The sequence below is a fragment of the Chryseobacterium sp. FP211-J200 genome, assembly GCF_001643375.1.
Classification (GTDB): Bacteria; Bacteroidota; Bacteroidia; order Flavobacteriales; family Weeksellaceae; genus Epilithonimonas; species Epilithonimonas ginsengisoli.
Genome location: NZ_LSHB01000030.1, coordinates 1 through 57,671, shown reverse-complemented (window position 1 = coordinate 57,671; position 57,671 = coordinate 1). Strand labels below are relative to the sequence as shown.

The 57,671-nt window shown below is 35.9% G+C and carries 53 protein-coding genes (1 of these 53 running past the window's edge); 32 read left to right on the top strand and 21 right to left on the bottom strand.

Annotation, left to right across the window (positions count from 1 at the left end):
• The 3 genes in view from AXA65_RS10725 to AXA65_RS10715 are tightly spaced (at most 18 nt apart) and all read left to right on the top strand, a layout consistent with a single transcriptional unit that may run on beyond the window.
• Positions 1–287: the final stretch of a hypothetical protein gene (locus tag AXA65_RS10725; RefSeq protein WP_063970100.1), read on the top strand. The gene continues 706 nt to the left of window position 1, outside the view; 287 of the gene's 993 nt are visible here — the last part of the coding sequence; its start codon lies beyond the left edge, outside the window; it ends in the stop codon at positions 285–287.
• Between the two features lie 18 nt (positions 288–305).
• Positions 306–2,111 (top strand): hypothetical protein, encoded by a 1,806-nt coding sequence (locus AXA65_RS10720; protein ID WP_165596594.1) that lies wholly within the window; start codon positions 306–308, stop codon positions 2,109–2,111.
• A gap of 12 nt (positions 2,112–2,123) precedes the next feature.
• The gene (locus tag AXA65_RS10715; RefSeq protein ID WP_063970098.1) at positions 2,124–2,930 is read left to right on the top strand and encodes a hypothetical protein; all 807 of its coding nucleotides are present in this window, start codon (positions 2,124–2,126) and stop codon (positions 2,928–2,930) included.
• Between the two features lie 59 nt (positions 2,931–2,989).
• Here AXA65_RS10715 and AXA65_RS10710 read toward each other — a convergent pair whose 3' ends face one another.
• Positions 2,990–4,585 carry a peptide chain release factor 3 gene (locus AXA65_RS10710; protein WP_063970097.1) on the bottom strand — a complete coding sequence of 532 codons (1,596 nt, stop codon included), beginning with the start codon at positions 4,583–4,585 and terminating at the stop codon, positions 2,990–2,992.
• Between the two features lie 106 nt (positions 4,586–4,691).
• Here AXA65_RS10710 and AXA65_RS10705 point away from each other — a divergent pair, with 106 nt between their 5' ends.
• Positions 4,692–6,425, top strand: coding sequence for a DUF262 domain-containing protein (locus tag AXA65_RS10705; protein ID WP_063970096.1), 1,734 nt, complete (start codon positions 4,692–4,694; stop codon positions 6,423–6,425).
• 9 nt (positions 6,426–6,434) lie between these two features.
• On the opposite strand, the gene AXA65_RS10700 is transcribed toward AXA65_RS10705, so the two are convergent.
• Both AXA65_RS10700 and AXA65_RS10695 read right to left on the bottom strand, forming a co-directional pair.
• On the bottom strand, positions 6,435–7,970 hold the full coding sequence (locus tag AXA65_RS10700) for a SulP family inorganic anion transporter (protein WP_063970095.1): 1,536 nt from the start codon (positions 7,968–7,970) through the stop codon (positions 6,435–6,437).
• Between the two features lie 45 nt (positions 7,971–8,015).
• Positions 8,016–9,200, bottom strand: coding sequence for an MFS transporter (locus AXA65_RS10695; protein WP_063970094.1), 1,185 nt, complete (start codon positions 9,198–9,200; stop codon positions 8,016–8,018).
• A 180-nt stretch (positions 9,201–9,380) separates the two neighbouring features.
• Here AXA65_RS10695 and AXA65_RS10690 point away from each other — a divergent pair, with 180 nt between their 5' ends.
• The 6 genes from AXA65_RS10690 to AXA65_RS10665 are packed head-to-tail and all read left to right on the top strand — an operon-like array spanning position 9,381 to position 13,526.
• A complete protein-coding gene (locus tag AXA65_RS10690; RefSeq protein WP_131797802.1) occupies positions 9,381–10,181 on the top strand; it encodes a class I SAM-dependent methyltransferase in 801 nt (266 codons plus the stop codon).
• Position 10,182: 1 nt separating this feature from the next.
• On the top strand, positions 10,183–11,094 hold the full coding sequence (locus AXA65_RS10685; RefSeq protein WP_063970092.1) for a glycosyltransferase family 2 protein: 912 nt from the start codon (positions 10,183–10,185) through the stop codon (positions 11,092–11,094).
• A gap of 13 nt (positions 11,095–11,107) precedes the next feature.
• Positions 11,108–11,920: a DNA alkylation repair protein gene (locus tag AXA65_RS10680; protein ID WP_063970132.1), complete on the top strand. Its 813-nt coding sequence runs from the start codon at positions 11,108–11,110 to the stop codon at positions 11,918–11,920.
• A 9-nt stretch (positions 11,921–11,929) separates the two neighbouring features.
• On the top strand, positions 11,930–12,973 hold the full coding sequence (locus AXA65_RS10675) for a hypothetical protein (protein ID WP_063970091.1): 1,044 nt from the start codon (positions 11,930–11,932) through the stop codon (positions 12,971–12,973).
• A gap of 15 nt (positions 12,974–12,988) precedes the next feature.
• The gene (locus AXA65_RS10670; RefSeq protein WP_063970090.1) at positions 12,989–13,171 is read left to right on the top strand and encodes a hypothetical protein; all 183 of its coding nucleotides are present in this window, start codon (positions 12,989–12,991) and stop codon (positions 13,169–13,171) included.
• A 1-nt stretch (position 13,172) separates the two neighbouring features.
• Complete coding sequence (locus AXA65_RS10665; protein ID WP_063970089.1) at positions 13,173–13,526, top strand: hypothetical protein; 354 nt, start codon at positions 13,173–13,175, stop codon at positions 13,524–13,526.
• Between the two features lie 6 nt (positions 13,527–13,532).
• On the opposite strand, the gene AXA65_RS10660 is transcribed toward AXA65_RS10665, so the two are convergent.
• Positions 13,533–14,618 carry an FUSC family protein gene (locus tag AXA65_RS10660; protein WP_063970088.1) on the bottom strand — a complete coding sequence of 362 codons (1,086 nt, stop codon included), beginning with the start codon at positions 14,616–14,618 and terminating at the stop codon, positions 13,533–13,535.
• A 148-nt stretch (positions 14,619–14,766) separates the two neighbouring features.
• Here AXA65_RS10660 and AXA65_RS10655 point away from each other — a divergent pair, with 148 nt between their 5' ends.
• From AXA65_RS10655 to AXA65_RS10620, 8 genes are all read left to right on the top strand, one after another.
• Positions 14,767–17,094 (top strand): ATP-dependent helicase, encoded by a 2,328-nt coding sequence (locus AXA65_RS10655; RefSeq protein ID WP_063970087.1) that lies wholly within the window; start codon positions 14,767–14,769, stop codon positions 17,092–17,094.
• Between the two features lie 234 nt (positions 17,095–17,328).
• Positions 17,329–17,997, top strand: coding sequence for an ABC transporter ATP-binding protein (locus AXA65_RS10650; protein ID WP_063970086.1), 669 nt, complete (start codon positions 17,329–17,331; stop codon positions 17,995–17,997).
• Positions 17,998–18,015: 18 nt separating this feature from the next.
• Entirely contained in the window at positions 18,016–18,576 is a 561-nt protein-coding gene (locus AXA65_RS10645) for a hypothetical protein (protein ID WP_063970085.1), read from the top strand.
• 51 nt (positions 18,577–18,627) lie between these two features.
• Positions 18,628–19,227: a murein L,D-transpeptidase catalytic domain-containing protein gene (locus tag AXA65_RS10640; protein ID WP_063970084.1), complete on the top strand. Its 600-nt coding sequence runs from the start codon at positions 18,628–18,630 to the stop codon at positions 19,225–19,227.
• A 24-nt stretch (positions 19,228–19,251) separates the two neighbouring features.
• Positions 19,252–19,929 (top strand): RadC family protein, encoded by a 678-nt coding sequence (gene radC / locus AXA65_RS10635; protein WP_063970083.1) that lies wholly within the window; start codon positions 19,252–19,254, stop codon positions 19,927–19,929.
• Positions 19,929–20,810, top strand: a complete 882-nt coding sequence (locus AXA65_RS10630) for a hypothetical protein (RefSeq protein ID WP_063970082.1) — start codon at positions 19,929–19,931, stop codon at positions 20,808–20,810. The genes radC and AXA65_RS10630 overlap by 1 nt, the downstream gene beginning before the upstream one ends.
• 21 nt (positions 20,811–20,831) lie before the next feature.
• Positions 20,832–21,341 carry a hypothetical protein gene (locus tag AXA65_RS10625; protein ID WP_063970081.1) on the top strand — a complete coding sequence of 170 codons (510 nt, stop codon included), beginning with the start codon at positions 20,832–20,834 and terminating at the stop codon, positions 21,339–21,341.
• A 14-nt stretch (positions 21,342–21,355) separates the two neighbouring features.
• On the top strand, positions 21,356–21,976 hold the full coding sequence (locus AXA65_RS10620; RefSeq protein WP_063970080.1) for an inorganic pyrophosphatase: 621 nt from the start codon (positions 21,356–21,358) through the stop codon (positions 21,974–21,976).
• 282 nt (positions 21,977–22,258) lie between these two features.
• Here AXA65_RS10620 and mgtE read toward each other — a convergent pair whose 3' ends face one another.
• Positions 22,259–23,557: a magnesium transporter gene (gene mgtE / locus AXA65_RS10615; RefSeq protein ID WP_228391667.1), complete on the bottom strand. Its 1,299-nt coding sequence runs from the start codon at positions 23,555–23,557 to the stop codon at positions 22,259–22,261.
• 122 nt (positions 23,558–23,679) lie between these two features.
• Entirely contained in the window at positions 23,680–24,234 is a 555-nt protein-coding gene (locus AXA65_RS10610; protein WP_063970078.1) for a hypothetical protein, read from the bottom strand.
• 132 nt (positions 24,235–24,366) lie between these two features.
• On the opposite strand from AXA65_RS10610, the gene polA reads away from it, so the two are divergent.
• From polA to AXA65_RS10585, 5 genes are read left to right on the top strand one after another with little or no spacing between them, the layout of a single operon-like run.
• On the top strand, positions 24,367–27,201 hold the full coding sequence (gene polA, locus AXA65_RS10605) for a DNA polymerase I (protein WP_063970077.1): 2,835 nt from the start codon (positions 24,367–24,369) through the stop codon (positions 27,199–27,201).
• A 46-nt stretch (positions 27,202–27,247) separates the two neighbouring features.
• A complete protein-coding gene (locus tag AXA65_RS10600; protein WP_063970076.1) occupies positions 27,248–27,517 on the top strand; it encodes a YciI family protein in 270 nt (89 codons plus the stop codon).
• 12 nt (positions 27,518–27,529) lie between these two features.
• Positions 27,530–27,880 (top strand): bleomycin resistance protein, encoded by a 351-nt coding sequence (locus AXA65_RS10595; protein ID WP_063970075.1) that lies wholly within the window; start codon positions 27,530–27,532, stop codon positions 27,878–27,880.
• 16 nt (positions 27,881–27,896) lie between these two features.
• A complete protein-coding gene (locus tag AXA65_RS10590; protein ID WP_063970074.1) occupies positions 27,897–28,244 on the top strand; it encodes an SdpI family protein in 348 nt (115 codons plus the stop codon).
• A gap of 40 nt (positions 28,245–28,284) precedes the next feature.
• A complete protein-coding gene (locus tag AXA65_RS10585; RefSeq protein ID WP_063970073.1) occupies positions 28,285–29,310 on the top strand; it encodes a M28 family metallopeptidase in 1,026 nt (341 codons plus the stop codon).
• 103 nt (positions 29,311–29,413) lie between these two features.
• Here AXA65_RS10585 and AXA65_RS10580 read toward each other — a convergent pair whose 3' ends face one another.
• Both AXA65_RS10580 and AXA65_RS10575 read right to left on the bottom strand, forming a co-directional pair.
• Positions 29,414–30,184, bottom strand: a complete 771-nt coding sequence (locus AXA65_RS10580; protein WP_063970072.1) for an NUDIX hydrolase — start codon at positions 30,182–30,184, stop codon at positions 29,414–29,416.
• The gene (locus AXA65_RS10575; RefSeq protein ID WP_228391666.1) at positions 30,162–31,325 is read right to left on the bottom strand and encodes an MFS transporter; all 1,164 of its coding nucleotides are present in this window, start codon (positions 31,323–31,325) and stop codon (positions 30,162–30,164) included. The genes AXA65_RS10580 and AXA65_RS10575 overlap by 23 nt, the downstream gene beginning before the upstream one ends.
• A 241-nt stretch (positions 31,326–31,566) precedes the next feature.
• On the opposite strand from AXA65_RS10575, the gene AXA65_RS10570 reads away from it, so the two are divergent.
• Genes AXA65_RS10570 through AXA65_RS10550 form a run of 5 tightly spaced genes read left to right on the top strand, consistent with a single transcriptional unit; the run spans position 31,567 to position 39,789 of the window.
• Positions 31,567–34,485 (top strand): SusC/RagA family TonB-linked outer membrane protein, encoded by a 2,919-nt coding sequence (locus AXA65_RS10570; RefSeq protein ID WP_063970070.1) that lies wholly within the window; start codon positions 31,567–31,569, stop codon positions 34,483–34,485.
• A gap of 11 nt (positions 34,486–34,496) precedes the next feature.
• Positions 34,497–36,047, top strand: a complete 1,551-nt coding sequence (locus AXA65_RS10565) for a RagB/SusD family nutrient uptake outer membrane protein (RefSeq protein ID WP_063970069.1) — start codon at positions 34,497–34,499, stop codon at positions 36,045–36,047.
• Positions 36,047–37,474 carry a glycoside hydrolase family 30 protein gene (locus AXA65_RS10560; protein WP_063970068.1) on the top strand — a complete coding sequence of 476 codons (1,428 nt, stop codon included), beginning with the start codon at positions 36,047–36,049 and terminating at the stop codon, positions 37,472–37,474. The genes AXA65_RS10565 and AXA65_RS10560 overlap by 1 nt, the downstream gene beginning before the upstream one ends.
• 28 nt (positions 37,475–37,502) lie before the next feature.
• Entirely contained in the window at positions 37,503–38,303 is an 801-nt protein-coding gene (locus AXA65_RS10555) for a family 16 glycosylhydrolase (protein ID WP_063970067.1), read from the top strand.
• 46 nt (positions 38,304–38,349) lie between these two features.
• Positions 38,350–39,789, top strand: a complete 1,440-nt coding sequence (locus AXA65_RS10550) for a glycoside hydrolase family 30 protein (RefSeq protein WP_063970066.1) — start codon at positions 38,350–38,352, stop codon at positions 39,787–39,789.
• Between the two features lie 286 nt (positions 39,790–40,075).
• On the opposite strand, the gene AXA65_RS10545 is transcribed toward AXA65_RS10550, so the two are convergent.
• Positions 40,076–41,179 carry a M14 family zinc carboxypeptidase gene (locus AXA65_RS10545; protein WP_063970065.1) on the bottom strand — a complete coding sequence of 368 codons (1,104 nt, stop codon included), beginning with the start codon at positions 41,177–41,179 and terminating at the stop codon, positions 40,076–40,078.
• A 341-nt stretch (positions 41,180–41,520) separates the two neighbouring features.
• Here AXA65_RS10545 and AXA65_RS10540 point away from each other — a divergent pair, with 341 nt between their 5' ends.
• The 3 genes from AXA65_RS10540 to AXA65_RS10530 all read left to right on the top strand — a co-directional run bounded on the left by AXA65_RS10540 (position 41,521) and on the right by AXA65_RS10530 (position 45,986).
• Positions 41,521–42,579, top strand: a complete 1,059-nt coding sequence (locus AXA65_RS10540) for a TerC/Alx family metal homeostasis membrane protein (RefSeq protein WP_063970064.1) — start codon at positions 41,521–41,523, stop codon at positions 42,577–42,579.
• Positions 42,580–43,079: 500 nt separating this feature from the next.
• Positions 43,080–43,601, top strand: a complete 522-nt coding sequence (locus AXA65_RS10535; RefSeq protein ID WP_063970063.1) for a helix-turn-helix transcriptional regulator — start codon at positions 43,080–43,082, stop codon at positions 43,599–43,601.
• Between the two features lie 192 nt (positions 43,602–43,793).
• Positions 43,794–45,986, top strand: coding sequence for a B12-binding domain-containing radical SAM protein (locus AXA65_RS10530; protein WP_063970062.1), 2,193 nt, complete (start codon positions 43,794–43,796; stop codon positions 45,984–45,986).
• Positions 45,987–46,261: 275 nt separating this feature from the next.
• Here AXA65_RS10530 and AXA65_RS10525 read toward each other — a convergent pair whose 3' ends face one another.
• Positions 46,262–46,543, bottom strand: a complete 282-nt coding sequence (locus AXA65_RS10525; protein WP_063970061.1) for a FoF1 ATP synthase subunit delta/epsilon — start codon at positions 46,541–46,543, stop codon at positions 46,262–46,264.
• A 76-nt stretch (positions 46,544–46,619) separates the two neighbouring features.
• Positions 46,620–48,128 carry a F0F1 ATP synthase subunit beta gene (gene atpD / locus AXA65_RS10520; protein ID WP_063970060.1) on the bottom strand — a complete coding sequence of 503 codons (1,509 nt, stop codon included), beginning with the start codon at positions 48,126–48,128 and terminating at the stop codon, positions 46,620–46,622.
• A gap of 161 nt (positions 48,129–48,289) precedes the next feature.
• On the opposite strand from atpD, the gene AXA65_RS10515 reads away from it, so the two are divergent.
• Positions 48,290–49,216, top strand: a complete 927-nt coding sequence (locus tag AXA65_RS10515; RefSeq protein WP_063970131.1) for a bifunctional riboflavin kinase/FAD synthetase — start codon at positions 48,290–48,292, stop codon at positions 49,214–49,216.
• On the opposite strand, the gene AXA65_RS10510 is transcribed toward AXA65_RS10515, so the two are convergent.
• The 10 genes from AXA65_RS10510 to AXA65_RS10465 form a co-directional block, all read right to left on the bottom strand.
• On the bottom strand, positions 49,213–49,566 hold the full coding sequence (locus tag AXA65_RS10510) for an MmcQ/YjbR family DNA-binding protein (RefSeq protein WP_063970059.1): 354 nt from the start codon (positions 49,564–49,566) through the stop codon (positions 49,213–49,215). The two genes, AXA65_RS10515 and AXA65_RS10510, sit on opposite strands and share 4 nt — an antisense overlap.
• A 5-nt stretch (positions 49,567–49,571) precedes the next feature.
• Positions 49,572–50,072 carry a hypothetical protein gene (locus AXA65_RS10505; protein WP_063970058.1) on the bottom strand — a complete coding sequence of 167 codons (501 nt, stop codon included), beginning with the start codon at positions 50,070–50,072 and terminating at the stop codon, positions 49,572–49,574.
• Between the two features lie 6 nt (positions 50,073–50,078).
• Entirely contained in the window at positions 50,079–50,741 is a 663-nt protein-coding gene (locus AXA65_RS10500; protein ID WP_063970057.1) for a hypothetical protein, read from the bottom strand.
• A gap of 90 nt (positions 50,742–50,831) precedes the next feature.
• Positions 50,832–51,554, bottom strand: a complete 723-nt coding sequence (gene kdsB / locus AXA65_RS10495; protein WP_063970130.1) for a 3-deoxy-manno-octulosonate cytidylyltransferase — start codon at positions 51,552–51,554, stop codon at positions 50,832–50,834.
• Positions 51,554–52,021, bottom strand: a complete 468-nt coding sequence (locus AXA65_RS10490; RefSeq protein WP_063970056.1) for an RES family NAD+ phosphorylase — start codon at positions 52,019–52,021, stop codon at positions 51,554–51,556. The genes kdsB and AXA65_RS10490 overlap by 1 nt, the downstream gene beginning before the upstream one ends.
• Positions 52,021–52,494 (bottom strand): antitoxin Xre-like helix-turn-helix domain-containing protein, encoded by a 474-nt coding sequence (locus AXA65_RS10485; RefSeq protein WP_063970055.1) that lies wholly within the window; start codon positions 52,492–52,494, stop codon positions 52,021–52,023. Before AXA65_RS10485 ends, AXA65_RS10490 begins: the two co-directional genes overlap by 1 nt.
• 59 nt (positions 52,495–52,553) lie before the next feature.
• The gene (locus AXA65_RS10480) at positions 52,554–53,807 is read right to left on the bottom strand and encodes a pyridoxal phosphate-dependent aminotransferase (RefSeq protein ID WP_063970054.1); all 1,254 of its coding nucleotides are present in this window, start codon (positions 53,805–53,807) and stop codon (positions 52,554–52,556) included.
• Positions 53,808–54,002: 195 nt separating this feature from the next.
• Entirely contained in the window at positions 54,003–55,727 is a 1,725-nt protein-coding gene (locus tag AXA65_RS10475; RefSeq protein ID WP_063970053.1) for a phospho-sugar mutase, read from the bottom strand.
• 23 nt (positions 55,728–55,750) lie between these two features.
• Positions 55,751–56,452 carry a GIN domain-containing protein gene (locus AXA65_RS10470; protein ID WP_063970052.1) on the bottom strand — a complete coding sequence of 234 codons (702 nt, stop codon included), beginning with the start codon at positions 56,450–56,452 and terminating at the stop codon, positions 55,751–55,753.
• A gap of 304 nt (positions 56,453–56,756) precedes the next feature.
• Positions 56,757–57,671: DUF2931 family protein (locus AXA65_RS10465; protein WP_063970051.1), on the bottom strand; the 915-nt coding region annotated here is incomplete at its 5' end.

The window sequence follows — 57,671 nt, the reverse complement described above, 5'->3', positions numbered from 1 at the left end:
AGGATCTGACGTCCGAAAATGAGATCAGAGAACGGAAACTGGTCGTCATCAAAGGAGGAAAAGTGATCATGGATAAAACCATCACAAAAGGAGAAGGTGCAGAATTTTATCCGCTCAATTACGTCGAAGATGATGCTACTAATGAAAATCAATGGACGGGGAATCTCTTCAAAGGAAAACCGCCTGTTGTTTTTGGTTTTTTTTCGCAGTCTTTTGGTTGCAGTGCAATCACGTTTCTGGACAATTCCTATCCTGAACTATACAAAGACTGTGATAATAGACATTAGATGATAAATATTAAAGTGATGAAATTATTTTTCTTTTCAATTATTTTTCTGAGTACTTTGGCATGTTCACAAAAAACTTCCAGCAAATTGATCAACGAAAATCTGGACAATTTTCCAATAAGAGAATCATTGGAAGAAAAGGGGAAGTTCCAAGGTCAGGTCTATTCGGTCAAAAATTATTCGTCGGACAACTATCAAAAATCATCTGAAAAGAAAACCGTTGAAGGAAAAACGGTCGGTTTGCAAGATTACACGATCTATCGAAAAGATGGAAGAAGGAGTTTTCACAAAGCTCAAAATTTTGAGACCAAATATTATTACGATGAAACTTCTAATCATTTGATCTTGAGAGAAATTCAAAACAAAGGCGAATACGGAAAATCCCTGAATTCTGCCTGGCTTTTTTATGACAAAGATGGAATCCTTTCTGAAGAAATTGGGCTGGAGAAAAATGCAGATAAAACAACATTCGAAAAATACATCACTTATAAAATAAAAGATTCAGCTGATCAAAAGAAAATTACCATTTCGGAAATTGACGAAGACTCAAATAAAAATCCTGATAAGATCTACAGTTTTACTGATAAAAATCTAACAAAGGTTTCGCCACTTTTTCAATCCAAATTTCAAAAGTTATCGCTTCAAGACGGCATTTTCAAAGTAGATGAAATTGATGGCTATGTTTTCCCCGGACGAAAAGTGTTTTTCAAATACGATAAAAAGGGACACTTGATCTCTGAGATCTGGCACAATGAAGAAGGTTTGGAACGTAAGATCGAATTCGATTATAACTCAGATTATACCGAGAGTACAGAAACAATCTACCAGCAAAAAGGAACAGAAGTGGGTTCAAAAAAATTGACCAAATATGATCAATATGGAAATCTGACCTTTGATCAAACTACTTTTTATGACGGTTCAATTGGCGGACGCTTTGAAAATGAATATCACTATGATAAGGAAAATAATTGGGTCGTAAAAAAGATCTATTACAGCGATACTAATAATGGCGTTCTCCAAAAGAAAAAATTGCTGACGGTCGAATACCGCGAAATAACTTATTATAATTCCGACACCAAAGAACAATCTTTCACGCTTCCGAAAATTCCAGAGATCATCAATAAAATAAGAGCTGATATCCCGAACGCTGCTGACAAAAACCAAGCTCAACTCGATGAAAAAAAGCAAGCCATTGACAGTGATAATTATGATACCGAAATTACTAAGAAAGTCGCTGAGGACATCAAAGATTTTACGCCAAAATATTGGAAATTAAAAGCTACAGCCTACGGAAACCTGGACGATGATGGTGCGGAAGAAGCTGTGACCGTGTACGAAATGCCAAGTATAAGTGACGGCGACACGGAGCAGGTTCTCGCAATCTTCAAAAGAGAAAATGGAAAATGGAAACTTTGGAATCAGACCACTGCTCCTTTACTGACATCGGGAAGTGGTGGAATGATGGGAAATCCCTTTGATGGCATCTCGATATCTAAAAAAAGTATTGTTATTGATCATTTTGGAGGCAGCCGTGACAAATGGGCGTACACGCATCGTTTTCGCTTTCAAAATGGAGATTGGTATCTTATTGGAGCTTCTGTACATTACGGAGCACCCTGCGACTACGATGTGAAATTTGATTACAACATCAGCACAGGTGATGCGACTTATAAGAAAACCAAAGAAAATTGTGACACTGGTGAGATCAAAGTCATTGACTCTCAAAAAACAAATAAGAAGATCAAGCCTATCAAAATGAATTCATTTCAAGTGGGCGACAATGCCTTCGAATTTCCTAATTTAAAAGATGTCATTAATTATTAATAACAATCGAGCATGAATCTTAAAAGCACTTTCCTAATTATAATTTCCATCATTTCTCTCTCCTGCAAAAAAGAAGAGAAAGAGATTTCGACTAAAAAATCGGTGGAAAAAGATACATTAGTTGTTCAAGATAAACAAGTCACAGAAAGTCCTAGAGATCAAGTGCAACATTTGTTTTCTGCGAATGGCGGTTCTGTTTTGTATCTCAAAAATGGCGAGATCAAAGGTCAGGCCAGATTTGATACAGACGGCGATTTTATTACCGAATTGATGAAGACCAAAACCTACGGAAATTACATTGAGCACGAAGATTATGTGATTGGAAAACAACGTGGCGACACCACATTTTTCTTTAATGAATTTGGAAGGATTGATGAAGGCTGGAACATCATAAAAGGTATTTCCATAGAAAATCCAATGCAGATCGTTTCTTACAAATCGCCAAAAAATCTAGATTCAAAAGAAATAGAGACGATCTCGGAAACCCGACTGATCATCTTCGATCCGGAAACAAAAACCTTCAAAGATGAAAATTCACCAGAAGCTGATGCATACTTCACGGCAATGGACGACTGGAGTTTCTATTCGTCCGAATTGAGCGAAGGTTTTGGAAAACTGGGAATTCAGACAAAGCATTTGAGCAAAAGATATCTGAGTATCAATTCCCCCGATCGGGAAAATGTTATCATCGATACAAAATCAAAAATCAATGGAAATCTGGTGCTGGCTTTACTTTACAGAAAAGGCAAAATGCCAATTATAATACATTTGATTTTTAATGATAATAATATAGACGAAGTGAAGGCATATTTGAATTAAATTCGATTTGCAAAGGATTTATAAAAAAAGCACCCAAATGTTGGATGCTTATGTATATTCTAATTTGCATTATTAAACTCACTGATAAAATGCAACTTCACATTCGGAAACTTCTCCTGCGTCATCACGATCGTGAAAGATGAATCTGCAAGGAAAACCAATTGGTCATATTTATCTCTCGCTAGGAATCTTTGTTTCAATCTTGCAAATTCCTGGAATTCCTCAGACCTTTCGTCCGCTTCCACCCAACAAGCTTTATGGATTCCGATTGGTTCGTAGTTACATTTTGCGCCATATTCGTGCTCCAAACGGTATTGGATAACCTCGTACTGTAGCGCTCCAACTGTTCCAATGATCTTTCTGTTGTTCATCGTCAAAGTGAAAAGCTGAGCAACACCTTCGTCCATCAGCTGGTCAATTCCTTTGGCCAACTGTTTCGCTTTCAACGGATCATCGTTGTTGATGTAACGGAAATGTTCCGGAGAAAAATTGGGGATTCCTTTGAAACTGATCTTCTCACCAGCCGTCAAAGTATCGCCAATTCTGAAATTTCCAGTATCGTGAAGTCCCACGATATCGCCTGGGAAACTCTCGTCCACAACTTCTTTTTTGTCCGCAAAGAAAGCGTTGGGAGAGGAGAACTTCATCTTTTTGCCTTCTCTTACAAGCAGATAATTCTCATTTCTTTTGAAAGTTCCGGAAACGATTTTCACAAACGCCAGACGGTCTCTGTGTTTCGGATCCATATTTGCGTGGATCTTGAACACAAATCCAGTGAAATTTTTCTCTTCAGGTTTTACAATTCTTGTCGAACTTTCCTTTGGCTGAGGCTTCGGCGCAATCTCGATGAAAGCATCCAACAATTCTCTCACTCCAAAATTATTCAATGCAGAACCGAAGAAAACCGGTTGCAGATCGCCATTCATATAATCGTCGCGGTCAAATTCCGGATAGACAGATTCTACCAATTCCAATTCCTCACGAAGCGTCGCAGCGGCTTTTGCACCAACCAACTCATCAATTTGAGCATCATTGATGTCGTCAAACTTGATCGCCTCACCAACTTTCTGTTTTTTCTCTTCCAAAAATAATTGGATATTATTTTCCCAAATATTATAGATCCCTTGGAAGTCCGCTCCCATACCAATTGGCAAGGAAAGTGGCGTCACGCGAAGACCCAATTTCTGTTCCACTTCATCCAGAAGATCGAAGGCATCTTTACCTTCACGGTCCAATTTATTGATGAAAACCAGCATCGGAATATTTCGCATTCTACAAACCTGAACCAACTTTTCCGTCTGTTCCTCAACCCCTTTTGCAACGTCTATCACGACGATCACAGAGTCAACGGCCGTCAAAGTTCTGTAAGTGTCTTCAGCAAAATCCTTGTGACCCGGCGTATCCAAAATATTGATCTTGTGGCCTTTATATTCAAAAGCCAAAACTGAGGTCGCTACGGAAATCCCTCTTTGACGCTCGATCTCCATAAAATCGGAGGTTGCTCCTTTTTTGATCTTGTTGGATTTTACCGCGCCCGCTTCCTGGATCGCTCCTCCAAAAAGAAGAAGTTTCTCTGTAAGCGTCGTTTTTCCCGCATCGGGGTGAGAGATGATCCCGAAAGTTTTTCTCCTGCTGATTTCTTGTTCTAAAGACATAATAAAATTTGAGACTGCAAAAATCGTGTTTTTTATCGAATTCTGAAAGGTCTATATTTTAAAAATTTATTACTGTTTTTTTTGTAATTTTGGTAAAACAATAACTATGAAATTTGATTCTATTGATACATTTTTAAACTATGGAATTTTTGTAATTCCTGAATATCAAAGAGGATATTCTTGGGGTAATGAACAATTAACAGATTTTGTAAATGATCTTAGTGATGTCGAATATATTAAAGAACATTATGTAGGTACTGTAACATTAATAAAAAGTGGCAGTGAGCTTATAGGCATAAGTGATAAAAATAAATATGATATTGTTGATGGTCAACAGCGAATTACTTCGATACACATATTTTTAATTAGCTTGTACTATAAAATATTTGAGATAGATAAGGCAAAAGCTGATGATGAAATAATCAAGCAAGTTATATATAAAGGGAAACCTCTTTTAAGATTAAATAATAAAAACGATCAAGAATTTTTTAATTATTTATTAAATGAAAATAACATAAATAATTTAAAACAAAATAAAGATAGAGCAGCAACTAAAAGCCAAAAAAATCTATTGAACGCTAGACTCTTTTTTGATAATTACTTTAATAAATCTTCTATTAAATCTATTATAAATGTAAGACGAAATTTATTATCAAAATTTAAGCTCAATGTATTCGAATTGGAGGAGGAGAGTGAAGTTGGATTAATTTTCGAAACAATGAACGATAGGGGATTGCCGCTTTCTGATATTGATAAAATAAAAAATTATTTAATTTATTTATCTCATAAACTTAACGATAAATCTCTAGCCAAAGAAATAAATAAAAAATTTGGAGAAATTTTCACTGAGCTTATGCAAATAGATAATGGAGGATCAGTAAGAATTGAAAATCAATTTTTGAAAGATTCTTATATTATTTATAAAGGAGAAACTAGAAATATTAATGATATCCATCAAAGAGTGAAAGATATGATTTCACAAAGAGAGGTTTTAAAAATAGGTAGCTTATTTGATAATAATAAGCCTCTGATGAATAAAAAATTAGATGAAATTGAACAGTTTTCAAAATTTTTACACAGATGTTCTTCTAATTATGCAATGTTATTAAATAGGAATTTTGAAAATGAAGAGATTAATTGCGCTTTATTAAGATTGGATATTTTAGGAAAAACTGAAACTTTTTTACCATTGTTTCTCTCTATTTTATCACATAGAGGTTTTAAAAAAGATTTTTTAATACCAATATGTGAAATTTTAGAAATTTTCAGTTTAAAGATTTACGTTTTTGGTAATAGAAAATCAAATACTGGAAATTCAGTTATCAATGATTTTGCTCATAGGATATTTGTCAATAAATTGAATTTTACAGATTTAAAAAAAGAATTAAGGTTGCTTGTTACTAAGAATTCTAATACAACTGAAATTAGAAATTCAATTATAAATAATAATGCTTATAAAGTTCTTAGCGATAATACTGTGAAATTATTATTATATGACTACGAAACTTATTTACAAAAAGATTTAAAATTTAAATACAATATTGGATCACTCAATGAATTTTTTGCTAATAAAAAAATTTCTATTGAACATATTTTGCCTCAAAAATTACAGCCCGGTTTCACAGAAGCACCTAATAGCCAATCATTTGGTAATTTAGTACTTACTTTTGATAATAGTGTTTTAAATAATAAAAGTTTTTTACAGAAAAAAAACATTTATCAAAAATCTAATTTAGAGAGTGAAAGGCAACTTTTTTATTATGAAGATTGGAACGAAAAAACTATTAGAGAAAGAGGAAAGAAGATCTCAAAATTTATTTTTGAAAGATGGAGTATTTAATATGTCTTTTTAATTAAATTTATTCCTCAAAACTTGATACTCAGGATCCTCAATAATATTAATTGCCACCACATTTTCCGCGTTTTTTATCAACCGCAAACAATCAGAACTCAAATGTTTCAACCGAACAGTTTTCCCTTGACTTTGATAGCGTTCTGTAATTTTATTAAGAATATCAATCGCAGACATATCCACAATACGACTTTCCTTGAAATCTATGATCACTTCTTTTGGGTCATCCATCACATCAAATTTCTCAGCAAAAGTGGTCGTCGAACCAAAAAATAATGGTCCGAAAATCTCGTAATGCTTTACGCCATTATCATCAATATATTTCTTCGCTCGGATTCTTTTCGCACTTTCCCAAGCGAACACCAAAGCGGAAATAATGACACCAATCAAAACCGCCAAAGCCAGATTGTGAAGGAAAACGGTAATCAAAGTCACAACAACCATCACAAAAATATCAGATTTCGGAAATCTCTTGATAGCTTTGAAACTTGCCCATTCAAAAGTTCCGACAGCAACCATTATCATTACGCCAACCAAAGCAGCTACAGGCATTTTTCCAATCACCGGTGCACCAAAAAGGATGATGAAAAGAATAACCAAAGCGGCAACAATCCCAGACAGTCTGGCTCTTGCACCAGCCGAAAGATTGACCAAAGTCTGCGCAATCATCGGACAACCGCCCATTCCGGTGAAGAATCCGTTGAGAATATTGGCTGTTCCTTGTGCAACGCATTCTCGGTTGCTGTTTCCTTTGGTATTTGTGATTTCATCAACCAAATTTAAAGTCAACAAACCTTCCGTCAATCCAACGGTTGACATGATTAAGGCAAATGGGAAAATGACCTTCAAAACTTCAAAAGACATCTCGACATTCGGAATGTGAAACGGTGGAAAACCGCCTGCAATATTAGCAATATCATTCACTGTTTTAGTTTGAATTCCGAAAATCATTACCAAAGCAAAAGTGACCGCAATCGCCACCAAAGACGCTGGAATTTTCTTTGTCAATCTTGGAAATATTAAAATAACAGAAATCGTCAACGCAACCAAGCCTAGCATTATATACAAAGGACTTCCAAACAACCAATTTTCCGAACCTTGGATTTTGAACTGATTGATCTGCGACATAAAAATCACAATTGCCAAACCATTCACAAAACCGTACATCACAGGTTGCGGAACAAGCCGAATGAATTTTCCCAACTTAAAGATCCCCACAAAGATCTGAATGATTCCGGCCAAAACCACGGTCGCAAAAACATATTCGATGCCGTGGGAAATCATTAATGGAATCAAAACAATCACCGTTGCACCAGCACCACCAGAGATCAATCCAGGTCTTCCTCCAAAAATTGCAGTGACCAATCCCATGATGAAAGCGGCGTACAAGCCTGTCAACGGCGAAAATCCAGCAAGAATCGCAAACGATAAAGATTCCGGAATCATTGTCATTGCAACGGTGAGTCCAGCGAATATTTCGTTTCTGTAATTTACTTTTTGAGAGAAATCAAAAAGGTTGAGAACTTTCTGCATAAAAATTTGAAAATGCGAAATTAGTGAGAATTGTGGCAGGAAAGTTTATTCAGACAACTTCATTTTTAGATAAAAGACCAATCCCAATCCTATCATCACAATTCCAATACTGAATGGGAAAATATAATTCAGTCCAAAAATGTCGGCTACGCCACCAATCAACGGACCAGTGATTCCCAAAGAAATATCGATGAACAATCCATAGCCAGCCAAAGCTGAACCTTGATTGGAAGATGGAACAGTTTTCATCGCCATAACGCCCAGAGCCGGAAATATCAATGAAAATCCCAATCCAGTGATTCCAGCGCCGATCAATGCAAAATAAGGATGATTGGACAGGCTGATTATCGTTAAACCAAGCGTCTCTACCGCCAGACTCACAATCGCAACATTGATCCCGCCAAATCGGTTGATCGCATTACTAAAGACCAATCTACCTGCTACAAACAATATCCCGAAAACCGACAGACACATTGCTCCGTTTTGCCAATGATAATAATCGTAATAAAGCGTGATAAATGTAGAGATAGAAGCAAACCCTAATCCGCCCAAAGCCAGTCCCAGACCATAAGGTGCGACCTTACTCAAAACTTTCCAAAAAGAAGTTGGCTCACCTTCCGATAATTCTCCAGTTTTATTTTCTTTGGTATTTGCTAGAAAAAATCCTAAAATTCCGAGGACTACAATGAGAATTCCTAAACCATAAAAATTGAAATGCTTCACAATGGTCACACCTAACGATGCACCCAAAGCCAAAGCACCGTAACAAGCAACGCCATTGTAAGAAATGATCTTCGCCGTATGTTTTTCCCCAAAGGCCATTATTGCCCAGTTGATGGGACTCGCGCCAATCATTCCCTCGGCACAGCCTGTAAAAAGTCTTGTTACAATTAAAAATGATAAACTTACAATAGGGGAGAATTTGAAATAATAAGCCATTATCAATACCAATCCTGTAAAAGCGAAACTCAGCATACTAACAAGAACAGCAGGTTTTGGTCCTTTGCTATCGATGATTTTGCCAGAATAGGCGCGCATCAGAAATGTCATCACATATTGTAAACTAATGACAATTCCCGCAACCAGCATACTGAAACCAAGACCTTTGCTAATGAAAATAGGTAAAACCGATAATGATAATCCGATGATAAAATAACCTATAAATGTGAAGAAGACGTATGAAATCAGGGAATAAGAAATATTTTTGCTTTGTTCAATCGTTGCATCCATAACTCTAAAAATTAATCTGCAAAGATACTTCGGAAATCGATTTTGAAGAATTTTCTGATATTAAGAAATGGATAATTTTTGAAGATTCAGAAAGGTTTTTATTCTAATAATTTACCAAAAATCAGTAACTTTCGGCTTCTAATCAAATTAGAAGATTTTTTAAAACTAATTCCACCATCAATGACGAAGCTTCAGAAGTTAAAGAACGCCATTCAGTACATCATCAAACAACCAAGTTTACTCAATATTATTCTCGATCTGAATGATATTAGAAAACAAGAATTTCAAAAAAAATATCCTCAATTTTTAAGTCTTCCGGAAGTTTCTTTGGACGAAATTTCGGGCGGAAATTTTGAATCGAACATTGATTTGTGCATTTTGGACGGCGGTTCACTTCCGACAGATTTGGCTTTGTTAAAGACCTTATCTAAAGGAAAAAATTCTTATTTCGAAATTGGAACTTGGCGAGGAGAAAGTGTATGGAACGTAGCGAAAGAAATTGATGATTGTACAACACTCAACCTTTCCAAAGAAGAAATGGAAGCAATGGGTTGGAACAAAAGATATGCGGAACTTCACGGAATTTTATCCAAGAAAAATCCAAAAATCCTGCATCTTGAAGGCAACACCAAAACCTATGATTTTGCTGGATTGAATAAAAAATATGATCTCATTTTCATAGATGGCGACCATTCTTACGAAATGGTAAAACACGACACAGAAAAGGTTTTTCAGCATTTGGTTCACGACGAAACAGTGGTTGTGTGGCACGATTACGCCTACAATCCTGAGAAAATCCGATATGAAGTTTTCAAGGCGATTTTGGATGCGTTGCCAAAAGAATTGCATCATAATCTTTATCATCCGCAAAATACGATGTGTGCCATTTTCACAAAGAAAAAATATAAAACTTCAACGTTTGAAAGTCCGAAAACACCGGAAGTTTTGTTTGAAGTGAAATTAAAATCAAACCAATTTTAACTTGAAATTTCTCATCATTATTCCTGCGCACAACGAAGAACAGAGCATTGCTTCGTGTTTGGAATCTTTGCAAAAGCAGAGTTTTCAGGATTTCATTTGTGTGGTCGTGAATGATGGTTCAACAGATAACACTTCTCAGATCATAAATGATTTTAAGATTCAGGATTCTAGATTCAAGATTCAGGATCTAGAAATATCTGAACATCAACCAGGTGCAAAAGTGGTGAGAACATTTAACAAAGGTTTGGAATCTGTAGATTGGAAAAGCTTTGATGTGATTTGCAAATATGATGCAGACATCATTTTTCCTAGAAATTATCTTGAAAAGGTAAATCAAGTTTTTAAACAAAATCCGAAAGCTGGATTAGTTTCCGGTTTGGTTTACATCAGAAATTACAAGCAAAATCCAGAAATTAAAAATCTGAAATTACCAAGTGAAAATTTGTTTGATTTTAGCAATAAAAATCACGCTTGGGTTTTCGAAAATCTATCATCCAAGGATCACGTTCGTGGCCCGATAAAGGCTTATAGAAAGGAATGCTTTGAAGCTATGAATGGACTTAGACCCGTTTTAGGCTGGGACAACTTAGATGTTTTGCTGGCTAAAAAAAGCGGTTGGGAAGTTATAACCATTAAAGATATTTGGGTCAAACATTTGCGTCCAACAGCTTACAAATACAAAGACCAGAAAGCGGAAAAACTTGGGCAATATTTTTACAACATAGGTTTGAGTTTGCCTTTAGCAATGATCTCTTCTGTAAAGTCCAGTTTCAAAAACCGCTCTGCGAAAGAATTTTTGATCACGATCGGTTCATTTTTAAAACAAAATGAAAAACGCGGATTGAGTAATGAAGAAATCAAATTTATCCGGAATCTGCGATGGAAAGAGTTCTTTAAAAACTTCGGATTATGAAATTTTATTAAAAATGACGGACACAAAAAGAAAAGGCGCACGTTCTACAAAAGATATTCCTGCAGATATTTTGGAGCAACTGAATTCTGGAGAGATAGAAACCGCCAATCTTGTGGAATGGCTGGCTATCGATCAAACCATTTTGTTGAAAAATCTACTCAGAAAACACAATAGAGAACATTATTTGGAACCAATATTGTCCAATGTCGAGAATCTAAAAAAACAAACTGTAAATACCATAAACGAAGCGATTGGGACTGCACTTTTTGAGTTGTCGATTTCTAATAATGATGAAGAAATCTTATCTATCATTTCCATTCACAAAGCTGATGTTGTCCGCTGTTGGGCGACTTATACGATTGGAAAAAACCAAAACCTAGGTATTGAAGAAACTCTTGAAAAGATAAAAATTTTTGCTGCTGACAAACATTTTGGAGTCAGGGAAATTTCGTGGTTGGCAATAAGACCCAAAATTTTAAAGCATTTGGAAAAAAGTTTGGCAATCCTTTCTCAATGGACAAATGATGACGATGAAAACGTGAGAAGGTTTTCAACTGAAGCTACAAGACCGCGAGGTGTTTGGTCCGAGCATATCGAACAATTAAAACAAAATCCAGAAATTGCCTCGCCAATACTGGAAAAATTAAAATCGGACAAGTCAAAATATGTTCAGGATAGTGTGGGAAATTGGTTGAATGATGCAAGTAAAACTCAAGCAAAATTTGTGGAAGAACTTTGTAGAAAGTGGTTGCAGGAGAGCAATACAAAAGAAACAAACTACATTGTAAAAAGAGCTTTGAGAACTATTGACAAGGCAAAATCATAGAATGAAGACATGAAGAGAATCGCTTACATAGAACTCGATACACACGCAGAGCTTGCCAATAATTTCTTTGAATTGACGAAAAATTCAACTGACCTTTCTGTTGATTTTTATTTTTCTGAGAAAATCTACAAATTACTTAAACTCGAAGGGAAAAACATCTTCCTAACAGATTATTCTGAACTTTTGGAAGTCTTGAAAAAGAAGAAATATGATTTGATAATCATTGGAACGGTTCATCGGCATTTCAATTTTTATAAAGCGATTGTCAAGAAATATAATACGGCGATTGTGGTTCATAATCTGAACTTTACAAAAGCTTCAAGATGGGAATTGTTCAAAAGTATTTTCAAAAAAGACCGACAATACAGACTCAAATTATTCCTGAAAGAAGGATTTTTGGAAGCTCCTAAAGTTTACAAGAGAGCGAAATATCTTTTAGGAATTGATGAATTGATAGCCAAACAAAATGATTTGAAATTTCTGCCGATTATTTTTAATCAATTTAATTCTGAAACTTCGCAAAAAGATATAATTAGAATTGTAGTTCCTGGCGCAGTTTCTCAAAGTAGGAGAGATTATTATTCGTTCTTTGAAAAGCTAAAAAACTTTAAAGATATCAATCATAATTACGAAATTGTATTTCTGGGAAAAGCTTTTGATGAAGAATTAGAAAGATTAAATAAACTTGTAGATGAATCTCCTCAATTTATTAAAATTCAACACTTTGAAGAAAAATTAATACAGGGAGAATTTGATGAATGGATGTTGAAAACAGATATTTTATATTGCCCAATTCAAACCGAAACCGCGTTCTTTTCGGTTAAAGAAATCTACGGAAAAACTAAAATCAGCGGAAACATCGGCGACGCTATCAAATATGGAAAACCTGCGATTTTCCCGACCACTTATCCTTCTGATTTAGATTTTATTATGGCAGAACAAAAAGATTTACAATCTCAGTTTTCTGAGGTAAAAAACCTTAAATTTGATTTTAGCAACTATTCGAATGAAATTGTCTCTAAAAAACTTAAATTACTTCTTGAAAATATTTAATTAAAAAATATATTGATGAAAAATTACACTTTAATAGCCGTTGTTTCTTTGGTGATCTTGACTTTGATCCAATTGGCGTACATGTTCCAACGTTACGGCTTTTCGGAAAATGTCTATTTGGTAACCAATATTTTACAGATTCTGGCCTATGCAGGGCTTACTTCTTTTTTTGTCAAATTGTATCAAAAACAGAAATGATATGAACGAAGAATTTAATGAATTGTTCGATATCAAGGATGATGAAAAAGAGATTTCAAATCTTCCCGTTCCAAAGCAAAATGTCTTGGTTCACAGTATTATAAGAGTCGTTATTTTAATTGTTGCGACAGTTCTCATACTTGGACTATTATTTGTAGCTGCAATTGATGGTGAAATTGGCCTTGCCATTTTAGCGCTTGCGATTGTAATTGCGTGGTTTGGAATTATGATCGCCGAGGCAAAAAACTTAAGAAAGAAAAATAAAAACAACTTGGCCGATGCCAATAATATGATAATAGTTCTCGCGGTTGTAACAGTTTTGTCTCTTTTTGCCTACATCGCTACAATGCAATAAAGATTATTATTTCGCTCTCTGAAAACTCTTTCTCAAAACCACTTTTGACCTTCTCAAATGTTTGATGGAATTGAATCTAATTCTTTCATTATACAAAAACCAGCCACCAACACAACCAATCGCGCTTCCAATTAAAATCTCTAAAAATCTCATTTGCAACAAGTAATCGGGTTCAAGTGAAGTAGAACTTCCGGTTTCGGCGAGAAGAATTCCCATTGGTGTCAGAAACATCACGGCCAAAGCATAATGTCTTGTAATTAAAATTTCGACGATGATTTGAAGCGTGATGATGCAGATACAAATCCATAAAGGCGAAGTAACGTAAGAAAAGATTAACCAAGCAATTCCAAGTCCGATAGTTGTCCCGATAATCCGATGCAACCCACGTTTCCAGATGTGGTAACTATTGACGCCCTGCAAAACTGCCAAGCTGGAAATCGGAATCCAGTAAGGATAATCAAGATTGAAAAATTTACCCACAAAAACCGAAACCAACATACATATCCCGATGATAAAGGATTCTACAAGATTGACGTAAGGATTGATATTAAAAGTTGCTACATTTTTGTTAAGTTCTTTTTTAGAAATCAATAAACTGTAAATCAAACAAATAAGACAAGCACTAAGAGTTCCAATCGTGAAAATTCCAACTCGTTTTGGAATCAATTCAGGCGCGTGTGGAAGTCCGATTGCCATTGAGGCCATCATTATAAAGAAAAAACTCCCCGGCGGTTTTAGATTAAAATATCTTGCAACAAAATAAGCAACTGTCGATAAAATCCCAAAAACCAACGATGCAATCCAAAGATTAAAACTAAACGCCAATCCCAAACTGTACGAAATAATCATCCCAAAAGAACAAACAAACATCTTCATCATCGTCTCGATAAAGCCACTGTTGCTGGGAATATAAATGATGACCAATCCTGCAAGACTGGCTGTAAGCGCAGACCTGATGTCCCCCAAAAAGTAACCAAACATCAACGGAATTCCAACCGCAAGTCCCGCCAGAAAAGGAATATGCCAGCTTCTCGGCGAAGGTTTTAATTTGAAAAAGGAGAGGAGTTCGTTTTTAAGATAGTCAGATTTCAAGTTTTGATTTTATTAGATTTGATCGTGGTTTAGGGTTTCATTTTTTACAAGTGCAAAATTACCCATAATCGACCAAAATCAAATGATAATGGACTGGAAAATTGCATAAAAAACGCTATTTTTGTTATCTTAAAATTTCGAGAATAGAATGGATTATCTGAAAGGACTCAATAAGCCTCAGCTTGAGGCAGTTACCACATTACAAGGACCGTTGATGGTTTTGGCAGGCGCAGGTTCTGGCAAGACACGGGTTCTCACAATGCGGATCGCCCATCTGATAAAAAATGGAGTAGACCCTTTCAATATTTTGTCGTTGACTTTTACCAACAAAGCGGCGAAGGAGATGAAGGAACGTATCGCAAAAGTAGCTGGCCCAAGTGATGCAAGAGCGCTTTGGATGGGAACTTTCCACTCGGTTTTTGCAAGGATTTTGAGAAGCGAAGGCCATCATCTCGGTTATCCTTCCAACTTCACGATTTACGATATGCAGGACGCTTTGAATGTAATGAAGAAGGTCATCAAAGACTTGAACATCGATTCAGAAATCTATAAAGCGAAAAAAGTACTTTCGAGAATTTCTCAGTATAAAAATAATCTTATCACGGTCAATGCCTATTTCAACAATCCGGAATTGATGGAAGCCGATGAAAAGGCGAATATGAAACAGATTGGCAATATTTACAAAAAATATGTGGAAGTCTGTTTCCGAAATGGTGCGATGGATTTCGATGATTTGTTATTGAAAACCAATGAGTTGTTGACGAGATTTCCAGAAGTTTTGGCTAAATACCAAGACCGATTCCGATATATTTTGGTGGATGAGTACCAAGATACGAATCATTCCCAGTATTTGATTGTCAAGGCTTTGGCTTCAAAATTTGAAAATATTTGTGTGGTTGGAGACGATGCACAATCCATTTACTCTTTCCGTGGTGCGAATATTTACAACATTCTCAATTTCAAAAAAGATTATCCCGATGCAGTCACGGTTTCATTGGAACAAAACTACCGTTCGACCCAAAATATCGTGGATGCAGCGAATGTTGTGATTTCTAAAAATTTACAGCAATTCAAGAAAAATGTTTTCAGTGAAAATGAAGTCGGCGAAAAGATAAAAGTGTACCGAAGTCTTTCTGATGCGGACGAAGCCAACTTTGTTTCTGCCAATATTTTCGAAAAACATAACACGCAACAACGTCACTTCTCAGATTTTGCGATTCTGTACAGAACCAATTCACAAACCAGAGCGTTTGAAGATGCGTTGAGAAAAAAGAATATTCCGTACCGAGTTTACGGCGGATTGTCTTTCTATCAAAGGAAAGAAGTGAAAGATTTATTGGCTTACCTAAGACTTTTGGTGAATGAAAATGACTCTGAAGCTTTGGCCAGAATCATCAATTTTCCAGCGAGAGGAATTGGTGAAACGACTCAAAATAAACTGATTGTTTTTGCAGATTCTCAGAATGTGCCAACGACTCAGGTTTTGGACAATCTCGGTTTCTATGCGCCGCAATTAGGCTTGAATAATGGAATCATTACCAAACTCGGCGATTTCTGGGCGATGATAAAGGCCTTCCAAGTAATGCTAAAAACCGATAACGTTTACGATGTTGCGATGGAAGTAGCGAAACGAAGCGGACTCATCAAACTACTGAAGGAAGACCAAACGCCGGAAGGTATTTCCAGAGTTGAGAATATTCAGGAATTACTGAACTCGATGCAAGGTTTTATTGAGGAACAAATTCAAGTGGAAGGTGGCGACCCAAGTTTGTCCAATTTTATGGAAAATATTGCATTGTCTTCTGATACTCAAAATGATAAAGACGACGATACTAACAAAGTGTCGTTGATGACCATTCACTTATCCAAAGGTCTGGAATTCCCTATCGTTCACTTGGTTGGCTTGGAAGAAAATCTTTTCCCTAGCTTTATGAGTTCGTCCACAAGAGAAGAATTGGAGGAAGAAAGACGTTTGTTTTATGTCGCTTTAACAAGAGCCGAGAAGGAAGTTTTCTTCACTTATGCCGTTTCCAGATTCCAATGGGGAAAAATCACCGATGCAGAACCTTCACGATTCTTGAGCGAAATCGATTCAAAATATATTGAATTAATCAATCCTTTGAATGAGTTGAAATTCATCAACCGTTCTGGAATCGATTCCAATATTTTTGATGATGCGCCCTCTGAACCTCGATTTTTCAAAAAGAAAGAGGAGAAGAAAACGCTGGAAAGAAATATCAATGCGCCAGTTCCAAAACAATTGAAACCGGTTGCAACCGCCAGAATCATCAATCCTACGGGGCAATCTTCGCAAGATATAGAAGTGGGAGACAACGTGAGACACGACCGTTTTGGCGTTGGAACCGTTGAGTTTTTGGACGGAACGGACCCTCAAAACATCAAAGCAAAAGTGATTTTCAAAAATGAAGGCGAGAAAAATCTTATCCTGAAATTTGCGAAATTGACGAAAATATAAAGAGACAAGAATAAAGGCAAAAGATTCAAAAAATAATTTTTTTAACCACAAAAGTCACAAAAGAATTAGGTGAAACTAATTCTTAAGAAAGAACAAAAAAGAATTGCATTGATGTGATGCTTTTTTGAACTTTTGAAAAACTTAGAAAACAAGACAAACTTTTGTGACTTTTGTGGTTAATATTTTAATAATAAAAAAGCCAAAAGCAATTCGCTAGAAGCCAAAAGCAATACTATGATTCGAGCAAAAAACATACATAAATTTTACGGAACTTTGGAAGTTCTGAAAGGCGTTGACATCACGATAAAAGCGGGAGAAGTTGTTTCTATCGTTGGGGAATCCGGCGCGGGAAAATCTACGCTTCTTCAGATTCTGGGAACCTTGGACAATCCTTCTGACCCGGACAAATACGGAACCGACATCGCTTTGGATGGCAACAGTTTTCTGAAAATGAAAGACCGAGAATTGTCAAAATTCAGAAATAAGAATATTGGTTTTGTATTTCAGAATCATCAGTTGTTGCCAGAATTTACAGCTTTGGAAAATGTTCTTTTGCCATCCAGAATTGGTGGAATTCCTGAAAAAGAAGTTTTGGAAAAAGCACATTCATTGTTTGAAGATTTGAATATCGCCAGCCGATTGCACCACAAGCCGTCTCAACTTTCCGGTGGTGAATCTCAGAGAGTTGCAGTTGCGAGAGCTTTGATTAATTCTCCAAAAATCATCTACGCAGATGAACCGACAGGAAACCTCGATTCCAAAAATGCAGATGCGCTTCATCAATTGTTTTTTGATTTGAGGGACAAATACCATCAGACTTTTGTGATTGTGACGCACAATTCTGTTTTGGCGGAAAGTACGGATAGAAAGTTGGTGATGAAGGATGGACAGATTGTTTTGTAGATATTTTATTGATAGTTTGTGAAAAGAATTCTTAAACTTATACTGTTATTTATTCTTACTGTTTCAATTTTAGGAGCAATTTATTTTATTTCAAAATGGAACAAAATAAGTTATGATGAGAACATAGATAAATCAAAAGGAATTAAAATTCTTGACAAAAAAATATTTCAGAATTTTTTTTTAAATTCTTATTTAGCAAAAGTAAAAACTGATTTTGAGCTATTTGAAAATAAAAGTGATACTGTAAGTTTTAATTTTAATTCTACCTTAAACCCCAAATATCCAAATCTTCTAATTTTAAGATTTAACCGTGGAGACGGTTATTCGGGGATAAACATCAATGTTTTGAAGTATAAAAACTATTTTTATACAACAGCAGAATCATATACAGATGTTGTTTCTACTTCTGATTTTTTAGAATCCGAACCATATATTATAAAACAACAGAAATTGACTTTAAACAAATCAAATTATAAAAAGGGAGATAGTATTTATGGTAAAATTGAATTAGAAATAAAATTTACACCTAATGATTCTATTTATAATGCGAAGGGATATTTTAGAAGTCTGATTGAGTAACATCAATATTATTTTTTTGAAATTCCCGTTTAGTTTGATAAACACAATTTCTTGAAACCATTTTTACTATTTCTTCTCTCGTTTCTAATGATTTCCTGCGAAGTAAAATCTCAGGAAAATCATTCCATTCATTACGCAAGTCCTGAAGCGAAAATCTCTCAGAAAATAGCCGAATTAAAAGCGTTTTTGAAAGAATCAGATTACAATTCGGGTAAAGCTTTTTTAATAGATTTCTCAATCTCATCTTACAAATTCAGCTTTTTTGTAGTGGATTTGAAATCGGGAAAAATTGTACAAAAAGGGTTAGTTGCACACGGTGACGGTTCGGAAGATGGAAAAGTCAATGGTAATTTGAAGTTTAGTAATATTGACGGTTCACATTGTTCGTCATTAGGAAAATACGTAGTTGAGGAGAAATACAAAGGAAAATTCGGGATGTCATACCGATTGACAGGACTTGATGAAACCAATAGCAATGCAAGGAACAGAGCCATCGTTTTGCACAGATTGAGTTGCGTTCCGGATGTGGAACAGTCCGAAGAAATTTGTTTAAGTTTCGGTTGTCCAATGGTTTCCGATAATTTCTTCAAAATTCTGGAACAACATATAGATAAATCTGATAAAAAATTGATAATTTACGCCTATAATTAATTTTAAAACCCAGTACCAAAAACCTTGAACCTAAAATCCCTTGCGGAAGACGACCGCCCAAGAGAAAAATTCCTGTTGAAAGGGAAATCGGCAGTTTCGGATTCGGAGTTGTTGGCCATTATTATGGGAAGTGGAAATCGGGAAGAATCTGCAGTGGAATTGGCAAGAAGGATTTTAAATTCAGTAGAAAACAATTGGCACCGACTAAGTCAGCTTTCTATAAAAGATTTGACAAAATTCAAAGGTGTAGGCGAGGCAAAAGCCATTTCTATTGCCACAGCTTTGGAAATCGGGAACAGGAAGTCTCAGCAAGAAGTTTTGGAAAGGCAGCAAATCAGTAGTAGCCAAGATGCTTTCGAGATTTTGCAACCGCATTTGTCAGATTTGCATACGGAAGAATTCTGGACGATTTTCCTCAATCATCAAAACAAAATCTTGTACAAAACCTGTCTTTTCCGAGGCGGAATTGCGAGTTCTGTTGCCGATGTTCGTGTGGTTTTCAAAACGGCTTTGGAACATTTCTCCACCCAAATTATCATAGCACACAATCATCCTGCTGGCAGTTTGAAACCGAGCAAAGAAGATATTAATATCACTCAAAAGATAAAAGACGCAGGCAAATTATTGGACATCGATCTGCTCGACCATCTGATCCTGACTCAGAATAAATATTATAGTTTTAAAGACGAAGGTATTTTGTAATGATAGAAAGAATTAAGTATCAAGATATTGATTTTGAAAAATATAACAATTGCATAGAAAATTCTGTTCAGAAAAATTATTATTGTGAAAAAGAAATACTCGATTTCTTAAGCAAAAATTGGGAACTTTTGGTTTATGGCGATTACGAAGCCGTGATGCCAATTCCGTTTGTGAAAAAGACTTTTTTCAAGGTAGTTTTAATGCCTTTGTTCTGTCAGCAATTGGGGATTTTTGGAAAGTCTAATGAATTAATTAATGAAAAATTTCTAAAGTTTTTGAAGACCAATTATAATGTCATCAATTATAGTTTCAATTTTCACAATGACTTTGAAACCAAACTCGTTACAAAGAAAAATTTCTATCTTCCAGTTCAGGAATATGCTTTTCTCAGACGCAAAAAATATTTTAAAGGAAGAAAGTCAACTGTGAAAACCGCGCAATATCTCGAGTTCAGAGAAGTATTTGCAAAAAAGGATATTTTGGAATTCATCAAAAATAATTTCAAAGGTTTGGAAAAGGAGAGTGATATGGATTTCTTTATTCAGTATCTTTTGTTCCTGGACAAAAAAAAGCAACTAAAAATGTTCGGAAGTTATTATGAAGAAAATTTAACAAACGTGGCAGTTTTGATTGATAATGAAAACTATTTCTCGCTTCTGGGACTTCTGAATAACGAAGAACTGAAAAACCACAACGGCGCCTCTTTTCTGATAGACAGGATTTTACATTTGAATATCGAAACCAAAGCCTTCAACTTTATGGGCGGAAGCATCCGTGGCATCGAGGTTTTCTTCAAAAGTTTTGGCTCCGATCTGCAAGAATATCACGTGATTCAAAATTCAAAAAAAGATTTGATCAAAAATTGGCTAAAAATTTCTTAATTTTGCAGTCCGATTTCAGATATGTTTGATTCAGAATATTTTCCTTACGCTGTAGCCGTTATCATCGCATTGCCATTTTTGGTTTTTGCGAAACAGTTCGTGAACAGCTTTATCAGGTTCAAAAAACAGGAAATTAATTTCTTGGCAACCAAAACCAACAGCGAGATCAAACTTCAGGCTTTGGAAAGAATGACCTTATTTTTGGAACGTCTGAAACCATCAAATCTCGTGATGAAATTTGATAAAAACCTACAGCCGCACGAGTTTATCTTCCTTACCGAAAAAAACATCACCGAGGAATTCGAATACAATGCTTCTCAACAACTATACATTTCAAAATCGTCTTGGGAGGATATCATCACAAGCAAAAACAACATTCTTCAGAGCCTTCGCAAAACCTACGAGGAAATGAATGAGAACTCAAAACTGGAAGACTTCAAAACCGTTTTTCTAATGAGTTACCTCAATTCTGAAGACTATATCTCGGACACGATCGAGAATCTTAGAAAAGAACTTAACAAAATAATATAAACACTAAAAGATACATGATTCCAAATTTTAAAGCCCATCCGTGGCACGGGATTTCAGCTGGAGACAACGCTCCAGAAGTTGTAAACGTTTTCGTAGAGATCGTTCCTACAGACACTATCAAATATGAAGTTGACAAAGAAAGCGGCTACCTGAAAGTAGATCGCCCACAAAAATTCTCCAACATCATCCCGGCAATGTACGGTTTTGTACCAAGAACATATTGCGAAGAAGAAGTGAAGAATCTAGCAGTTGCTACTGGCGCAACAGACGTTACAGAGGGAGATCACGATCCTCTGGACATCTGCGTTCTGAGCTCGCACAATTTCACTTCAGGCAACATTCTTTTGCAAGCGATCCCAATTGGAGGTTTCCAAATGATCGACAAGGGCGAGGCAGATGACAAGATCATCGCAGTATTGGTGGAAGATCAGGTTTACGGTCACATCAGAGATATTTCTGAGTTGCCAACTGCTGAAGTTAACCGTCTTTTGCATTACTTCTTGAGCTACAAAAACTTACCAACTGAGCCTGCTAAAGTGAAGATCGACCTGATCTACGGCGCAGACCAAGCAAGAAAAGTAGTTGTGGCATCTCAAAAAGATTACACAGACAATTTCGTTGGCAAATTGAAATAATAGTTAGTCATATCAATTACAAATGCCATCTTTACTAAGGTGGCATTTTTGTTTAAATATTTTATTATCAGTTATTTGGGTGCCTTATCCGTCTTCCGTTCCCAAACCTAACGAAGTGGTTCGACGAAGTCAATCTTTTTTGCCTAGTTTTCCAGGCACAAAAAAGGATTTCTACTCAAGCTGGGGCGCGCTTCGCCCAGATTGAAGATTTGTTGATCATTTAGCTCCAGTTTTATATCTGAATGTCACACTCAGCGAAGTCGAGGTGTTTTATGAAAGCAATTAAAGAAGTTTTCCCGTAAGGAATAATCCCGCAACAGAAAAGTAGATGATCAAACCTGTAACATCCACAAGGGTTGCCACAAAGGGAGCAGAAGAAGTTGCTGGGTCCAGCTTCAGCTTTTTGAGAACAAATGGAACCATAGAACCAGATATCGTTCCCCAAAGTACGATGAGCATTAGAGAAACACCTATACTCAATCCTACAAAAGTCCAGTGTTCTCCGTAATCGAAGAGTCCGATCTTTTGCCAGAAAGCGATTCGCATGAATCCAATAATTCCTAAGATACTTCCTAGAAATATTCCCGTGAAGATTTCCTTTTTCATGACGTACCACCAGTCCTTCAAACCGATTTCCTGTAATGCCATTGCCCTAATGATAAGCGTTGCAGCCTGCGAGCCGGTATTTCCACCACTCGAAATGATCAATGGAACAAACAAAGCCAGGACAACCGCTTTCTGAATCTCATCTTCAAAATAACCCATGGCAGAAGCGGTCAACATCTCAGAAAAGAAAAGTACAATAAGCCAAAAACCTCGTTTCTTCACCATTTCAAAAATGGAAGTCTGTGTGTATGGCATATCCAACGCATCCAAACCTCCAAATTTTTGGATGTCTTCTGTATTCTGAGATTCGATTTGGTCTAGGATATCATCGATGGTTACAATTCCTACCAAAACGCCATTCTCTGTGATGATCGGCAAAGCACTTCGGTCATATTTTTCAAAGTAGGGAACTGCATCTTCCTTGGAAGTTGTGGTTGTGATTGCTACAAAATGGTCATCCGAAAGTTCAGAGATCAATTGATCTTCATCCGCCAGTAGGAGAGAACCAATTGTAATATCATCGATCAAAATATTCTTTTCATCAACAACATACAGGAAGTTAAGCGTTTCCACTTTTTTTCCCACTTTTTTGATCTGTTGCAGACAACGTTTTACCGTCCATTCTTTACGGATCTGAACGTAATAAGGTGTCATCAATCGCGCGATAGAATCAGCCTCATAACCCAAAAGCTTCAAAGCAACTCGTCGTTCTTGCGGATTCAGAAGGTTGATGGATGATTTGATCAATTCATCTGGAAAATCCTCAAAAAGCTGGGTTCTGTCGTCAGGCGACATTTCATTCAGGATATCAGAAACCTCGTGGCTTGCAATGCTTCTAATGGTTTCTTCCTGGAAATCAGGATCTAAGTGGGAGAAAACATCTGCTTTCTCTGACTTTGGTAATTTCAGAAATTGCAACAGACGTTCCTTCACTGGCAATTTGCTCAGTGATTCTGCAACGTCGGCTGGATTCAATATAATTTCTGGATTCTCGATCTTAAGGATTTTTGCATTGCAAAAGTATTAAAATCTGAAAGAATTCCTTTAGAAATAGATTAATATAATGTGAATAAAAATTAGTTTAGAATAGAAAAAACTTAGTTTCTCAATTCTTTGTCCATTTTTCTGATTGCACCTTTTGTTCCGATGATCACAGAATTGGATGCAGAACCTAATAATCTGCCATTGCCTTTGTAGGTATCGTACGAAGTTTCCATGATAAAATAACCATTGGAATCGTACAGCTTCATACTTACGATCACTTGATTGGAAAACACATACTTTCCAAACCCCACTTTGAAGTATTTCACCTTTGGTACCACAGCAATATCCGCATTATTGTTCAGACAGATCTCCTTGACCATTTTTGTATCCACGTCATCAAAGGAAATGGGCGTGTCCACTTGGAGATACTTGATATTTCCAAGCGCCTTCATCTTGTCGGATGTTGCACTGTAAAAAGCTGTGTAAGTTGGTTCTTTGATCTCAGTAATGTCAGGAAATACTTCTGGATTGAAGTATAGGACAGTTTTGATCTTAGAAACTTTGATATCTTTATTCTTGTATACCAAAGCATCTCCATAATTTGCGCAGGAAATCAGGAGGCTTGACAGATAGAATGTTAGAAAGAGAGAGAGTAGATATTTTTTCATTTGTTTTTTGCAAAATTACAATCAAATTTCAATATTTCAATCAAAATTTTAAGATTTTTTTAACAGAATTCAATCACGCTTATTTTAGGTCTTTCAATCATTAATCATCACATTTTTATTACTTTTGTTTTTATGACTTCAACAGACAAAAGATTATATCTCATAGATGCGTACGCCATGATATTTCGTGGTTATTTTGCCTTCATCAAAAATCCTAGGATCACGACAAAAGGTATCAATACTTCTGCCATTTTCGGTTTCACCAATTCTTTGATCGAATTAATTAAGAGAGATCGCCCAACGCATCTGGCTGTCGTTTTCGATGTGGGCCGAACAAATGTTCGCCACGATGATTATGCAGAATATAAAGCCAATCGTCTGGAAACGCCGGAACCAATTCTCTTGGCAAAGCCATTCATCAATGATATTTTGAATGCAATGCACATTCCAATCTTGGGAGTTGAAGGCTATGAAGCGGATGATGTCATTGGAACGATTGCCTGCAAAGCGGAGAAACAAGGCTACAATGTCTTTATGGTAACGCCTGACAAGGATTTTGCACAATTGGTGACAGATAAAATAAAAATCTACAAACCCAGCATGAAAGGTAGCGACATCGAAATCCTTGGTGTTGAAGAAATTAAGGCCAAATACGAGATCAACGACCCGAAACAGATCATTGATTATCTAGGAATGATGGGCGATGCTGTTGATAATATTCCAGGTTTGGATGGTGTTGGTGATAAAACGGCTAGAAAATTCATTCAAGAATTTGGGTCGATGGAAAATCTTTTGGCAAACACGCACACGCTGAAGGGAAAAATGAAAGAGAAAGTAGAAGCCAGCGCAGAGCGTGGCATTTTATCTAAAAAATTAGCAACGATTATCTGTGACGCTCCGATTGAATTCATCGAAGAGCAATACGATCTGGATATGCCAGATTTTGATAAAGTGAAAGAGATCTTTGACGAATTGGAATTCCGAAGATTGTACGAGAATCTTTACCGCGCATTTTCAAACAAAGAATATGTGCAAGAATTGATGGAAGTTGAAAATCCTAATGACGGAAAAGTTGAGACATCCAATGCGCCAAACAAAAATGGAATGATGGATATGTTTGCCACTTTCGAACAGCTAGACCAGGCAACCACTACAAAATCAAACATCGAAGGCAACGACCATCTCTATCAATATATCAATGATCCAAAAGCGCAGAGAATTCTTTTAAACAATCTCCTCAAGCAAAAATCGGTTTGTTTTGATACAGAAACGACTTCGCTCAATGAGTTGGAAGCGGAACTGATCGGGATGAGTTTCTCTTATAAAAAAGGTTTAGCTTATTATATTCCAATCTCTGAAAATAGGGAAGAAGCACAAGAAACGATCGAACTTTTCCGACCATTTTTTGAAGCTGAAGAAGTTTTGAAAATTGCTCATAATCTGAAATACGATGCAAAAGTTCTTCAGAATTATAATATCGATGTTAAAGGTAAAATCTTTGACACCATGATCGCACATTACCTTTTGAATCCCGATGGCCGACACGGAATGGATTATCTGTCCGAGATGTACCTCGATTACAAACCAGTTTCCATAGAATCACTTATTGGTAAAAAAGGGAAAAATCAATTGACGCTTCGTGAAGTTGATATCGAAACGCAAACGGCTTATGCTGCGGAAGATGCAGACGTGACGTTTCAATTATATGAATTGTTTGCGCCACAATTAGCCAAAGAAAATTTGGAAGAATTGTTCTACAATGTCGAAATGCCCTTAATGCGTGTTCTTGCGAAAATCGAATTGACGGGCGTAAAACTCGATAACAATTGGTTGGCGCAAGAAAGTATCGATTTGGAAAATGACCTTCGCATTTTAGAATCCAAGATCTTTGAATTGTCTGGAGAAAATTTCAATATGAATTCTCCGAAACAGCTGGGCGAAATTCTTTTTGATAAAATGCAATTGGATCCGAAAGCTAAAAAAACAAAAACCGGACAATACGCAACTTCTGAAGATGTGCTTCAAAAATTGTCTTCGAAACACGAGATCATCGCTTCGATTCTGGAATACAGAACTTTGCAGAAATTGAAATCAACCTATGTTGATGCGTTGCCAAGTCAAATTGATAAAAAAGATGAACGTGTTCACACGACTTTTGCGCAAACTGTCGCAGCAACAGGACGTCTGGCAAGTGTGAATCCGAATCTTCAAAATATCCCGATCCGAACTTTAAGAGGACAACAGATCCGTGGTGCATTTGTTTCTGATGAAGGAAAAAAGATCATCTCCGCCGATTATTCTCAAATTGAATTAAGATTGATTGCCGAAATTTCCGGCGAGCAAAATATGATCGCTGCTTTCCAAAATGGTGAAGATATTCACGTTTCGACGGCGGCGAAGTTGTTTGATATTCCATTGGAAGAAGTGACGAAAATCCAAAGAGGTCAGGCGAAAACGGTGAATTTTGGAATTATTTATGGTCAAGGTGCCTTTGCCTTAGCCGAACAAACCGGACTTTCCAGAACCGAAGCGAAAAAGATGATCGATTCTTATTATGAATCTTATCCGCGTTTGAAAGAATATATGGCAGAGCAAGTCAAGAAAGCTCAGGATCTAGGTTATGTCCAAACGATTCTTGGTAGAAAACGCCATTTGAAAGATATCAATTCCAGCAATTTTGTAGTTAAAGCCCACGCCGAAAGAAACGCTGTGAATGCGCCAATCCAAGGTAGTGCAGCCGACATCATCAAATTGGCAATGATAAAAATTGATGAAGAATTGGAAGCTCAAAACCTTCAAACCAAAATGCTTTTGCAGGTTCATGATGAACTACTTTTCGAAGCACCGATTGATGAAGTAGATGTTGCGATGTCATTAATTAAAAAAGAAATGGAATCTGCATTCGTTACGACAGTTCCGCTTTTAGTCGAAGTTGGTGTTGGAAATAACTGGTTGGAAGCGCATTAATTATAGTATTAATTTTTATCTTTATTAAAATTAAAAAACATACAATATGAAAGCAGTAGTATTTTACGAACACGCCACTGACAAAACAATGGATGAGTTTATGGCCGTTTTTCCACGCCACGAAGTATTGGAGGAAGAGTTCATCAAGTCTGGAAAAGTTTTGGGAACAGGCGCTTTTGCCAATGAGGGAGAAGGTGCAATGGCAATCTTCATCAATAAGGAAGCTGCGGAGGAATTTGTAAATGGTGACCCTTTTGTTCAGGAAGGTTTGATTGCAAAAGTGACCATCAGAGAATGGAATGATGAATTAGCTTAAAAATTCAGAACTATGATTTCACTGGTTATTCCCAAGCTTCCTTTTATCAATAAGGAAAAGACAATTGATTATTATTCGAAATTAGGTTTTGAATTGGTTGCAGACCATGGCGATTATCTGATCACGAAATATCAGGAATTGGAGATCCACTTTTTTAGCTTTGAAAATTTGGTTCCGGAAAAATCGGATTTTATGATTTATCTGAGAATTGAAAATGAGATTGAAAAATTGTATCAAGAAATTCAGGATCAAGGCATTGAAATCCATCCCAACGGAAAATTGGAAACAAAACCTTGGCATATTAAAGATTTTTCGCTGATCGACCCAAGCGGAACATTATTGACTTTTGGAGAGAAAAATTAATTAAAAATCATCAATTATGATAGAAAATACCACATCTGTACCTTTTCTTGTCGGTTCCGTATTTCTGTTCGCAGGAATTCTGATGTTTGTGTTTCCTCCAAAAAAGATCAATTACCTCTATGGTTACAGGACAACAAGTTCTATGAAAAACTTGGAGCGATGGAATTTTGCTCAAAAGTTGTCTTCCAAATTATTGATGGTCTTCGGGATTCTACTTCTAATAACAGGAATTATAGGCTTATTTTTCTTTTCAGATCAAAATGTGATCAATACGATCGGAATAGTAGAAACAATATTACTGGCCATCTTTTTATTTGTTAAAACCGAATTTGATTTAAAGAAAAAATTTGGTAAAACTTTGTAACAATCCTTTTATAACACCGACTTAATACTAAATTTACTTTATGAAAAATATAAAACTATACGGTTTCCTTGCTGGTTTTGCGTTGTTGCAAAGCTGCTCGGCCGCAAAAAACTTCACTTATGAAGGCAAAGGTTTCAAAGACGCTTATAATAAAATTAGTCTTGAAGATCTCAAAACAAACCTTTATGTGATTGCTGCCGACGATATGGAAGGTAGAGATACGGGAAGTGCAGGTCAGAAGAAAGCCGGCGTTTATATGATCGAGCAATATAAAAAATATGGTATCGGTTTTCCTGAAGCTTTGGGTTCGTACTATCAAAAAGTGCCTACTGAAGCGATGAAAAAATATGGTGAAGCCTTGCCAGATTCTGAAAACATTCTAGCCTATATCGAAGGAAGTGAAAAGCCCAATGAGGTGATTGTCATCTCTGGACATTATGATCACGTTGGAACAAAGAATGGCGTTGTTTACAATGGAGCAGACGACGATGGAAGTGGAACTGTGGCGGTAATGGAAATCGCAAAAGCCTTCCAGGAAGCTAAGAAAAAAGGTTATGGTCCAAAACGTTCCATCCTTTTCCTTCACGTGACAGGCGAGGAGCACGGACTTTTCGGTTCCGAGTATTATTCTGACAATCCAGTTTTCCCTTTAGCAAACACAGTTGCTGACCTTAATATCGATATGATCGGGCGCGACGATCCGGAAAACAGAGGCAAACAATATGTGTACGTGATCGGCTCCGAAATGTTGAGTACAGAACTTAAAAAGATCAATGAAACTGCGAACCAAAAATCTGTCAATCTGGAACTTAATTATAAATATGACGACCCGAAAGATCCACAGAGATTATATTACAGATCAGACCACTATAACTTTGCAAAGCATAATATTCCAGTGGCATTCTTCTTCGACGGAATTCATGAAGATTACCACAAACCATCAGATAAACCTGATAAAATAGACTATCCACTGTTGCAGAAAAGAACGCAATTGGTTTTCACTACAGCTTGGGAATTGGCAAACAGACCAGAGAGGATCAAAGTTGATGGGAAGAGTAACAGATAGAGTTTAGAATCTAGAAATTAGATTTTGAATTTTTTATAACAGAAAAGACGACAGAATATGTCGTCTTTTTTGTTTTTATTTGATCCTTACAAAAGTAAATCAATTAGTCAAAGTCCGATTTTGAAATAGTAGTGTTCGAACCGTCCAAAAATCTGTACAGAAAAGGCGCTTTGTTAGCAGAACCACTGTAATGTTTTTCCAATCTTTCCAGGATGTTCATTCCGAGGATCTTTCTCTGGAAATTGTTGCGTCTGAGCGGTTCTCCAAGGATGGCTTCATAAAGATGTTGCAACTCTTTCATCGTAAATTTGTCCGGAAGAAGATTACTTCCCATCACCTGATAATCAATATTTTTTCTGAGATAGAGTAGTCCTTTTTCTATCATTTCCTGGTGATCGAAGGCCATGTTTGGTAACTCGCTGACATTGAACCATTGGCAAACTTCATTGAAGGAATCTGGGAAAGTGTAGGTCAAAGTATAATCTATTAAGGCACAATAACCTACGGAAATAAAACGCTGATAGATCCAGTGATTTTGGTCCACTTCGATATTTCTATTTTCAAGTAGTTTTTGATGTGTATTGTTTTCGGTTCTTTTGATGTCTCCAAAGGTATAAAATTGCTCCAAAAATACGTCCGAAAGGTGTGTTCTTTCGTATAAAGTTCTAGCAGCTGCGTCATTCAGATTCTCATCATTGAAGATAAATCCGCCTGGAACAGACCAGAGATCAAGGTCATGATATTTCAGGAGCAGAACCTTCAGCGTATCCTTGTGAAACCCGAATATCACACAGTCCACAGAGACGTGTTCTACGAAATCATTGGTGTCTATTAATTCTTTAAGATTTTGTTTATTCTTGGTGTTCTCGGTCATAGGTTATTGGCGTTTTATTTAGGAAAAAAGTAAGGCCAAATATAATTAATAATGGTAATAAAATAAATAAAGGGTAAAAATTACTTACATCTTTGTAAAAAATGATTGCCATATAGAGCGATCCTACAGAACTTCCCAAAGAGGAAAATATGACAACGATTGATACCAAAAGGTGCGTTTTTTCTTTCGGAACCTTATTCAATATCTCAGAGTTGTAAAGTGGGAAAAGTGGTGCAAGGAATAGGCCAACCATTGGCATTAGGAATATTAATGAAAATTTGAAATCAACGTAGAAATAAGAGATCAATACTTGGCAAATTCCTAATATTACGAAGACCATGAAAAGACAGACCAATACAAATCTGAACCAATGAAACCTCAATATCAATCGACTTGTGATCAATCTTCCAACAAATGAGAATAAGGCCAAAAATGCAGAAGCCTGCAATGCAAAGTAAGAATTGATCTTCAGATTATTCTTGAAAAAGCTTGGAAGCCAGGAATTAAAACTCTGTTCTATAAAAACCATGAAGAAGACGATGATGAAAAAATAAACGAGCTTTGGAGTTAGAAAGAATTTCCACTCGCCGGATTTTTTTCTATGATCATTGTTTGGTTCTTCATCTATTTTTGCAGCTCTCAGCATCAGAAGTGTGATGATACTTAGAAAGGCAATGATCCAAAATCCAAACTTCCAATAGTTTGCATAAGAACTGGTCAGCAATGTTCCGAAACCAATATTCACGAAAAATATCCCAAACATAAATGAAGCGTCCACACTACTGATTGCACTTGACAATTGCTCATCCTTAAAATTATTCTTTATAATACTGAAGACGGAGATCTTCGCCAACGCAAAACTGACGCCCACAATACTCAACCAGATCTTGAAGAACCAAAATGCATCTACCAATGGCAGTGCGATGCAACTTACCAGGATAAAGATCAATGAGAAAATCAATGCGTTTTTGTTTCCTGTCTTAGCGATCAGGTTCACACAAAATAAAGACATGATTGCCATCGGAATATCTTTGAAAGACTCCAAAACACCCAAACCTTTGTAAGAAACCTTCTCCGAAAGTTGGAGTATGATCACGCCCATGCTGTTCAATAACATAGAGAATATCAGAAAGCTTAACATGAGCGGTATCTTTATTCTATTTTTATTAACATTCATTTAATCCAAGTTAACTTATTTTTAACATTCACTCACTTTTTCAGGGATTTCAAATGTACAAAAATTAACGGAATTTATGATAAGTACCTCACTGAAAATCCCATCAATAAAAGGAAAACAAAAAAAATAAAATTTTATTTTGTGATGTGAAAAAATAAATTACTTTTATTGTCTCAGTTTGAGATTAACAAAAATTAATTAAAATATGAACTTAAAGTATTCAAAATGTCTTGGGCTAGCGGCTGTTCTCTACTTTACAGCCAACTACTCAGCTCAACAACGGGTAAGTGACACGACTTCTAAAGAAAAAGTAATAGAAGAAGTCGTGGTTATCGGTTATGGGACTCAAAAGAAAAGTAATGTAACAGGTGCAATTGCTAGCATAAAAGCTTCGGATATTGAAAACATTCCGGCAGGAAAGCCTGAGCAAGTGTTACAAGGTAGAGCTGCTGGTGTATCGGTAGTTACGAACTCTGGACAACCAGGTGCCGCAGCTACGGTGCGTGTAAGAGGAATCACCAGTTTCGGTGCAGGAAGTAATAGTCCTCTTTGGGTAGTTGATGGTATTGTCGTGGATAATATTGGATGGTTAAACCAGTCCGACATAGAAAGTATTGAAGTTCTAAAAGATGGGGCTTCATCTGCAATTTATGGGGTTTCTGCGGCCAAAGGAGTTATTCTTGTTACCACTAAAAAAGGCAAGAAAGGGAAGCTTGGTCTCTCATATAATGGATTTTATGGATTTGGAAATGCTGCAAAAAAATTAGATCTTCTCAATGCTACAGAATATGCTACAATTATTAATGAAGCTTTTTCCAATGACGGAAAACCAATTCGCTACGCAGATCCATCAAAATTTGGTAAAGGTACAGATTGGCAAGACACTATTTTTGGAACGGGCGAGAAATCAAATCATGAAGTGAGTATTAATGGAGGAAATGAGAAATCTACATACTATGCTTCATTTGGATATTTTGATCAAACTGGAATTGTAATGAGTGATATCTCATATTACAAAAGACTCAATGCAAGATTAAACTCAACACATAAAGTTACAGATTGGTTGACAGTTGGGCAGACTTTTGCGTACACACATACAAAATCTCAAGGTATCAGTGCAAATGAAGAATATGGTGGTCCTTTAGCTTCTGCTGTTAACTTAGACCCTACAACTCCTGTTGTCGTAAAAGATTGGTCTATGGTAGATCCTAGTGGTTACACAAATCAATATATAATTCGTGACCCTAATGGAAATCCTTATGGAATTTCACAGTATGTAAATCAAGAAATGACCAATCCAAGGGCTTTTCGTTACATACAACAGGGAAATTATAGCTGGTCTGACGATTTAGTTGCGAATGTTTTTGCTGAATTAAAACTTCATAAGAGCCTTACATTCAAAACGAGTTTAAATGGTAAAAAATCATATTGGGGAAGTCGTTCGTTTATGCCAAAATATTATTTAAGTCCTAACTACAGTAATACTGGTTTTAATAGCTTGAATAAGGTAGATGAAAATAAATTCGAATGGAGTATGGAAAATACTTTGAATTATCAAAATAGATTTGGTGATCATAATTTGAATGTATTAGTAGGACAAGGGGTGTATAGATATAATATCTCTGGCGGTACTAGTCTCACATACACTAATTTACCGATTGATAACTGGCAGGATGCCTCTTTCAACTTCAATATTCCTCAAGATGATATTACAGCAACTGGATGGGATGGGATACAAACACGTAAAGCATCTTATTTTGGTAGAATTATTTATGACTATGCAGATAAGTATCTATTTACGGGAACTATTCGTAGAGATGGTTCATCAAAATTTGCAACGAAAGAACATTGGGGAACTTTCCCATCTATGTCTATTGGTTGGAATGTTAATAAAGAAAACTTTTGGCCAGAAAATAAAGTTGTCAACAATTTGAAACTTAGAGGAGGTTATGGCGTTTTAGGAAATGATGAAATGGAAAATTTCAGATTTGCTAGTTTCATGGTTTCTGGGAGTAATTACACCAATGCTGGCAACAATATTATTATTGGATATGCGCCAAGTACAATGGAAAATCCCAATTTAAAATGGGAAGAAACCAGCCAGTTAAATATTGCTGCTGATTTGAAATTATTCAATAATTTTACATTGACGGCAGATTGGTATAAAAAGAAAACAACCGACATCCTAAGACAAATTAATATTCCTGGTTATGTAGGGGTTCCTAATTTACCATGGTCAAATGTTGGAGATATGGAAAATTCAGGACTTGAGCTGGAGTTAGGCTACAAGAAGAACTGGAATGACTTCGGAATCTCTGTCAACGGAAATTTTGCCACTATAAAAAACAAAGTCCTTCGTTTAGAGGATGATATTGACTATTTCAACCTTGCTTCTTTCCAAACCATGGGAGCCGTATCTAGAGTACAAGTTGGTCAGCCTTATGGTTCTTTTTACGGTTACACATATAGCGGAGTATTCCAAAATCAAGCGCAAGTCGACTCCTATGTCAACTCAAATGGAGAAAAATTATTGTCTAGTGCAAAACCAGGAGACTTTATTTGGCAAGACAGTAATGGAGATGGAAAAATTGATGATAATGATAAAGTCAACTTGGGAAGTTCTATCCCAAAATATACTTTTGGTTTGACTGTAAACTTGAACTATAAAAATTTCGATTTTATGGCGTTTGCACAAGGACAGGCAGGTAACAAAATATTCCAGGGTCTTAGAAGATTAGATATGCTTGACGCAAATTATCAAACAAAGATTCTAGATCGTTGGACTGGTGAAGGATCTACAAACGATAATCCAAGGGTTACTAGAGACGATTCTAATCATAATTATTCTTGGATGTCTAATTATTACCTTCAAAAAGGAGATTATGTTCGTTTAAAAATTATTCAATTGGGATATACTATTCCTCAAGACGTTACAACTCGATTTGGGATGAGTAAAGTAAGGCTTTACATAACAGGAGAAAATGTATTTACTTTCACAAAATATACTGGCTATGATCCAGAGATTGCAGGAAGAAATAACTCCGAGCAAGATATTATTGGGGTTGATAGAGCTTATTATCCACAAGCTAGAACATTCTTAATAGGTGCAAATATTCAATTTTAATTCTTAAAAAAATGAAAAATAAAAATTTTTTATATAAAGGACTCGCCATCACATTTCTAACTGGTTTGAGTTTTGGTAGCATTGCATGTAATGATGCATATTTGGATGATGTCCAAAATTTAGGCTCTTTTAATACGGATCTCTATTTTCAAAATGAACAGCAGTCTTTTAGTGCACTAGTCTCTGTATATGATATATTAAGAAAATATTCTGGTGGTTTTGAAAACTCTGTTACATTCTTTAATGCCGGATCAGATGATTTTTATTCAGGAGGTGGCAATTCTAATGATGGTGCAGGTATTCAGGGACTAAATAATTACACAATAAATCCTAATACTATGCCCGGAAGTTACTGGAAAGATTATTATCAAGGTATTGCACGAGCAAACTTGTTAATAGAAAAGGTTCCTGGCGCAAATATGAGTGATGATTTGAAAAAGAGATACACTGCCGAAGCATTAGTACTTAGATCTTTGTATTATTTTGAATTGGTAAGAATGTTTGGAAACATCCCTTTAATAGTTAAGTCTATAAAATTTGACGATGATTATTGGAATATACCGCAAGCAAAACCAAGTGAAGTTTATGCTCAGATTGAAAGTGATATCAATTCTGCGATTCCTGATTTGATGATGACAGCAACAGGAAATGATAAAGGTAGAATAACACAAGGAACAGCCAGAGCAATATTAGGAAAAATTTATCTTTATGATAAAAAAATGCCAGAAGCAGCAGCGCAATTTTCAGAAGTAAATGGTGTACCTGGGGGAACAAGCCAATACGGATATAAGCTTGTTTCAAATTATGCTGACCTATTCAAAGTCGGTCCGGAAACTTCTGACCCTTATAAATTTTCGACAGAGTCTATATTAGAAGTTATGCACACTAACAAGGGAAATTCTGATTGGGGATTCTGGGGACAAGGAAAAGATGAGGGTAACTCTATCAATGTTATGGTGGGACCACGTTCTTATTCTTTAAAGGATATACCAAATAACACTGCACCAGACATCTATTCTGGTTGGGCATTTAATACTGTAACTGAAGATTTATTTAATTTTATGCAGGGAGATCCTAGATTAAATGTAACCATATTCAATGCAAAACAACTAGTTACAGAAGGAAAGATATCCTACAGTCCGGCTTACGCGGATACCGGATACTTTTTAAATAAGTATTTACCTACTAATGATTTGCGAAGTTCTTTACCTGGTTCGGCAGAACTTAATTTCCGTCAGAACTATGTTGCAATACGATTAGCCGATACTTACTTGATGGAAGCTGAAGCTTTGGGAGCAACAGGGGCAAGAGCGCAAGCATTGTTAGATGCTGTTAGAGGTAGAGTAGGATTAGCATCAGTTCCTGTCTCTTTACAAGCAATCAAAGATGAGAGAAGAAGAGAGCTTGCTGGTGAAGGCCACAGATGGTTTGATCTTGTAAGATGGGGAGATGCTCCTTCCAAATTAGCTTCAAAAGGATTTGTCAGTGGTAAAAATGAAATTTTACCTATTCCATTTAATGAATTGCCTAATACAATAATGAATCAAAATCCTCAATATTAATGATCAGTTTCACATCAAATTATTTTCTTAAAAGTGCTGCAGTTTCTGCAGCGCTTTTTTCTGTTCTTTTTTGTACTTCAAAGAGTTCTGTTTCCGAGCGTTCAGACCACGCACAGGTATGGATTACCACAGCCGACGAGTCCACAAAACTTCAAAAACAAACCGACATCATTTTCAATAATGTAACAAACAATTATCAAACGTTGGATGTGGATGCATCGCAGAAATATCAGACGATTGATGGTTTTGGTTATACGTTGACTGGAGGAAGTGTTCAAGTGATCAATCAATTATCTGCAACGAAGAAAGAAGAATTACTGCAAGATATCTTTTCTAATAAAGAGAATTCTATCGGAGTAAGTTATATCAGATTAAGTATTGGCGCGTCGGATCTTAACAGCACCGTTTTCTCATATGACGATATGCTAGCAGGTCAAACGGATGTTTCTCTAGCGAATTTTTCCTTAGCCAAAGATCAAGCTCTGATCGATATGTTGAAGAAAATATTGACTATCAATCCAAACATCAAGATCATGGCTGCACCGTGGGCGCCGCCAGTCTGGATGAAAGATAACGGAAGTTCCATCGGTGGAAGTCTTCAGCCGCAGTATTATAATGTATATGCGCAGTATTTTGTGAAATATATTCAAGGAATGAAGGCGCAGGGAAGTACAATCGATGCGATAACGCCTCAGAACGAACCTTTGCATCCTGGCAACAATCCAAGTTTACTCATGACCGCTCCACAGCAGGCAGCATTCATCAAAAATAGTCTTGGTCCGGCTTTTCAAGCTGCAAATGTCAAGACCAAAATAGTCCTTTACGATCACAATTGCGATAAACCGGAATATCCAATGGAAATCCTAGCGGATGCAGACGCAGCAAAGTATGTTGACGGTTCGGCGTTCCATCTTTATGCAGGCAACATCGCTGTTTTGAGCAATGTGCATTTGGCTTATCCAACCAAAAATCTATATTTTACCGAACAATGGACAGGCTCAACTTCATCTTTTTCTGATGACCTGATGTGGCATTCCAAAAATGTGATCATCGGTTCTATGAGAAACTGGAGTAAGATCGCTTTGGAATGGAATCTGGCCAACGACCCAAGTTTCAATCCGCATACAGACGGCGGTTGTACACAATGCAAAGGTGCGATAACAGTCAATAACAATGAGGCTTTCACAAAAAACGTCGCTTATTACATCATTGCGCACGCTTCCAAATTTGTTCCTCAGAATTCTCAAAGAATTGCTTCAACTCAACCTGGAAATCTAAGTTCTGTGGCATTCACGACTCCAAATGGAAAAACGACTTTGATTGTCCTTAATGAAGGAAATGCAACAGAGAATTTCAATATTAAAATGAATGGCAAATCAGCAGCAACTTCTTTACCAGCAAGGGCTGTAGCAACATTTGTTTTTTAAGGTTTTAATTAATAACGAAATATAATTTATGAAGTTCAGCAAAATTCAAATTTTATCGGCTCTTCCATTGATCTTATTAATGAATTCTTCTTGCATCAATCAAAAAAATGCAGACAAGGGGAAATTGGTCTTTCAGGATGAATTCAATAAGAGAGGATTACCAGACGCATCCAAATGGGAATTTGAAGTTGGTGGCGATGGTTTCGGAAACAATGAACTTCAGTTCTACACCAAAGACAGAACAGAAAATGCAAGGGTAGAAGACGGCCATCTCATCATCGAAGCCAAAAGAGAAAAGTGGGAGAAGAACGATTACACTTCAGCAAAATTGATCACGAAGAATACTTTTCCATTCCAATACGGAACTGTGGAGGTGCGAGCCAAATTGCCAAAAGGTAAAGGAACCTGGCCGGCCATCTGGATGCTGAGCAAAAACATCAAAGAATGGCCAGATGATGGCGAGATCGACATTATGGAACACGTTGGTTACAACGAAGGTTATGTACACGCATCAGTCCACACCAAGAAGTACAATCATATCATCAACACTCAGAAAACGTATACGATCATCATCAAAGATGTTGCAGAAAACTTCCACGTTTACAGAGCCGATTGGACGCCAGAAAAGATTGAGATGTTCGTGGATGACAAAAAATATTTCACCTACATTAAAACTGAAAATGACTACGAAGCCTGGCCATTCGACCAACCATTCTATTTGATCCTGAATCAGGCAGTAGGAGGGAACTGGGGCGGAAAAGAAGGTGTGGATGAATCCATATATCCACAAAAATTTCTGATAGACTATGTCAGAATTTATAAAAAATAATTAATAAATCGATGTCAAATTGTGATGTCAAATTTTAAAAATAAAAATGAAAAAGACAATTGTACTATTTGCTGCTTTATCACTTTCAGCAAATTTGAATGCCCAGAATTACTGGAAAAAAGGAATGAAGCAAGGGAAAGTGATTCTTACTTCGCAAAAGAACAATGAGAAATTTGCAAAAAAAACCAATGCCGTTTTCACAGATTTCCCTCAGCCAAAGGAAACAGATGTTTGTGTTTTCGTAGATCCGGATTTCAAGTATCAAAAATTGATTGGAATTGGTGGCGCAATCACAGACGCTTCTGCAGAGGTTTTTGCGAAAATTCCGAAAGAAAAACAGAAAGAATTTATTGAAGCTTATTATGGAAAATCGGGGATAGACTACAATGTGGTTCGTACCAATATGAACTCCTGCGATTTCTCCAGCGATTCCTACACTTACGTCAAAGACAATGATGAATCTCTGAATTCTTTTGATGTAAAGCACGATGAACAGTACAAAATCCCATTGATCAAATTAGCACAGAAAGCGATTGATCCAAAAGATTTCAGATTCTATTTCAGTCCTTGGAGTCCGCCAGCCTGGATGAAAACCAATAATGATATGCTGAAAGGCGGAAAATTATTGGACAAATACTATCAAGTGTGGGCCAATTATTATGTTAAATTCATTCAGGAATACGAAAAACGAAATATTCCAGTTTGGGGATTGACGATCCAAAACGAGCCAATGGCAACTCAGACTTGGGAATCTTGCTTGTACACAGCAGATGAAGAGGCAAAATTCCTAAAAGAAAATCTTGGCCCAACGCTTTGGAAAAACAATTATGAAGACAAAAAAGTGATTATTTGGGATCATAACAGAGACTTGATGTACCAGCGTGCAACGACGACTTTGCAAGATCCTGAAACTTCAAAGTACGCATCTGGAATTGGTTACCATTGGTACGAAACCTGGAACAACAAATCCCAACTATTTGATAATCTGTCAGAAACACACAGAGCTTTTCCTGATAAATTCCTGATTTTCACAGAAGGTTGCAAAGAACAGTTTGATTTTTCGAAGATCTATGATGTGAGTTTAGGAGAGTTGTACGGGCGAAATATGATCAACGATTTCAACAAAGGCACATCCGCATGGACAGACTGGAATATTCTTTTGGACGAAAAAGGCGGCCCAAATCACGTTGGAAATTTCTGTTTTGCACCGATCATTTATGATTCGAGAACGAAGGAATTGCATTACACTTACGAATATTATTACATCGGACACATTTCCAAATATGTAAAACCAAATGCACAACGCGTAGGAACTTCTACAAACAAAGATTTTCTCTTATCCACAAGTTTCCTGAACGAGAGTGGGGAACTGGTAGTGGTGGTGATGAACGAAGGTGATGCGGATACAGATTTCAATCTTTGGATCGAAGGAAAATCTTCGAAACTCTCTGCGCCAGCGCATTCTATCCAGACTATAGTTTTATAGTTATATATTATTTTCAAAGAAACAGCAGCTAATTTTTAGCTGCTGTTTTATTTTAAACTTAGAAATTCTTCGGAAATTTTATTTTAATTTTCCTGTTATCATTTTGCAATCTGCCAGAGTCAGTCTTTGACCTTTAGAATAATTGATGGCTTTTGGAGAAGAATAAAGCAGTTTTCTCTTTTCTAATTAAAAAAAAGTCCTATAATTTATATTATGTTAAATAGTATATATAAAGTGCTTATTATCACACACTTAAAAATGGCTAAAATGTTGGTTTTATTAGCATCTATTCAATAATGAAATCAACTAACGAATCTAATTTGGGAAATTTTTTGATAGAAACAAATTTTTTATCTGTACAGTCGATTTCTTTCCAGCCTTTTTTATGGTTCAGATCGCCAATTTCGATAACGTATGGCTGATACGTCAGATTTTTATTTTCGTCTAGGATCTCTCTGTACTGTACAGCAATGTCCATGATGCATTCAAATTCTGTATTCAATTTTACATTTCTGTAGATCAGATCAAAATGAGTTTCTTTGTTTTGTGGAATGTCGAAATAAGTTTCGTAGCTCAGCGTATCGCCTTTCAGTACCGAGATTGCCTTCAATGCAAAATAAATTGCGTGCGTGTAATATTCTCTGGTTTTTTTTCTCTCCAGATCATTCTCATAGAATCCGCCTTCAAATAATATTGCTGGAATTCCGGCTTTCATAAAATTGTCACCAGTAGATGTTGGATAAAACTCGTCTGTATACTTTGCAATTCTGTTTGGCAGGATCTGTTTCATCTGCATGTAGATCGCAGCAATTACCGCCATACTTTTTTTTCTATTCTCCGTCAGATCTCTTTCAAGATTCTCTGAAGGTGATAAAAAGGACAACGTCGCAGGATGAATACCGTCTGTTGTAAAAATCGTTCGCTGATCGTGAAGGTTTAGCAAATAGCTGTAATTGCCATTCAAAACGATGGATTTCAAAACCCTTACTTCGTTACTTGAGTTTCTAATGAAATCCCTGTTGATATCTATATCGTAAGCATTTCGTCTTGTCCAAGCCTCGGAACCGTCCGGGTTTAACATAAAGATAAAATCCAACTGGACCAATCCCAACAATTTTTCGCTGAGCTCTGGGTGTTTTTCAAATATTGAAAGAAGATCTAACATGGCCAAAGTTGCCGTGGATTCATTTCCATGCATTTGTGACCAAGCTGCAACTTTAAGTTTTCCATTTCCCAAGGTCAACATGTAGATTGGTTTACCCAAACTCGATTTTCCTATCTCTTTTATATGGTCGCTGTAATTGTCCTGTAGGTAGGAAAATAATTTTTCTGGGAAAATATAACGATCTGGGAAGCTTTGATTTTTGAAGTATGGAAAACTATTAGTCATGAGGGATGATTTACATTTTGACAAAAATAACATTTAATCTCAAATAAACACTTGTTACATTTGTAAAATAACTAAACATACTGAAATGTCACTTTGTCTGTTAATTATTTTGTGGATTGATATATCGCTATTTTAATTTTATAACTTACTAATTTTCAGTTTTTTATTAATTTTAAATAAAGTGTATTTTTAAATTTACTTTAAGTACCTAAATATGTATCTGAAGCCATTTGTTCGCCAAATTACTAAACATTATTTTCGTGGAAAATTCCGTTGATTTACAAATGTATAAAGCCTTAATTCATAATAAAATTCCTTATTTTTGCTCCAATTACTAACAAATGAGCAACGAGATCTTATTCCTATCTGGATTCTTAATATTTATCATCGCCCTACTCCTACTCGACCTAGGAATTTTCAACAAGAAAGATGCAGCAGTTTCTATTAAACAGGCCGGATTGATGAGTATCTTCATCCTCCTACTCTCTTTAGGTTTCTACATACTAATTACCTATTTCGGTCATCATATCCATGGGATCGACAGCATGGAAAGACTGCAGGAAATTGTTTCCAAGCACAAGCATCCCATAAAGATCACTCCTGGTAATCTGGAACACAGCATCACGCTGTACGATAAAAATCTAGGATTGGAATTTCTCACAGGCTACCTTGTAGAATACGCACTTTCTATCGACAACATCTTTGTGATCCTTTTGGTTTTTAGCGGATTTGGAGTCGCTCCTCGTAATTATCACCGCGTTTTGTTCTGGGGTATCTTTGGCGCGATTGTAATGAGATTTCTGTTCATATTTATAGGAGCTGCGTTGATTCAGAAATTCGAGTGGATCATGTACGTCTTCGGAGCGTTCCTTGTATATACAGGTGTCAAAATGTACTTTGAGCGCAATAAGAATGAGCAGATCGACCCACAACATCATCCTGTCGTTAAGTTTGCGCAGAAACATTTTAAAGTTCACAACAAGTTCGTCGGTAACAAATTTTTTGTGGTGATTGACGGGATCAAGAAGATGACACCTTTATTTTTGGTGTTGATCATCGTAGAATTTACAGATCTGATATTCGCTGTAGATAGTATTCCAGCGATATTCTCAATTACGAAGGATCCTTATATTGTATTCTTCTCAAACATTTTTGCAATCATTGGTTTAAGGTCCATGTTCTTCTTGCTGGCTGGAATTGTGAATAAGTTCAGATTCCTCAAGGTCGGTTTGGCTGTACTGCTTACATTTATCGGTCTCAAAATGATCTTCCACCATTATTTGGAAGATATCGGATTTACCACTTCACATTCTTTGATCGTCATTGCTTCCATTTTGTTTTTGAGCATTATAATTTCCCTTTTGTTTCCAGAAAAGAAAGTTCATAAAGTCGAATCATAGCCTTTATGACATAGCTTTTAAAGGCCGCTTATTCTAATTTTACAAGATTTGTGGAATGAGCCAAATAAAGAGATATCGGACATGAATTATAAAACGAAAGGTCTGATATCCAGTTCTTAAAAATTATAAGAGTAAGTTCTTCTCTATTTTATAAACATTCAACTTTTATTTTTAAGAACAAAACACAAAAGTTATTATTTTAATCTAAATACATTTAATTAATTATTAAACACTTACGTAACTTTAAATAAAGTTAAATTTAGTATTTTAAAATTTTTATGATTAATTAGATGATTAAAATGAAAAATTCAACTATTAATAAAAGTACAGTTTTCCACATTTCAACAGGATTTGTAGCAATTCTGCTAACTTACAAACATTTATCTATTTAATTAATTAAAAATCAATTACTTAAGACTGTATCAAATAGTTTACAAAAGTAATCAATACACGATTACATATGTGACGAATTTTAAATTAGATTTCATTACATTTGTGAAATGGAATTCACTGATAGATTTACAAAAGTAATCGAGTATTCGGAGCTGACGCCAGCAGAATTTGCGGAAGAAATTGGTGTGCAACGTTCAAGCATTTCTCATATCATTTCTGGACGTAACAAACCTTCTCTCGATTTCATCACCAAAATAAAAACGGCATTTCCAAAGTTCGAATGGGATTGGCTTATTACAGGTGAAGGTGAAATGCTGATTTCAGAAAAGGAACCTGAAGAACCTGTTGTCGAAGAAAAGCCAGAAATTGTAGAAAAGAAAAAACCGTCATTACCAGATCTGTTTTCTTTGATCAATGATGAGAATTTTGGCATTACCGAAAGTGAAGATAAAGTAGAAAAACCAAAATCGCGAGATTCCAATATTTCTGCACAAGTAGCTGAAAAAAATATTTTATCCGATTCTCAGCAATTAGAAAATTCCATTCAAAAACAAGATTCAAAAAAGAAAAATGTCAAAAGAATTGTGTTTTTTTATGAGGACGGAACTTTTGAAACGTTTGAAAATTAGTTTTAGAATTTGAACCACAAAAGTCACGAAAGAAAATTTAAAATTATTCATCTTTTTATTACTTCTTGAAAGCTCAAATGACTCAAATATATTTTTTGACTTTTGTGTTAAGATATTCTGTAATAAATTTTTGTTCTCAAATAATCTTCGATTTTCAAATTTTATAAAACTTATCTTTGCAAAAAATTTCTTTTGAAAGATATTCTTCTCATCACGCCTCCTTTCACGCAACTCAACACGCCTTATCCAGCGACCGCTTATATCAAAGGTTTTTTGAACACCAAAAATATATCAAGCTATCAAATCGATTTGGGGATAGAAGTGATTTTGCAGTTGTTTTCAAAAGATGGCATTCAGAAAGTTTTTTCTAAGGAAATTGATATCAAATTTATTTCTGAAAATTCACAGCGTATTTTTGCTTTACGAGATGAATACATCAAAACGATCGATCAGGTTATCCTCTTTCTACAAAATAAAAATCCAACTTTAGCGCGACAAATTTGTTCAATGAATTTTCTGCCAGAAGCTTCCCGTTTCAACCAGTTGGATGATATGGAATTTGCTTTTGGAAATATGGGTTTGCAGGACAAAGCGAAACATTTAGCAACGTTGTATTTGGAAGATCTTTCGGATTATATTGTTGAAAATGTAGATTCCGATTTTGGGTTCAGCAGATATGCAGAACGTTTGGGGAAAAGCGCCAATTCTTTTGATGAATTATATTTTAAATTAAATGATGATCAGACTTTTATAGATAATTTTACTTTAAAAATCCTTCAAGACAAGCTCGAATTGGTTCAGCCAAAATTGGTTTGTTTTTCTGTCCCTTTTCCGGGGAATTTATACTCTGCGTTTCTATGTGCCAAATTCATAAAAGAACATTATCCACACATCAAAACTGCGATGGGTGGCGGTTTTCCAAATACAGAACTTCGAGAAGTCAAGGATAAAAGGGTTTTTGAATTTGTGGATTTCATCACTTTGGATGACGGCGAATTACCTCTTGAACTCGTTTATGAGAATGTTTGTCAGACAGAGAATCTTGAGGCTACTTTAAAACGCACTTTCCTAATTGAAAACGGAGAAGTTACTTATAAAAACAATTCCACAAAACATGATTACAAACAAGCGCAAGTCGGAACGCCAGATTATTCTGATCTGCAATTAGACAAATATATTTCCGTCATTGAGATTGCCAATCCAATGCACAGTTTGTGGAGCGATGGCCGATGGAACAAGCTCACAATGGCGCACGGTTGCTATTGGGGGAAATGTACCTTTTGCGATATTTCTCTCGATTACATCAGACTTTACGAACCTGTTTCTGCCAAAATTCTGGTTGACAGAATGCAAGAATTGATCGCAACAACTGGCGAAACCGGGTTCCATTTTGTGGATGAAGCTGCGCCTCCAGCTTTGATGCGCGAGGTAGCATTGGAAATTCTGAGACGAAATCTCGTTGTCACTTGGTGGACGAATATTCGTTTTGAAAAAAGTTTCACTCAGGATCTTTGTTTCCTACTAAAGATTTCTGGTTGCGTAGCAGTTTCTGGTGGACTGGAAGTCGCGAGTGACCGATTGTTAAAATTAATTGACAAAGGTGTTTCCGTTGACCAAGTCGCCAGAGTAACGAGAAATTTCACCGAATCCGGAATTATGGTTCACGCTTATTTGATGTATGGCTACCCGACTCAGACGATTCAGGAAACGGTGGATTCTTTGGAAATGGTTCGTCAGTTATTCGAAATGGGCATTTTGCAGAGTGGATTCTGGCATCAGTTTGCGATGACGGCGCACTCACCTGTCGGAATCAATCCTGAGGAATATGGTGTAATTCCAGTAAAACAAGAGATTTTATTTGCTAATAATGACATTGATTTTACGGATAAAACGGGAATCGATCATAGTAAATTTAGTTTTGGATTGAAGAAATCTTTGTTCAATTATATGCACGGAATCAATTTTGAAATGCCATTGCAAAGTTGGTTTGATTTTAAAATTCCGAAAACGAAGATTCATCCGGATTATATCCACGACTCGCTTTTGGAAGAAGAAAATTTTAGTTTTAAACCGAATTCGAAGGTTGTTTTTCTGGAGAAAAATGTGATCGCTGAAGATTTTATTAAAACTAAAAAAGGAAATTCATGGGAGCTGTCACAATTGACTTTTCATTTGAAAACCAATATTTTGAAGATTGAATTGGCTAAAGAACAAGCGCATTGGTTGATTAAAATTCTCAATGAAAATTCAATTGAAAATGGAAAGAAATTGAGTTTGTTGCAACTAAAAACTGATTTTGAAAATAGCTTTGAAGATTTTGAATTGTTCTGGTTTTCGAAACCGATGCAACAGTTGAAGGAAAATGGAGTGATTCTGAGTTTTTAATTACAGATAAAGATTACATGAATTTTGTATCTAAACCGTTTAGATTGACTTCGTCGAACCACTTCGTTAGGTTTCCTACGGAATGACAAAATCGTGTTTTAAAATCGAATGGTGATTTACACCGAAACTGCAGCCCGACTTGAGTGGAAATGCTAAGGCAAAAAGATTGGGAACGGAAGGCGGAAAAAGCTGCCCAAATATATATTCAAAAAAGCTTAAAACAAAAAAATCCCGAAAATTGCTTTTCGGGATTTTGATCTATATGAATTAGATGATTATTCGCAAAGAATAATTCCTTTATCATTGTTGAATTCTAAAACACCACTTTTGATCTCGTAAGAGTAAGCGCTTTTTGCTTCTGTTTCTTTGGTCAAGTATTTTTCGAAAGAACCATTGACTTTATCAGTATAGATCTTCACCTTTCCACCAACCAAAGCAGAAACGATCGCTGCGTGATTTTTATAGATTTGGAATTGCCCACTTTTTCCAGGAAGAAGAACAGATTCTACTTCGCCTTCAAAGATCACAAATTCCGGAGTTAAAATTTTTATATTCATTTCAGTTAGATTAAAGAGTAAAGAGAAAAGAAAAAAGAGATAATCTTGACTCTTTTTTCTTTATTCTATTTTCTAATTAAGCGTTTTCAGCTAACAATTTTTGTCCTGCTGCGATAGCTTCTTCGATTGTTCCTTTCAAGTTGAAAGCTGACTCTGGATACTGATCCAATTCTCCATCGATGATCATGTTGAATCCTTTGATGGTGTCTTTGATATCTACCAATGATCCTTTCAGACCTGTAAACTGCTCAGCAACGTGGAAAGGCTGAGACAAGAATCTCTGAACTTTTCTAGCTCTGTAAACTACCAATTTATCTTCCTCAGAAAGTTCTTCCATACCAAGGATCGCAATAATATCTTGCAATGCTTTGTATCTCTGAAGAATTTCTTTCACTCTCTGAGCACAGTTATAATGTTCTTCACCAATGATCTCAGGCGCCAAGATCCTTGACGTAGAAGCCAATGGATCTACCGCTGGGTAGATACCTAATGAAGCAATCTTTCTATCCAATACAGTTGTTGCATCAAGGTGAGCAAATGTTGTAGCTGGAGCTGGATCCGTTAAATCATCCGCAGGTACGTAAACCGCTTGTACTGAAGTAATGGAACCATTTTTTGTAGAAGTAATTCTCTCCTGCATCGCACCCATCTCAGATGCCAATGTCGGCTGATAACCTACCGCTGAAGGCATACGTCCAAGAAGTGCAGACACCTCAGAACCAGCCTGTGTAAAACGGAAGATGTTATCTACGAAGAACAATACATCTCTACCTTGTCCGCTTTCGCCACCATCTCTGTAATATTCTGCCAATGTCAAACCAGAAAGTGCTACTCTAGCTCTTGCTCCTGGCGGCTCATTCATCTGTCCGAAAACGAAAGCTGCTTTAGAATCTTTCATTTCTTCTAGATCAACTTTGGAAAGATCCCAACCTCCATTCTCCATAGAGTGCATGAACTCGTCTCCGTATTTGATAATGCCTGACTCAAGCATCTCTCTCAAAAGGTCATTTCCTTCTCTTGTTCTTTCTCCTACTCCTGCGAATACGGAAAGTCCACCGTGACCTTTTGCGATATTATTAATTAATTCCTGGATCAATACTGTTTTTCCAACACCAGCCCCACCAAACAATCCAATTTTACCTCCTTTTGCATAAGGCTCGATAAGATCGATTACTTTGATACCAGTGAAAAGAACTTCTGCTGAAGTGGTCAACTGGTCAAATTTTGGTGCTTCTCTGTGGATTGGCAAACCTCCTTCTCTTGTCAAGTTTGGAAGACCATCGATAGCATCACCTACAACATTGAATAGACGTCCGTTTACGCCTTCTCCAACTGGCATTGTGATCTGCTGACCTGTTCCAAGAACTTCCTGTCCTCTTTGTAGACCATCTGTAGCATCCATTGCGATACATCTTACAACGTCCTCACCAATGTGCTGCTCAACCTCCAAAACAACTTTTTCTCCGTTGCTTTTGATGATCTCTAGAGCGTCATATATGTTTGGTAATTGTTCAACTTCATTAAAGACCACATCGATAACTGGTCCAATAATTTGTGAAATTTTTCCTTTAATTTGGTTTGCCATTACTAAATTTTTACTTGTGCGCAAAGATAATAAAACTTTGTATATCTGCATTGTCAGAAAAAAAGATTTTTATCATATTTGCATAACAATTGACAGCACCATTTTTAGGTGTATTTTTAGCCGGACAAAACGCATCACTTTTTGTCAAAAAATTTCAGCATTTGAAAATCATTACAGATTTCAACGATTATCACTCCAAAACCCCACTGGCATTATCATTAGGAATGTTTGACGGCGTTCATCTTGGGCATTTATCTATTATTAATACATTGAATGAGATTGCCAAGAATGAAGATTTGGAATCCGCCATTCTAAGTTTCTGGCCACATCCAAGAAAATTCCTCAATCCGAATGATGATGTGAAAATGCTAAATACTTTGGAAGAAAAGCTGGAATTGCTCGAAAAAAGTGGAATCCAAAATATTTTCCTTAAAACTTTTGATGAAGAGTTCAGAAATCTGACAGGTAATGAATTCTGTGAACAAGTTTTGGTTGATAAACTGAATGTAAAACACATTATCATCGGTCACGATCATACTTTTGGAAAAAATAAAAGCGGAAATTTTGAATTACTAAAATCACTTTCAACCGAATTAGATTTTAAGGTCAATCAATTGGAAGCTGTTCAACAGAATGATCTGAACATTAGTTCTACAAAAATCAGAATTGCTTTGTCAGAAGGTAGGATCAATGATGCAAACCAAATGTTAGGTTACAATTATCCTTTGACCGGAAAAGTGATCCACGGAAAAAAATTGGGTAGAACGATTGGTTATCCTACTGCCAACATTGATGTTCCTATTAATAAATTGCTTCCGAAAAGCGGTGCTTACATTGTGGAAGTTTGGATTGACAATACTTTCTACAAAGGAATGTTAAGTATTGGAACGAATCCAACGGTCGATAATGAAAATCAGACTTTACATACGGAAGTTTATATTCTGGATTTCGACCAGGATATATATGATAAAGAGATCACTGTGAGATTCCGAGAGTTCCTTCATGACGAAATTAAATTCGAAGGTTTAGAAAAGCTGATTGAAAACTTGGACTTGGATAAGAAATTGACTGAGGAATTTCAGTTTTAAGAATTATTGATTTCTTCTTTAATTTTCTTAGTCAAAGATTTGAAGACCAAATCGTAAGAATGGTCAATTAGTTTAAAAATCAAATCCTGTTTCAGACCTTCACAAACCACTGAATTCCAATGGATTTTGTTCATGTGGTAAGCGCCGTTGATTTGAAAATATTCTTCTCGTAATTCCTCGCTCCATTCAGGATCAGCTTTTGCAGAGAAAGTTGCTGGATGTGTTTCAATCGGAAGGAAGACAAATATTTTTCCGCCCACCTTGAAGACCAAAGTTTCCTGATCGAAAGGAAAAGCCTCTGTTACAGCTTTTTTACTTAAACAATATTCGCGAATTTCTTCTACTTCCATAGAAATCAAATTATTTTTAAATTCCCCATCACACCTTCATTGGTGATTTTATCAATAAAACCAGCTTCAAGACCAGATCTAGGATCAGTGTTTTTATGTTCGATTATATTTTCACTCAAAGACAATTTTTTTCGAATTTTAGATAAATTTAAAATTGTATTAAAATATACCCATGTCGAAACATTTTCTGACCAAGCCTTTCCCACAAAATTAATAGAAATCTTCTTTTTTACTAAATATTCTATTAAATTCTTAAGTTCTTTTGATTCAATGAGATTTGCAATGTTTTTATAATGATTTTCAAATTCGGTAATTTCCTTTCCAATTGATGAATTAATTTCTTGATTATCAATAATAATTTTGCTTAAAACACCATTTATTTTTAAAGAAGAATCTTGAAGTTGAAGATGGTATTTTAGTGTTCTAAATAGTGGAACGTTGGGATTTTCCCTGATCAGGATTTCTAATTTTTTAATTAGCTTGTCTCTGTCAATTAAAAAATCCATAGAAAATTAGAATTTAAAAGTATTCTTTGGCAATTCTTTGTTCACTTCTATCTTGTTGATTGTCATTACATAATCGCTGTCTTTTTTCGGTGAAGACGATTCGATTCTGTAAGACATCAATAGATTTCCAACTTTTTTATAATCAGAATAGGTCAGGATCTCGTCTTTTTTGATCTCACGGAAAAGCATATAACTTTTAGTATCGAAATAGTAGATTGATTTGTTGACGTTCTTGGTCAGTTCAACTTTGAAATAGTACAACTCTCCAATTTTCTCTTTACCCAGAAATTTAGCTTCAAAGCCTTTGTTTTCCCAATCGATAAAATCGTTATCAAAACTCTCAGGAATGTAATCATTATACTGTTGAAGCTTGTTTTGAGCATAATTCATCGCATAGCCATTTTTCCCATCATAGCCTTCAACTGGAGTTTCTTTTCCACCTACAACCATAGCTGTCTTGGTCAGATTTGGACGTTGCTGATAGATCTTGATAGGATATTCATCATTGACTCCCAATGTAACTCTTCCCTGTATTTGAACGGTGTTCAGAAGTTTCCAATTGGTGAGGCCTCCAGAGTTTTCGATATTTTTATCGATGATGTCTTTGGCTGTTTGGGCAGAAATAAAAACGGAAAATATGATGGAGAATATGAGAACTATTTTTTTCATTCAGAATTTTTAAGAATCCAAAGATAGGATTTTTATTAAGTTATCGATTCCGGGGAATTATTAAAAAGTGCTAAAAAATAAACTAATCTTCTATATCAACATTTTTGCTTTTTCCAGATCTTCCGGTGTATCTATTCCAATTCCTACGAAATCAGTTTCTACCAGTTTGATTTTCATACCATTTTCCAAATAGCGCAATTGCTCTAGTTTTTCAGAAATTTCCATAGGTGTCATTTCAAGGGATGAAAATTTGATCAAAGCTTCTTTCCTAAAAGCATAAACACCGATATGTTTGTAATACTTGACATCGTAAGATAATTCGCGATGAAAAGGAATCACAGAACGACTGAAATACAAAGCAAACCCTTGATTATCAGTAATAACTTTCACGTTATTTGAATTTTGGATTTCTTCCAATTCTCTCAATTTAATTTTCAATGAAGCCAAAGAAATTTCCTTTTTTTCATCCTTTGAGAACACTTCGATCAATTGCTTCAAAGGTTCTATCTTGAGGAAAGGTTCATCACCTTGAACATTGATGACAATATCACAATCGATGTTTTTAACAGCTTCCGCAATCCTGTCACTTCCAGTCTCGTGTTCGCCTGTCATCACCGCTTTCCCTCCATTTTTGGAAATCTCATCAAAGATAATTTGAGAATCGGTAGCTACAAAAACTTCATCGAACAAACCTGTTTCCACAACGTTTTGATAAGTGGTCGTAATAACGGTTTTGTCGCCAAGTATTTCCATCAATTTGCCAGGAAATCGTGTGGAATTGTAGCGGGCAGGAATGACTGCGATGGTCTTCATCATTTGTATTGTTTTATAATTTGTTCCAATCTATCGTCAGGCTCAAAATCGAGAACATCAATTAGCTTTACTTTTTTAAATTCTTTATGGAATGTATTTATGACGACACTCCAATTTTCAGGAACAACTGCGGAAGGAACTTTTAAACACAACTTTTCGTCAGCATCAAACCAGGCATTTCCAATCTTTTGACAATCGGAATAATTCCTAAAATCTCTCCAGGCTTTCGACAGGTCTGATGATTCAACCGTTTGAATTCCTGTATTGTTGGGAACCTCGATGACCATGATCCTAAAGTCTTTATTAAATCCCAATCCTTTACGATGTGCTAATGTTTCTAAGTAAGCAAGAGAAATACTCTCGGCTGTGTAAAGTACTTTTTTTCCTCCGGAGTTCCATCTTCCTTCTATGCCACTCGCAAAAAGAGAGTCAGCGTACCGTTTATGAACAATTCTGTAAACGAGCATTATACAGGATAACCTTGAGCTAGTTTTTCCACTTCTTCATAAATCAGATCTACACCCCCAGAAGTGGAGATAAAATCTATCGGCTTATCATCAGAATTCCAAAATGGACGATTCATCCAAAGAGTAAACTCTTCCAAATTTCCAAAAATCTCTTTTCCAAAGCTATATAGATTGATCAATTTTAACAGATGCTCGCTGTAGATAGGATCTAAACCTTTTTCCTGATCTCTATAATTACTGATTGTCCTCGGAGAAAGATTGATGACAGATGCCAAAGTTTTCTCTGGCATCTTTATGGCATCAGCAAGCGAATAGAATACATCCGTTTTCAAACCTTCCCTTGCTTTCTTCAATAATTTGTAGTCGTCTTTGATAGCAAATCTATTAAACACAGAAGTGACTGTCCCGTAAGCAGCTATTGGCTCTTCTACTCTATTTTTTTTGGAATCGCTTTGTTCTTTATTTGTTGCCATTTCTTAATCCTTTCCACAAAGGTAGAAATTTTTCCAAATTAAAAACGAATTTTTTCCAATTATTTCAAGTTTTCCAAAGCTTTCTGTAATTTCGGCAAACAATTTTTGATATCATCAAGTGAACAACCACCAACTGACGCTCTGAACCAAGGAACTGACTTGTCATTTCCAAATGCTGAAAACGGAACCAAAGCCATTCCTGCATTGTTGATCAGATAGAAAACAAGGTCTGTAGAATTTTCAATCACTTTACCGTCTGGTGCCGTTTTTCCAAGATAATCCAATTTGATGGTCAGATAAAGCGCCCCCATTGGTGAGATACTCTCAACAGCAAAACCTCTGGATTTCAAATCCTGGATTCCTGAATGTAGCTCTTTCAAACTTGCGTTCAGTTTTCCTTTGTAATTTTCTAAGAAAGTATCAACTGCAACATCGTCAGCTAAGAACTCAGCAACGGCTTCCTGCTCCGGTTTTGGAGCCCAAGCTCCAACGTGCGTTAACAATGCTTTCATCTTATCGATAACCAAACTTGGTCCAAATCCCCAACCAACTCTTACTCCAGTCGCAGCGAAACATTTAGAAGTCCCGTCAATGTAGATCGTGTAATCTTTCATTTCTGGGAAAAGACTCACCGGATTGTAATGGTCAGCACCAAAAGTCAACATGGCGTAGATCTGATCGTACATTAGATAAAGTGGTTTTTCATCTGCACCTCTCTTCTTATTTTCTTCCAAAACCAATTCACAGATCTCAGACAATTGTTCCTTTGTGAACATTGTTCCAGTCGGATTCAGTGGAGAACACAGACAAAGCAAAACGGCACCTTCCAAATACGGTCTCAAATCGTCAGCGGTTGGTAGGAAATTATTGGATTCCTGGGTCTGAACTTCAACAGCATTGGCATTAGTTAAATAAGCATAATGATTGTTGTTCCAAGAAGGAATTGGATAGATCACTTTATCACCTTCGTCCACAATCGTTTTAAAAACGGCGTATATCAAAGGTCTTGAACCTGCTGTGATAAGAATATCGTTGGCAGAATAATCCAAATCCCAACGTTTTTTGAGATCATTGCTCACGGAAGTTCTTAGAGATTGCAAACCGTTTGCTGGTGGGTAATTTGTAAGATTGTTTGTATAAGCTTTATTAATTCCATCTTTCAATTCCTGAGGAATTGGATAGATGTTGGAATTAAGGTCACCGATGGTTAGATTGGAGATCTGTGCACCTTTCGCCTTCAGGTCATTTACTTCATTTCCGATTTTAATGATCTCTGAACCAACGAGGTTAGATGCTAGTTTTGATACTTTCACTTTATTGATTTTAAATTATTATTCAGACCTACAATCTGATTTTATTCTCTATTAGATTTTACAAAGGTCTTAAATGTAACTGACTAATTCAAATTACAAAACAAAAAAAGTTCTCAAAACTAAATGGCCTTAGTAATTGAGAACTTTCTATTAAAAATATTTGGAGTTATATTTTTATCAAATAAAAATTTTCAATTACAAATTCAGATCTTTCTTTACAAGCTGAATTTTCTGTTCCAATCTAGGCAATTTCTCAACGAAATCTTGCTCAGAAGAAATTGAATCTTTTACAGAAACATAGAATTTGATTTTAGGTTCTGTTCCCGAAGGACGCACACAAACCTTGGTTCCATCTTGCGTATAGTAGATCAAAACGTTAGATTTTGGAATATCATCCATCACTTTTTTCTCGTTCTTAGAAACGACAAAACAAGTTTGTTCTTTGAAATCCTTTACTTCTTCTACTAATGATCCAGCGATTTCTTTTGGTGGATTTTCACGGAAGTTTTTCATCATTTCCTGGATCTCTTCTGCACCAGTTCTACCCTTTCTTACAACATTTATCAAGCCTTCATAATACAAACCAACTTCTTTGTAGATGTCGATCATATATTGATAAACTGTCGTTCCATTAGCTTTACACCAAGCAGCAATTTCGCAAGCTGTCAAGATAGAACCACAAGAATCCTTATCTCTTACGAAATCTCCCGTCATAAATCCAAAACTCTCTTCGCCACCACAAATGAATTTTTCCTGACCTTCAAAATCACGTATCATTTTTCCGATCCATTTGAAACCTGTCAATCCAACTTTGCAGTCAACACCGAATTTCTCAGCAACATCAAAGAAAATATCAGACGTAACAATCGTAGAACCAATGAATTCTTTACCAGTAATTTTTCCGGCTTTTTTCCACTGATCAAGAATATAATAAGTAAGAATTGTGTTACATTGATTTCCGTTAAGTAGCTGAATTTCGCCTTCAAGATTTCTAACTGCAATCCCCAATCTGTCGCCATCCGGATCTGTTCCAATCACGATGTCAGCATTGGTGATCTCTGCAAGGTCCATCGCCATAGAAAGCGCTGCTGGCTCCTCTGGATTTGGAGAATCTACCGTTGGAAAATTTCCGCTTGGAATCATTTGTTCTCTAACTAAATCAACTTTGGTAAATCCAGCTTTTTTCAACGCTTTTGGAACGGTTGTATAAGTAGTTCCGTGGATGGATGTGAAAACAATGTTTAGATTATCTCTTCCGACATCCTGATAAAGAGAGTTTTCCATACAAGCATCAACGTAAACATCATCTTGATCTTCACCAATCCACTCTATCAAATCATCGTTTCCATCAAATTTGATATTTTCGAATTTGGTGGAATAAACTTCTCTGATGATATTTTCGTCATCTGGCGGAACAATTTGAGCGCCATCATTCCAATAAACCTTATAACCGTTATATTCTGGTGGGTTATGAGAAGCCGTCAAAACGATTCCAGCATTACATTTTTTATCACGAACGGTGAAAGACAATTCCGGCGTTGGACGGTGATTTTTGAACAACAGAACCTTGATTCCGTTTGCTGTCAAAACATCAGCCACAACCTTCCCGAATTCTTTGGAATTATGTCTCACATCATAAGCAATCGCCACTTTGATTTCTTCTCCAGAAAATTGCTGATGAAGATAATTAGCTAGACCTTGAGTCGCTTGTCCTAAAGTATATTTATTAAGACGATTGGTTCCAACGCCCATCACGCCACGCATTCCGCCAGTTCCGAATTCTAATTCTCTGTAAAAAGAATCTTCCAAATCCGGCGAATTGGAATCGATTAAAGTTTGAACAGCAGTTCTGGTTTCCGCATCAAATGTTTCGGAAAGCCAAAGTTTTGCTTTATCTAAAGTTGATGATGTATCTGACATTTATTTTATAGTTTGTAGTTTAATTAATTAATTTTCTTGTTTTCGATGGTAGCTTTTTCAGTGATTTTCAGTTTTTTCGAAGGATTTCCGTAATAGATCAACTTCGAAGTATTCCCGATTTTTCCTTTGATCTCTTCATCCACATTCAGTTCTGCATAATTTCCGTTTTGGGACTCGATTTCCAAATCTTTGATGTACCAAAAAGGCGAAATAATACTCGCAGTATCTCTGATACTAAGCTTTGCTAAAGTTGTTTTCCCTAGCAAATTAGCTCTACTTTTATTCAGCATTTCGATGGTCGACTTTTCTGAAATCACTGAACCGATAAATTTAGCATTATCTTTTAAATGAAGGGAAAAATTTTCCACTTTCATTTGGCTTGAGATATTAAGTTCCACTGAATCAGCCATTTTAATATCATCAAATGAATTTTTTCCGTAGATGGTGATATTGTAAAAATCCACTTTATCCGTTGCGCTTTTCTCCGTAATTGACAAATTTTTGTCTTTAACTTCAATATTCAGATTATCAAAAACATTAGGATAAGTTTCCACATTGACAAAATTGTGCGGACTTTGGATGTAAAACACTCGGAATTTCCCTTTCAATGTCAACTTTGAAAACTCAGAAAGTTCTACATCTTTAGTTTGAATCTCCCCTTTTGGCGTCACTTTTCCGCAGGAGATTATTGTTAAAATAAGTAGTAGATAGATTAATTTTTTCATTTTTAGCTATTTTACGGTACTCATAAAAATAAAATCTTTTTGTTAATAAATTTTAGCTTTAGCTTCATAACCTAAACCACCTAACGAAAAGACAATTTAAAGTAAGCATTTTCGATATTTTCTTTAAATTTTAAGAAGCAAATATAAGTAAAAGCTCTTTAAAATCCTTCCTAAATTGTTTAATTAGTAATGATTATTATAGCGGTAGCTAGCAAAACTATATTGTAAAATCTCTAATATTTTACATATTTATGTAGATGCGTAATTTAAAAATGAAAAAGCTTTTCAACAAAAAAATAAACAATCATTTTCCAAAAGTCAAATCAAAAATATCTACCTGTACATTAGGTACCTCTTGCTCTATTTTCCCTTTCTTGAGGTATAGTTTTCCTATTTTGAAATTTTCGCTTATTTTTAAATGAATTTCAAATTCTTTATTCCCTATTTTCTTATAGAAATCTTTGAAAAGTTTTACCAACTCTTGTTCGCGAGCCCTTCTAATCTCATAAGCTTGTTTTTGAGGTTCTACTCCTGCTACATTTCCTGGATAAATACGAATTGTAAACTTACGACCGGCTGGTGTTTCAAATTTACCATCAATCTCTAGTGGAATTGGTTTTAAAGAGGTTTGTGTAAAATAATCTGTTCCCTCTCCAATCAAACACCATGTCTGTTCCCCACTTATGAAATCGGCTCCCTGTTTATCTTCCAACATTCTAAAATTAAGATTATTATGTCCTGCAATATCAACTGTATACTTCCAAGGATACCTAAGGTTGATATCTTTCCAGATATGCATACTGATTCTCTTATCAGCTATCTCTTGCTGGGTCTGAAGTGGCATTAGTTTTTTTAAATCATTCACTACTTGTGATCTTGTAACATCTATATAATCAGGATAACGCATTTCTTTTTTAAAGTCAGAAACCTCATATTCTCGAGCCTGATACACACCAACTAATACAGTGTTAGATCCTGAAAGATATAAAAAAAGTTGTCCGCCCGGTGCCAAGGCTATTTTAAAATCATCAAAACTTTTACTACCAGATCTACAAGTAAATCCTTTTTTAAAGAGCTCAGTTATTTTATCCCGATCCAACATAAATGTCCCCTCGTAAAACTTGTCTTCTGCATAAGAAAACCAACTGATACTCATCTTCGCAGGAATTGGGCGAAATTGTTCTCCCGCAATTACTACTCCAGAATCACCACTCCACCA

Coding starts and splice junctions, on each gene's coding strand:
- AXA65_RS10720 (WP_165596594.1), top strand. CDS start 306: ATGAAATTATTTTTCTTTTCAATTATTTTTCTGAGTACTTTGGCATGT.
- AXA65_RS10715 (WP_063970098.1), top strand. CDS start 2,124: ATGAATCTTAAAAGCACTTTCCTAATTATAATTTCCATCATTTCTCTC.
- AXA65_RS10710 (WP_063970097.1), bottom strand. CDS start 4,585: ATGTCTTTAGAACAAGAAATCAGCAGGAGAAAAACTTTCGGGATCATC.
- AXA65_RS10705 (WP_063970096.1), top strand. CDS start 4,692: ATGAAATTTGATTCTATTGATACATTTTTAAACTATGGAATTTTTGTA.
- AXA65_RS10700 (WP_063970095.1), bottom strand. CDS start 7,970: ATGCAGAAAGTTCTCAACCTTTTTGATTTCTCTCAAAAAGTAAATTAC.
- AXA65_RS10695 (WP_063970094.1), bottom strand. CDS start 9,200: ATGGATGCAACGATTGAACAAAGCAAAAATATTTCTTATTCCCTGATT.
- AXA65_RS10690 (WP_131797802.1), top strand. CDS start 9,381: ATGACGAAGCTTCAGAAGTTAAAGAACGCCATTCAGTACATCATCAAA.
- AXA65_RS10680 (WP_063970132.1), top strand. CDS start 11,108: ATGACGGACACAAAAAGAAAAGGCGCACGTTCTACAAAAGATATTCCT.
- AXA65_RS10675 (WP_063970091.1), top strand. CDS start 11,930: ATGAAGAGAATCGCTTACATAGAACTCGATACACACGCAGAGCTTGCC.
- AXA65_RS10670 (WP_063970090.1), top strand. CDS start 12,989: ATGAAAAATTACACTTTAATAGCCGTTGTTTCTTTGGTGATCTTGACT.
- AXA65_RS10665 (WP_063970089.1), top strand. CDS start 13,173: ATGAACGAAGAATTTAATGAATTGTTCGATATCAAGGATGATGAAAAA.
- AXA65_RS10655 (WP_063970087.1), top strand. CDS start 14,767: ATGGATTATCTGAAAGGACTCAATAAGCCTCAGCTTGAGGCAGTTACC.
- AXA65_RS10650 (WP_063970086.1), top strand. CDS start 17,329: ATGATTCGAGCAAAAAACATACATAAATTTTACGGAACTTTGGAAGTT.
- AXA65_RS10630 (WP_063970082.1), top strand. CDS start 19,929: ATGATAGAAAGAATTAAGTATCAAGATATTGATTTTGAAAAATATAAC.
- AXA65_RS10625 (WP_063970081.1), top strand. CDS start 20,832: ATGTTTGATTCAGAATATTTTCCTTACGCTGTAGCCGTTATCATCGCA.
- AXA65_RS10620 (WP_063970080.1), top strand. CDS start 21,356: ATGATTCCAAATTTTAAAGCCCATCCGTGGCACGGGATTTCAGCTGGA.
- AXA65_RS10610 (WP_063970078.1), bottom strand. CDS start 24,234: ATGAAAAAATATCTACTCTCTCTCTTTCTAACATTCTATCTGTCAAGC.
- polA (WP_063970077.1), top strand. CDS start 24,367: ATGACTTCAACAGACAAAAGATTATATCTCATAGATGCGTACGCCATG.
- AXA65_RS10600 (WP_063970076.1), top strand. CDS start 27,248: ATGAAAGCAGTAGTATTTTACGAACACGCCACTGACAAAACAATGGAT.
- AXA65_RS10595 (WP_063970075.1), top strand. CDS start 27,530: ATGATTTCACTGGTTATTCCCAAGCTTCCTTTTATCAATAAGGAAAAG.
- AXA65_RS10590 (WP_063970074.1), top strand. CDS start 27,897: ATGATAGAAAATACCACATCTGTACCTTTTCTTGTCGGTTCCGTATTT.
- AXA65_RS10585 (WP_063970073.1), top strand. CDS start 28,285: ATGAAAAATATAAAACTATACGGTTTCCTTGCTGGTTTTGCGTTGTTG.
- AXA65_RS10580 (WP_063970072.1), bottom strand. CDS start 30,184: ATGACCGAGAACACCAAGAATAAACAAAATCTTAAAGAATTAATAGAC.
- AXA65_RS10575 (WP_228391666.1), bottom strand. CDS start 31,325: ATGTTAAGCTTTCTGATATTCTCTATGTTATTGAACAGCATGGGCGTG.
- AXA65_RS10570 (WP_063970070.1), top strand. CDS start 31,567: ATGAACTTAAAGTATTCAAAATGTCTTGGGCTAGCGGCTGTTCTCTAC.
- AXA65_RS10565 (WP_063970069.1), top strand. CDS start 34,497: ATGAAAAATAAAAATTTTTTATATAAAGGACTCGCCATCACATTTCTA.
- AXA65_RS10560 (WP_063970068.1), top strand. CDS start 36,047: ATGATCAGTTTCACATCAAATTATTTTCTTAAAAGTGCTGCAGTTTCT.
- AXA65_RS10555 (WP_063970067.1), top strand. CDS start 37,503: ATGAAGTTCAGCAAAATTCAAATTTTATCGGCTCTTCCATTGATCTTA.
- AXA65_RS10550 (WP_063970066.1), top strand. CDS start 38,350: ATGAAAAAGACAATTGTACTATTTGCTGCTTTATCACTTTCAGCAAAT.
- AXA65_RS10545 (WP_063970065.1), bottom strand. CDS start 41,179: ATGACTAATAGTTTTCCATACTTCAAAAATCAAAGCTTCCCAGATCGT.
- AXA65_RS10540 (WP_063970064.1), top strand. CDS start 41,521: ATGAGCAACGAGATCTTATTCCTATCTGGATTCTTAATATTTATCATC.
- AXA65_RS10535 (WP_063970063.1), top strand. CDS start 43,080: ATGGAATTCACTGATAGATTTACAAAAGTAATCGAGTATTCGGAGCTG.
- AXA65_RS10525 (WP_063970061.1), bottom strand. CDS start 46,543: ATGAATATAAAAATTTTAACTCCGGAATTTGTGATCTTTGAAGGCGAA.
- atpD (WP_063970060.1), bottom strand. CDS start 48,128: ATGGCAAACCAAATTAAAGGAAAAATTTCACAAATTATTGGACCAGTT.
- AXA65_RS10510 (WP_063970059.1), bottom strand. CDS start 49,566: ATGGAAGTAGAAGAAATTCGCGAATATTGTTTAAGTAAAAAAGCTGTA.
- AXA65_RS10505 (WP_063970058.1), bottom strand. CDS start 50,072: ATGGATTTTTTAATTGACAGAGACAAGCTAATTAAAAAATTAGAAATC.
- AXA65_RS10500 (WP_063970057.1), bottom strand. CDS start 50,741: ATGAAAAAAATAGTTCTCATATTCTCCATCATATTTTCCGTTTTTATT.
- kdsB (WP_063970130.1), bottom strand. CDS start 51,554: ATGAAGACCATCGCAGTCATTCCTGCCCGCTACAATTCCACACGATTT.
- AXA65_RS10490 (WP_063970056.1), bottom strand. CDS start 52,021: ATGCTCGTTTACAGAATTGTTCATAAACGGTACGCTGACTCTCTTTTT.
- AXA65_RS10485 (WP_063970055.1), bottom strand. CDS start 52,494: ATGGCAACAAATAAAGAACAAAGCGATTCCAAAAAAAATAGAGTAGAA.
- AXA65_RS10475 (WP_063970053.1), bottom strand. CDS start 55,727: ATGTCAGATACATCATCAACTTTAGATAAAGCAAAACTTTGGCTTTCC.
- AXA65_RS10470 (WP_063970052.1), bottom strand. CDS start 56,452: ATGAAAAAATTAATCTATCTACTACTTATTTTAACAATAATCTCCTGC.